This window comes from Castellaniella hirudinis, assembly GCF_042651965.1.
GTDB classification, from domain to species: domain Bacteria; phylum Pseudomonadota; class Gammaproteobacteria; order Burkholderiales; family Burkholderiaceae_B; genus Castellaniella; species Castellaniella hirudinis.
Genome location: NZ_JBHSDY010000004.1, coordinates 57,024 through 110,780, shown reverse-complemented (window position 1 = coordinate 110,780; position 53,757 = coordinate 57,024). Strand labels below are relative to the sequence as shown.

Annotated in this window: 58 protein-coding genes, 1 tRNA gene and 1 pseudogene (2 of these 60 running past the window's edge); 22 read left to right on the top strand and 38 right to left on the bottom strand. The window is 66.5% G+C overall.

What is annotated here, in order from left to right; genetic code table 11:
* The 13 genes from fliR to fliF all read right to left on the bottom strand — a co-directional run.
* Positions 1 to 529: the 5' portion of a flagellar biosynthetic protein FliR gene (gene fliR / locus ACFO0J_RS07625; protein ID WP_376812471.1), read on the bottom strand. Its footprint begins 257 nt before the window's first position; the window shows 529 of its 786 coding nt (coding positions 1-529); it begins with the start codon at positions 527 to 529; its stop codon lies off the left edge, out of view.
* A 19-nt stretch (positions 530 to 548) separates the two neighbouring features.
* Positions 549 to 818, bottom strand: coding sequence for a flagellar biosynthesis protein FliQ (gene fliQ, locus ACFO0J_RS07620; protein ID WP_376812470.1), 270 nt, complete (start codon positions 816 to 818; stop codon positions 549 to 551).
* Between the two features lie 9 nt (positions 819 to 827).
* Positions 828 to 1,601 (bottom strand): flagellar type III secretion system pore protein FliP, encoded by a 774-nt coding sequence (gene fliP / locus ACFO0J_RS07615; RefSeq protein WP_376812469.1) that lies wholly within the window; start codon positions 1,599 to 1,601, stop codon positions 828 to 830.
* Entirely contained in the window at positions 1,601 to 1,918 is a 318-nt protein-coding gene (gene fliO / locus ACFO0J_RS07610; RefSeq protein ID WP_376812468.1) for a flagellar biosynthetic protein FliO, read from the bottom strand. The genes fliP and fliO overlap by 1 nt, the downstream gene beginning before the upstream one ends.
* 6 nt (positions 1,919 to 1,924) lie before the next feature.
* Complete coding sequence (fliN, locus tag ACFO0J_RS07605) at positions 1,925 to 2,449, bottom strand: flagellar motor switch protein FliN (RefSeq protein ID WP_376812467.1); 525 nt, start codon at positions 2,447 to 2,449, stop codon at positions 1,925 to 1,927.
* Complete coding sequence (gene fliM / locus ACFO0J_RS07600) at positions 2,446 to 3,462, bottom strand: flagellar motor switch protein FliM (protein WP_376812466.1); 1,017 nt, start codon at positions 3,460 to 3,462, stop codon at positions 2,446 to 2,448. The genes fliN and fliM overlap by 4 nt, the downstream gene beginning before the upstream one ends.
* Positions 3,462 to 3,935 carry a flagellar basal body-associated FliL family protein gene (locus tag ACFO0J_RS07595; protein ID WP_376812465.1) on the bottom strand — a complete coding sequence of 158 codons (474 nt, stop codon included), beginning with the start codon at positions 3,933 to 3,935 and terminating at the stop codon, positions 3,462 to 3,464. The genes fliM and ACFO0J_RS07595 overlap by 1 nt, the downstream gene beginning before the upstream one ends.
* Positions 3,936 to 4,020: 85 nt before the next feature.
* Positions 4,021 to 5,259, bottom strand: a complete 1,239-nt coding sequence (locus tag ACFO0J_RS07590; RefSeq protein WP_376812464.1) for a flagellar hook-length control protein FliK — start codon at positions 5,257 to 5,259, stop codon at positions 4,021 to 4,023.
* A 7-nt stretch (positions 5,260 to 5,266) separates the two neighbouring features.
* A complete protein-coding gene (fliJ, locus tag ACFO0J_RS07585) occupies positions 5,267 to 5,716 on the bottom strand; it encodes a flagellar export protein FliJ (RefSeq protein ID WP_376812463.1) in 450 nt (149 codons plus the stop codon).
* A complete protein-coding gene (gene fliI, locus ACFO0J_RS07580; protein ID WP_376812462.1) occupies positions 5,706 to 7,169 on the bottom strand; it encodes a flagellar protein export ATPase FliI in 1,464 nt (487 codons plus the stop codon). Before fliI ends, fliJ begins: the two co-directional genes overlap by 11 nt.
* A complete protein-coding gene (locus ACFO0J_RS07575; RefSeq protein WP_376812461.1) occupies positions 7,166 to 7,939 on the bottom strand; it encodes a flagellar assembly protein FliH in 774 nt (257 codons plus the stop codon). Before ACFO0J_RS07575 ends, fliI begins: the two co-directional genes overlap by 4 nt.
* Positions 7,932 to 8,933: a flagellar motor switch protein FliG gene (gene fliG / locus ACFO0J_RS07570; protein WP_376812460.1), complete on the bottom strand. Its 1,002-nt coding sequence runs from the start codon at positions 8,931 to 8,933 to the stop codon at positions 7,932 to 7,934. Before fliG ends, ACFO0J_RS07575 begins: the two co-directional genes overlap by 8 nt.
* Positions 8,920 to 10,626, bottom strand: coding sequence for a flagellar basal-body MS-ring/collar protein FliF (fliF, locus tag ACFO0J_RS07565; RefSeq protein ID WP_376812459.1), 1,707 nt, complete (start codon positions 10,624 to 10,626; stop codon positions 8,920 to 8,922). The genes fliG and fliF overlap by 14 nt, the downstream gene beginning before the upstream one ends.
* Positions 10,627 to 10,986: 360 nt before the next feature.
* On the opposite strand from fliF, the gene fliE reads away from it, so the two are divergent.
* Entirely contained in the window at positions 10,987 to 11,319 is a 333-nt protein-coding gene (fliE, locus tag ACFO0J_RS07560; protein ID WP_376812587.1) for a flagellar hook-basal body complex protein FliE, read from the top strand.
* Between the two features lie 54 nt (positions 11,320 to 11,373).
* Here fliE and ACFO0J_RS07555 read toward each other — a convergent pair whose 3' ends face one another.
* The 6 genes from ACFO0J_RS07555 to ACFO0J_RS07530 all read right to left on the bottom strand — a co-directional run bounded on the left by ACFO0J_RS07555 (position 11,374) and on the right by ACFO0J_RS07530 (position 15,709).
* On the bottom strand, positions 11,374 to 11,775 hold the full coding sequence (locus tag ACFO0J_RS07555) for an EscU/YscU/HrcU family type III secretion system export apparatus switch protein (protein WP_376812458.1): 402 nt from the start codon (positions 11,773 to 11,775) through the stop codon (positions 11,374 to 11,376).
* On the bottom strand, positions 11,756 to 13,012 hold the full coding sequence (gene fliK, locus ACFO0J_RS07550) for a flagellar hook-length control protein FliK (RefSeq protein ID WP_376812457.1): 1,257 nt from the start codon (positions 13,010 to 13,012) through the stop codon (positions 11,756 to 11,758). Before fliK ends, ACFO0J_RS07555 begins: the two co-directional genes overlap by 20 nt.
* Positions 13,013 to 13,040: 28 nt before the next feature.
* Positions 13,041 to 13,370, bottom strand: coding sequence for a flagellar protein FliT (locus ACFO0J_RS07545; protein WP_376812456.1), 330 nt, complete (start codon positions 13,368 to 13,370; stop codon positions 13,041 to 13,043).
* A 20-nt stretch (positions 13,371 to 13,390) separates the two neighbouring features.
* Positions 13,391 to 13,822: a flagellar export chaperone FliS gene (fliS, locus tag ACFO0J_RS07540; protein WP_376812455.1), complete on the bottom strand. Its 432-nt coding sequence runs from the start codon at positions 13,820 to 13,822 to the stop codon at positions 13,391 to 13,393.
* A 12-nt stretch (positions 13,823 to 13,834) separates the two neighbouring features.
* Positions 13,835 to 15,211: a flagellar filament capping protein FliD gene (fliD, locus tag ACFO0J_RS07535; protein WP_376812454.1), complete on the bottom strand. Its 1,377-nt coding sequence runs from the start codon at positions 15,209 to 15,211 to the stop codon at positions 13,835 to 13,837.
* 87 nt (positions 15,212 to 15,298) lie between these two features.
* Positions 15,299 to 15,709: a flagellar protein FlaG gene (locus ACFO0J_RS07530; protein WP_376812453.1), complete on the bottom strand. Its 411-nt coding sequence runs from the start codon at positions 15,707 to 15,709 to the stop codon at positions 15,299 to 15,301.
* 265 nt (positions 15,710 to 15,974) lie between these two features.
* Here ACFO0J_RS07530 and ACFO0J_RS07525 point away from each other — a divergent pair, with 265 nt between their 5' ends.
* The 7 genes from ACFO0J_RS07525 (at position 15,975) to trmD (ending at position 22,143) form a co-directional block, all read left to right on the top strand.
* Positions 15,975 to 16,727 (top strand): RNA polymerase sigma factor FliA, encoded by a 753-nt coding sequence (locus ACFO0J_RS07525; protein WP_376812452.1) that lies wholly within the window; start codon positions 15,975 to 15,977, stop codon positions 16,725 to 16,727.
* A gap of 114 nt (positions 16,728 to 16,841) precedes the next feature.
* Positions 16,842 to 17,252, top strand: a complete 411-nt coding sequence (locus tag ACFO0J_RS07520; RefSeq protein ID WP_376812451.1) for a hemerythrin domain-containing protein — start codon at positions 16,842 to 16,844, stop codon at positions 17,250 to 17,252.
* Between the two features lie 49 nt (positions 17,253 to 17,301).
* Complete coding sequence (alaS, locus tag ACFO0J_RS07515) at positions 17,302 to 19,929, top strand: alanine--tRNA ligase (RefSeq protein ID WP_376812450.1); 2,628 nt, start codon at positions 17,302 to 17,304, stop codon at positions 19,927 to 19,929.
* Between the two features lie 36 nt (positions 19,930 to 19,965).
* A complete protein-coding gene (locus tag ACFO0J_RS07510; RefSeq protein WP_376812449.1) occupies positions 19,966 to 20,211 on the top strand; it encodes a sulfurtransferase TusA family protein in 246 nt (81 codons plus the stop codon).
* Positions 20,212 to 20,364: 153 nt separating this feature from the next.
* Complete coding sequence (gene rpsP / locus ACFO0J_RS07505; RefSeq protein WP_376812448.1) at positions 20,365 to 20,625, top strand: 30S ribosomal protein S16; 261 nt, start codon at positions 20,365 to 20,367, stop codon at positions 20,623 to 20,625.
* A gap of 22 nt (positions 20,626 to 20,647) precedes the next feature.
* Positions 20,648 to 21,271 carry a ribosome maturation factor RimM gene (rimM, locus tag ACFO0J_RS07500; protein ID WP_376812447.1) on the top strand — a complete coding sequence of 208 codons (624 nt, stop codon included), beginning with the start codon at positions 20,648 to 20,650 and terminating at the stop codon, positions 21,269 to 21,271.
* Positions 21,272 to 21,333: 62 nt separating this feature from the next.
* Positions 21,334 to 22,143 carry a tRNA (guanosine(37)-N1)-methyltransferase TrmD gene (gene trmD / locus ACFO0J_RS07495; RefSeq protein WP_376812446.1) on the top strand — a complete coding sequence of 270 codons (810 nt, stop codon included), beginning with the start codon at positions 21,334 to 21,336 and terminating at the stop codon, positions 22,141 to 22,143.
* Here trmD and ACFO0J_RS07490 read toward each other — a convergent pair.
* Both ACFO0J_RS07490 and ACFO0J_RS07485 read right to left on the bottom strand, forming a co-directional pair.
* Positions 22,140 to 23,183, bottom strand: a complete 1,044-nt coding sequence (locus ACFO0J_RS07490) for a PIG-L family deacetylase (protein ID WP_376812445.1) — start codon at positions 23,181 to 23,183, stop codon at positions 22,140 to 22,142. The genes trmD and ACFO0J_RS07490 overlap by 4 nt on opposite strands.
* A gap of 266 nt (positions 23,184 to 23,449) precedes the next feature.
* A pseudogene (locus tag ACFO0J_RS07485) lies at positions 23,450 to 25,255 on the bottom strand (methyl-accepting chemotaxis protein); the annotation flags it as partial.
* 552 nt (positions 25,256 to 25,807) lie between these two features.
* Here ACFO0J_RS07485 and ACFO0J_RS07480 point away from each other — a divergent pair.
* The gene (locus tag ACFO0J_RS07480) at positions 25,808 to 27,130 is read left to right on the top strand and encodes an HD-GYP domain-containing protein (protein WP_376812443.1); all 1,323 of its coding nucleotides are present in this window, start codon (positions 25,808 to 25,810) and stop codon (positions 27,128 to 27,130) included.
* A 9-nt stretch (positions 27,131 to 27,139) separates the two neighbouring features.
* On the opposite strand, the gene ACFO0J_RS07475 is transcribed toward ACFO0J_RS07480, so the two are convergent.
* From ACFO0J_RS07475 to ACFO0J_RS07465, 3 genes are all read right to left on the bottom strand, one after another.
* Entirely contained in the window at positions 27,140 to 28,369 is a 1,230-nt protein-coding gene (locus tag ACFO0J_RS07475) for an MFS transporter (protein ID WP_376812442.1), read from the bottom strand.
* Positions 28,366 to 28,875: a MarR family winged helix-turn-helix transcriptional regulator gene (locus tag ACFO0J_RS07470; protein ID WP_376812441.1), complete on the bottom strand. Its 510-nt coding sequence runs from the start codon at positions 28,873 to 28,875 to the stop codon at positions 28,366 to 28,368. The genes ACFO0J_RS07475 and ACFO0J_RS07470 overlap by 4 nt, the downstream gene beginning before the upstream one ends.
* Positions 28,876 to 28,957: 82 nt before the next feature.
* Positions 28,958 to 30,418 (bottom strand): aminotransferase-like domain-containing protein, encoded by a 1,461-nt coding sequence (locus tag ACFO0J_RS07465; RefSeq protein ID WP_376812440.1) that lies wholly within the window; start codon positions 30,416 to 30,418, stop codon positions 28,958 to 28,960.
* Between the two features lie 209 nt (positions 30,419 to 30,627).
* Between ACFO0J_RS07465 and ACFO0J_RS07460 the strand changes: the two genes are divergently transcribed.
* Together ACFO0J_RS07460 and ACFO0J_RS07455 are read left to right on the top strand one after the other, a co-directional pair.
* Positions 30,628 to 31,239 carry a LysE family translocator gene (locus ACFO0J_RS07460; protein WP_376812586.1) on the top strand — a complete coding sequence of 204 codons (612 nt, stop codon included), beginning with the start codon at positions 30,628 to 30,630 and terminating at the stop codon, positions 31,237 to 31,239.
* A complete protein-coding gene (locus ACFO0J_RS07455; protein ID WP_376812439.1) occupies positions 31,239 to 31,490 on the top strand; it encodes a hypothetical protein in 252 nt (83 codons plus the stop codon). Before ACFO0J_RS07460 ends, ACFO0J_RS07455 begins: the two co-directional genes overlap by 1 nt.
* A 74-nt stretch (positions 31,491 to 31,564) precedes the next feature.
* Here ACFO0J_RS07455 and ACFO0J_RS07450 read toward each other — a convergent pair.
* A tRNA-Ala gene (locus tag ACFO0J_RS07450) sits at positions 31,565 to 31,640 on the bottom strand.
* Between the two features lie 103 nt (positions 31,641 to 31,743).
* Positions 31,744 to 32,331, bottom strand: a complete 588-nt coding sequence (locus ACFO0J_RS07445; RefSeq protein ID WP_376812438.1) for a peroxidase-related enzyme — start codon at positions 32,329 to 32,331, stop codon at positions 31,744 to 31,746.
* A 197-nt stretch (positions 32,332 to 32,528) separates the two neighbouring features.
* On the opposite strand from ACFO0J_RS07445, the gene ACFO0J_RS07440 reads away from it, so the two are divergent.
* Together ACFO0J_RS07440 and argG are read left to right on the top strand one after the other, a co-directional pair.
* Positions 32,529 to 33,701: an alpha/beta hydrolase gene (locus ACFO0J_RS07440; protein ID WP_376812437.1), complete on the top strand. Its 1,173-nt coding sequence runs from the start codon at positions 32,529 to 32,531 to the stop codon at positions 33,699 to 33,701.
* Between the two features lie 39 nt (positions 33,702 to 33,740).
* A complete protein-coding gene (gene argG / locus ACFO0J_RS07435) occupies positions 33,741 to 35,084 on the top strand; it encodes an argininosuccinate synthase (RefSeq protein WP_376812436.1) in 1,344 nt (447 codons plus the stop codon).
* Between the two features lie 74 nt (positions 35,085 to 35,158).
* On the opposite strand, the gene ACFO0J_RS07430 is transcribed toward argG, so the two are convergent.
* Entirely contained in the window at positions 35,159 to 35,461 is a 303-nt protein-coding gene (locus ACFO0J_RS07430; RefSeq protein ID WP_376812435.1) for a DUF3579 domain-containing protein, read from the bottom strand.
* Between the two features lie 189 nt (positions 35,462 to 35,650).
* Here ACFO0J_RS07430 and argF point away from each other — a divergent pair, with 189 nt between their 5' ends.
* The gene (gene argF / locus ACFO0J_RS07425; protein WP_376812434.1) at positions 35,651 to 36,592 is read left to right on the top strand and encodes an ornithine carbamoyltransferase; all 942 of its coding nucleotides are present in this window, start codon (positions 35,651 to 35,653) and stop codon (positions 36,590 to 36,592) included.
* A gap of 160 nt (positions 36,593 to 36,752) precedes the next feature.
* Here the strand turns inward: argF and rpsT are convergent, their stop codons facing one another.
* From rpsT to ACFO0J_RS07380, 9 genes are all read right to left on the bottom strand, one after another.
* Positions 36,753 to 37,016 (bottom strand): 30S ribosomal protein S20, encoded by a 264-nt coding sequence (rpsT, locus tag ACFO0J_RS07420; RefSeq protein ID WP_376812433.1) that lies wholly within the window; start codon positions 37,014 to 37,016, stop codon positions 36,753 to 36,755.
* 45 nt (positions 37,017 to 37,061) lie between these two features.
* Entirely contained in the window at positions 37,062 to 38,618 is a 1,557-nt protein-coding gene (gene murJ, locus ACFO0J_RS07415; RefSeq protein ID WP_376812432.1) for a murein biosynthesis integral membrane protein MurJ, read from the bottom strand.
* Between the two features lie 5 nt (positions 38,619 to 38,623).
* A complete protein-coding gene (locus ACFO0J_RS07410) occupies positions 38,624 to 39,382 on the bottom strand; it encodes an SDR family NAD(P)-dependent oxidoreductase (protein ID WP_376812431.1) in 759 nt (252 codons plus the stop codon).
* Between the two features lie 25 nt (positions 39,383 to 39,407).
* Entirely contained in the window at positions 39,408 to 40,076 is a 669-nt protein-coding gene (gene adk / locus ACFO0J_RS07405; protein WP_376812430.1) for an adenylate kinase, read from the bottom strand.
* Between the two features lie 72 nt (positions 40,077 to 40,148).
* Positions 40,149 to 40,931, bottom strand: coding sequence for a 3-deoxy-manno-octulosonate cytidylyltransferase (kdsB, locus tag ACFO0J_RS07400; protein WP_376812429.1), 783 nt, complete (start codon positions 40,929 to 40,931; stop codon positions 40,149 to 40,151).
* A gap of 32 nt (positions 40,932 to 40,963) precedes the next feature.
* Positions 40,964 to 41,143 carry a Trm112 family protein gene (locus tag ACFO0J_RS07395; protein ID WP_376812428.1) on the bottom strand — a complete coding sequence of 60 codons (180 nt, stop codon included), beginning with the start codon at positions 41,141 to 41,143 and terminating at the stop codon, positions 40,964 to 40,966.
* A 32-nt stretch (positions 41,144 to 41,175) separates the two neighbouring features.
* A complete protein-coding gene (gene lpxK, locus ACFO0J_RS07390) occupies positions 41,176 to 42,285 on the bottom strand; it encodes a tetraacyldisaccharide 4'-kinase (RefSeq protein ID WP_376812427.1) in 1,110 nt (369 codons plus the stop codon).
* A 28-nt stretch (positions 42,286 to 42,313) separates the two neighbouring features.
* Positions 42,314 to 42,727, bottom strand: coding sequence for an ExbD/TolR family protein (locus tag ACFO0J_RS07385; RefSeq protein WP_376812426.1), 414 nt, complete (start codon positions 42,725 to 42,727; stop codon positions 42,314 to 42,316).
* Positions 42,724 to 43,332 (bottom strand): MotA/TolQ/ExbB proton channel family protein, encoded by a 609-nt coding sequence (locus ACFO0J_RS07380; RefSeq protein WP_376812425.1) that lies wholly within the window; start codon positions 43,330 to 43,332, stop codon positions 42,724 to 42,726. The genes ACFO0J_RS07385 and ACFO0J_RS07380 overlap by 4 nt, the downstream gene beginning before the upstream one ends.
* Positions 43,333 to 43,724: 392 nt before the next feature.
* Between ACFO0J_RS07380 and xseA the strand changes: the two genes are divergently transcribed.
* From xseA to ACFO0J_RS07365, 3 genes are all read left to right on the top strand, one after another.
* Positions 43,725 to 45,026 carry an exodeoxyribonuclease VII large subunit gene (xseA, locus tag ACFO0J_RS07375; RefSeq protein WP_376812424.1) on the top strand — a complete coding sequence of 434 codons (1,302 nt, stop codon included), beginning with the start codon at positions 43,725 to 43,727 and terminating at the stop codon, positions 45,024 to 45,026.
* A 10-nt stretch (positions 45,027 to 45,036) separates the two neighbouring features.
* Positions 45,037 to 45,615, top strand: a complete 579-nt coding sequence (gene sodB / locus ACFO0J_RS07370; RefSeq protein ID WP_376812423.1) for a superoxide dismutase [Fe] — start codon at positions 45,037 to 45,039, stop codon at positions 45,613 to 45,615.
* Between the two features lie 78 nt (positions 45,616 to 45,693).
* Positions 45,694 to 46,929, top strand: coding sequence for an MFS transporter (locus ACFO0J_RS07365; protein ID WP_376812422.1), 1,236 nt, complete (start codon positions 45,694 to 45,696; stop codon positions 46,927 to 46,929).
* A gap of 19 nt (positions 46,930 to 46,948) precedes the next feature.
* Here ACFO0J_RS07365 and ACFO0J_RS07360 read toward each other — a convergent pair whose 3' ends face one another.
* Positions 46,949 to 47,419, bottom strand: coding sequence for a DUF192 domain-containing protein (locus tag ACFO0J_RS07360; protein ID WP_376812421.1), 471 nt, complete (start codon positions 47,417 to 47,419; stop codon positions 46,949 to 46,951).
* Between the two features lie 11 nt (positions 47,420 to 47,430).
* The gene (locus tag ACFO0J_RS07355) at positions 47,431 to 47,670 is read right to left on the bottom strand and encodes a cold-shock protein (protein WP_376812420.1); all 240 of its coding nucleotides are present in this window, start codon (positions 47,668 to 47,670) and stop codon (positions 47,431 to 47,433) included.
* 136 nt (positions 47,671 to 47,806) lie between these two features.
* Between ACFO0J_RS07355 and clpS the strand changes: the two genes are divergently transcribed.
* From clpS to ACFO0J_RS07330, 5 genes are all read left to right on the top strand, one after another.
* Positions 47,807 to 48,130: an ATP-dependent Clp protease adapter ClpS gene (gene clpS, locus ACFO0J_RS07350; RefSeq protein WP_376812419.1), complete on the top strand. Its 324-nt coding sequence runs from the start codon at positions 47,807 to 47,809 to the stop codon at positions 48,128 to 48,130.
* Positions 48,131 to 48,290: 160 nt separating this feature from the next.
* Entirely contained in the window at positions 48,291 to 50,603 is a 2,313-nt protein-coding gene (gene clpA, locus ACFO0J_RS07345) for an ATP-dependent Clp protease ATP-binding subunit ClpA (RefSeq protein WP_376812418.1), read from the top strand.
* A 25-nt stretch (positions 50,604 to 50,628) separates the two neighbouring features.
* Positions 50,629 to 51,870, top strand: coding sequence for a paraquat-inducible protein A (locus ACFO0J_RS07340; protein ID WP_376812417.1), 1,242 nt, complete (start codon positions 50,629 to 50,631; stop codon positions 51,868 to 51,870).
* On the top strand, positions 51,860 to 53,557 hold the full coding sequence (locus ACFO0J_RS07335) for a PqiB family protein (protein ID WP_376812416.1): 1,698 nt from the start codon (positions 51,860 to 51,862) through the stop codon (positions 53,555 to 53,557). The genes ACFO0J_RS07340 and ACFO0J_RS07335 overlap by 11 nt, the downstream gene beginning before the upstream one ends.
* A 25-nt stretch (positions 53,558 to 53,582) precedes the next feature.
* Positions 53,583 to 53,757, top strand: the 5' portion of a protein-coding gene (locus ACFO0J_RS07330) for a PqiC family protein (RefSeq protein ID WP_376812415.1). 467 nt of this gene lie beyond the right edge of the window; the window shows 175 of its 642 coding nt (coding positions 1-175); the start codon lies at positions 53,583 to 53,585; its stop codon lies beyond the right edge, outside the window.

The window sequence follows — 53,757 nt, the reverse complement described above, 5'->3', positions numbered from 1 at the left end:
CGCTCCAGTCCAGCAGTGCGCCCCAGCCGTCGGCCATCAGCGGCGCCCCCACGGGCAGCAGCTCGAAAGTGCGGATCAGGCCGTCGAGCATCAGCAGGTGGCCGTTCACCGCCAGAAACATCAGCATGGCCACCAGATTGATCATGCGCGACAGCACGGCGGTGTTGGCGCCGGTGGCCGGATCGAAGAATGAGGCGAAGGCCAGGCCCATCTTCAGGCCGATGAACTCTCCCGCCATCATGACGGCGGTGAAGACCAGCCGCATGCACAGGCCCAGCGCCATGCCGATCAACACCTGCTGCAGGGCGATCAGCAGCCCGCTCCAGGAGGCCGGCGTGACGTCCGGCATGGGGCCGATCAGCGGGGCGGCGACCAGGGTGATGACGATGGACAGGCCGACCTTCACCCGCATGGGGACGGAGGATTCGCCGAGGATGGGGGCGATCGCCACCAGACCGGCGATGCGGAACAGCGGCCACAACAAACCGTTGATCCAGTCGTAGAGCTGGTCGATCTGGAAGGAAACCATGGCCCTGCGCGGCCGGGCCCTAGGAGGCCAGGCCCGGGATGGATTCGAGCAGTCCCCGGATGTAGTCCACCATGGTGCTGAGCAGCCAGGGCCCTAGCAGCACCAGGGTGGCTCCTACGGCCAGCAGCTTGGGGATGAATGACAGCGTCATTTCATTGATCTGGGTGGCTGCCTGGAAGATGCTGATGATCAGGCCCACGGCCAGGGTCATCAGCAGCAGCGGGCCGGCCATGATCAGGGCCACGCGCAATGCCTGGTAGGTCATGGACATGACGACTTCGGGGGTCATGTCGCGCTCCTATTGGTAGAAGCTGCGGGCCAGCGAACCCAGCAGCAGATGCCAGCCGTCGGCCAGCACGAACAGCATCAATTTGAAGGGCAGCGAGATCGTCACCGGCGGCACCATCATCATCCCCAACGCCATCAGCAGGCTGGCGACCACCAGGTCGATGATGAGGAAAGGGATGAAGATCGTGAAGCCGATCTGGAAGGCGGTCTTCAGTTCGCTGGTCACGAAAGACGGCACCAGAATGCGCAAGGGGACGGCGTTCGGGTCTTCCAGGGGGCCGACGCCGGCCATTTCGGCGAACATCGCCAGGTCCGATTCGCGGGTCTGGCGCAGCATGAAGGCCTTGAGCGGCTGGCTGCCCCGGTCCAGCGCCTGTTCGAAACTGATCTCGTCGCGCGCCAGCGGCTGGTACGCCTGGTCGTAGATCTGGTCGAAGACCGGCGACATGGTGAAGAAGGTCAGGAACAGGGCCAGCCCGACCAGGACCGAGTTGGGCGGCGAGACGCCCGTGCCCAGGGCGTTGCGCATCAGGCCCAGGACGATGATGATGCGGGTGAAGCCCGTCATCATCAGCAGCGCCGCCGGCAGGAACGACAGCATGGTCAGCATGACCAGCGTCTGGATGCTGAGCGACCAGGTTTCCGCGCCGTTGGGGCCTGGAGTGGCGGTCAGGGCGGGCAGGGTGGCTTGCGCCAGGGTGCTGGCGGGCCAGCACAGGATCAGCGCCAGGCCGGCCAACAGCCAGGGCGCCGTGCGCGCGGCGTGCAGGGCGGGGCTGCGCATCAGGAACCCGAGAGGGTTTTGCCGAGGGTCTCGGCAAAGTTTCCGGACGCGGCATCGCCGGCAGGAGCGTCCGGCAGGGTATGCAGCAAGGTGATCTGCTGGGCGCTCACGCCCAGCACCAGGCGGACGTTTTCGACCTGCACCAGGGCGACCGAACTGCGCGCGCCCAGGCTGAGCGTGCCCAGCATCCGCAGGCGGCCGGTTTGCGCACGTCCCGGCAGCCAGCCGCCCCGGCGAGCCACCCAGGCCAGCATCAGCAGCAGGCACAGGATGAACAGCAGGGCGAGCACGACGCGCAGGATCTGAGCCTGATCCATGGCGAATCAGCGGCGGTTGTTCAGCCGCGCGATGCGGTCCGAAGGCGTGATGATGTCGGTGACGCGGATGCCGTATTTCTCGTCCACGACCACGACTTCGCCCTGGGCGATCAGATAGCCGTTGACGTAGATGTCCATGGGTTCGCCGGCCAGGCCGTCGAGTTCAACCACCGAGCCCTGACCCAGTTGCAGGATGTTTTTGATCGTCAGGCGCGTGCGGCCCAGTTCCACCGACAACTGGACCGGGATGTCCATGATCATGTCGATGTCGCTGTCGGCCTCGGAGGACTGGCTGGACAGCGGCTGGAACACCTGGGCGCTGGCCGGCTGGGCCGCCGTCTGGGTCGCGGCGGTCTGTTCAGCCAGGGCCGCGGCCCAGTCGTCTTCTGCGCCCAGGCCGCTGGCCTGGGTGGGCTGGTCGTGCGCGGATTGCTGTTCGGCCATGGCGGCGGCCCAGTCGTCCTCTACGGAGCCACCGGATGCTTGGCCCGGCAGGTTCGGGTCCTGGGTGTCGTCTTTGATATCGCTCATTTTTTCGTGCGGGCTAGCAGTTTGTCGGAGTCGTCGGGCGAGGCGAGAACCTTGCGCACGCGGAGGGCATAGCGGCCGTTGAAAGTGCCATAGCCGCATTCCAGCACAGGAACGCCGCCTACGCGGGCGGTGACGGCAGGACGGACGTCCACCGGCAGTACGTCGCCCACGGCGAGATGAAGCAGTTCGGCGATGGAAGTATCGACCCGGGCGAATTCCACGGCCAGTTCGACCTCGGCGCTGCGGACCTCGCGCGAGAGCTGCTGGGTCCAGCGCTGGTCGATCTCATCCGAGGCGTTCTGCTGCAGCGGGCGCGTGAGCAGGTCGCGGATGGGTTCGAGCATGGAATAGGGCAGGCAGATGTTGAGCTTGCCCCCGGACGAGCCGAGTTCGATGTTGAAGGTGGCCACCACCACGATGTCGTTGCCGGTGCTGATGCTGGCGAACTTGGTGTGCATTTCCGAGCGGAGGTATTCCAGCTCCAGCGGATAGACGGATTCCCAGGCTTCGCGGTAGCAGTCCAGCGTCAGGCCCATCAGCCGGCGGATGATGCGTTGTTCGGTATTGGTGAAGTCACGCCCTTCGATCCGGGTGTTGTAGCGTCCGTGGCCGCCGAACAGGCTGTCGATGACCAGGAAGACCAGATTCGGGTCGTAGGTGAACAAGCCGGTGCCACGCAGCGGCTTGAGGGCCACCATGTTCAGGTTGCTGGGCACGGGCAGGTTGCGCTCGAAATCCGAGTATTTCTGGATTCTGATCGCATTGACGGTGATGTCGGCGTTGCGGCGCATGAAACCGAAGAACATCGAGCGCAGGCGGCGGGCGAAGCGTTCGTTGATCAGCTCCAGCGTCTGCATCCGGTGCCGCACGACGCGGTCGGGCGAGCCCAGGTCGTAGGGCCGGACCCCGTCCTGGGCTTCGGTCGCGGCCTGCTGGCCCGAGGACTCCTCGCCGGTGACGCCTGCGAGCAGGGCATCGACTTCGTCCTGGGAGAGCATGCTTTGGTAAGCCATTACTGCACCACGAAAGCGGTAAAGAGGACGTCGGCGACCTGAGGGCCGGGCAGCTGCGCTGCGAAGGGACGCGCCAGGGCGGCCTTCAGGGCGTCGACCAGCGCCTGACGGCCTTCCGGCGTCTGGATCAGGGGCAGTTGCTGCGCCGAGAGCACCTTGAGGATGCGATCCCGGACTTCAGGCATGTAGTCCGTGATCTGCTTGCGCGAGGCTTCGTCGCCCATGCGCAGCGTGATCGCGGTGTAGAGAATCCGGTTGCGGGTTTCACCGTACAGCGTGACTGTGAAGGGATCGAGCTCGGCAAAGATCGGGGCCGGAACCACGACCGGCGCAACGGGCGCGGCCGCTTGTTCTGCTGAGGCGGCTGCCGGGGCACTGGGCGTGCTGTCCCGACTCGTGAACCACATCGTTGCGCCTACCGAGGCGCCGATGACGATGATGAGCAGGAGAATGAATTTGAGTAGCCTGAGCATGGTTCCGAGTTAATGCGTCACGATGACTGCTGAAGGGCAAAATGCAGCATTGTAATGCGGGTCCTGCCCAGGGAAACAAAGAGGTTTATGCAAAGGTATCCACCAACGCGTCTGGACGGGAGGCGACCCTGGGGACTGGGGAAGCGGCCGGCTGGGCCGCGCTGCCGTCTGCGGTCTGGCCGTCCAGGCTGAAGGCGGCCTCACCGTTGCGGGACGAAGGCGCCTGGCCCTGGGCCTGCTGGCCGGGCTGTTGATCACCGACGTCCGCCTGTCCCAGGGACAGGCCGGCCTGGGCCAGTTGCTGTTCCAGGTGGGGCAGTGCGTTTTCCAGGGCTTGGCGCACACTGGCGTGCGGCGAGACGAAGGAGGCCTGGGCGATGGATTCGCCCACGTGCAGGGTGATGTGGATCGGACCGAGTTCCGGCGGGTTGACGTGCATCTGCACCGTGTGGCCCGCGCCGGTGAGGCTTTGAGTCAGTTGCAAAATCTGCCGGCTGAAATCCTGGGGCCACTGCGGGTTGGACAGCGGGGTGGCCACGGCAACGGGCGCGGCGGCCGGCATCGGCGTTGCAGCAGGCGCCAGGAGGGGGGCGGCCGCTGGTGCCGCAGCCGAGGCCAGAGCGGCCTCCGGCGTTGCGGCTTGAAGTCCCGACAGGCCGGCAGCGGGCCGGGCCTGGGCAGTCGATTCGGCCGCTTGGAGACCGGCGGCGGCCTGGGCGTGGGCGGCCAGTGCCTGGCCGGCTGCTTGCGGTTGGAACTGGGCGGTTCCGGGCCGGGCGCGGCCCGGTTCCTGCGGATTTGCAATCACCGTCGCGTTCGGATTGGTGCGCGGGGTGGGCGCGGCGGCGGCCGTCAGGTCGATGCGCGGCGTACGGACGCGATCGCCGGCATCGGGTTCGGCCGCTTTTGCGTCCTGCGCATCACCGCGGGCGCCGGCGGGTGTCCGGTCCGCCGTATCGAGCGGGAGACGCGCGGTGCGCGCATCGGCGGCGCGGGGCCGATCGGACGGGCCGCCCTGGGCCGGGCGGGTTTCGGCAGCGGAGGCGACGGCTTGCATCAGGGGCAGGCCGACGCTGTCGAGAATCAAGGACAGGGTTTCGTCCGGCCCCAGGGGATCATGCCGTTCGGTGGCGTCCGCATCGGCCCGTTCGCCGGCCTTGCCCGCCGGGCGGGATTCGGTCGGCCGGGCGGCGCCTTCGCGTTGCTGCGACAGCACGTTCGAGAACGCGGGGGTGTCCGCCGTGGCGGCAGCATCCGCGCCGCGCGCCTGGACGTCTGCGGGCGGCGGGCTGGAGCTGGTGACAGGAAGGACGGGCATGTTCATGGCGGATTCAGTGCGGCTGTCGTGTGCGCCGGTACAAGCCGGCCGAGATCTCGTCGCTGGCGCGCTGTTCGCGGCGCTGTTCGCGATATTGCAACTGGCGGACCTGGCGCGTCTTGAGGGTTTCGTAGGAGTTCAGGCGGCGCTTTTCATCGTGCCACTGTTTGCGTCCGGCCTCAAGGCGCACGTCGATCTGGGCGATGATCGTATTTTGCTGGGAAATGGCCTCGTCCAATGTGGCAATAAACTGCCTAAAGTTATGGTAATTCGAGGCCGATACGCCTTGTTCTGTGGTGTCCTGCAGGCGTTGCGTATAGTCGGAGCGATAGCCGTCCAGGGTGTTCAATTGCCCCTGCGCCTCGCGGCGCCGGGTACTGAGTTCAGCCAGATTGCGCCCGGCTTCGTCGAGCTTGTCCTGGGTCAGGTTGATCAGCACGTCCAGCGGGGTTTCAGGACTCATAGACATCTCCCAGCACGCCGCTGAGCGCGGCCACGGCGGCGGCATAGTCCACACGCACGTCGATGCCCTGTTGCAGATAGCCTTCCAGCCAGGGATGGCGTTCGATGGCCTGGTCGATTTCGGGGTCGTTTCCTGCAGTATAGGCGCCAACGGCGATCAGGTCGTGGTTGCGCTGGTACCGGGACATCATGCGCTTGAACCGGTGTACGTGGCGGAACTGGCTGTCGGGCACGATGGCGGACATGACCCGCGAGATCGAAGCCTCGATGTCGATGGCCGGGTAGTGGCCGGATTCCGCCAGGCTGCGCGACAGCACGATGTGGCCGTCCAGGATGGCGCGCGCCGAGTCGGCGATCGGGTCCTGCTGGTCGTCGCCTTCGGTCAGCACGGTGTAGAACGCGGTGATGGAGCCGGCCGGCCGGTCGCCCTGGGGGGCGCCGTTGCCCGCGCGCTCCACCAGGGTCGGCAGTTTGGCGAATACGGACGGGGGATAGCCCTTGGTGGCCGGCGGTTCACCGATCGCCAGGGCGATTTCGCGCTGGGCCATGGCGTAGCGCGTCAGGGAGTCCATGATCAGCAGCACGTGCTTGCCCTGGTCGCGGAAGAACTCCGCCAGCCGGGTGGCGTAGACCGCGCCCTGCAGGCGCAGCAGGGGCGAGACGTCGGCCGGGGCGGCGACCACGACGGACCGGGCCAGGCCGTCGGCGCCCAGGTTCAGTTCGATGAATTCCTTGACCTCGCGGCCGCGTTCGCCGATCAGGCCGACCACGATCACGTCGGCCTGGGTATAGCGGGCCATCATGCCCAGCAGCACGCTCTTGCCCACCCCGGAGCCGGCGAACAGGCCCATGCGCTGGCCGCGGCCCACGGTCAGCAGGCCGTTGATGGCGCGCACGCCCACGTCCAGCACCGTGTCGACGGGGGCGCGGGTGAGCGGATTGATCTGCAGGGCCGTCAGCGGGGCCATGTCCAGGTCGGGGGGCAGGGGCTTGCCGTCCAGCGGTCGGCCGGCGCCGTCCAGGACGCGGCCCAGCAGGGCGTTGCCGACCGGCAGGTGGCGCACCTGGTCCGTAATGATGGCGGCGGCCTCGACTTGCTCGGCGCCCTCGTCGGGCAGCGGGACCGGGTCCAGCAAGAGGGTCTCGGCGGGCACGATGCGGGCGCCCGGAGGCAGGCCGGTGATGTCGCTTTGCGGCATCAGGTAGAGCGTGTCGGCGTGGAAACCCACGACTTCGGCGTCGGCCCAGCGGTCCTGGTCGGGCGAGACCTGGACTTTGCAGGCGGCGCCGACCGGCAGTTGCAGGCCGGTGGCTTCCAGCACCAGGCCGGTGGCGCGGGTCACGCGCCCCTGCCGGCTGGTCGGCTGACGGGCGGACACCCGTTGTTCGCACTGGGCGAGCTGCGCCCGCCAACGGGCGCCCAGGGACCGCGACGCGGTCTCGTCCGGATTCATGACGGTTCGCCCGGCTGGCCCAGTGCGGCGATGATGCGCTGCCAGCGGGTTTCCAGCGTGGCGTCCACGGACCCCAGGGCGGTTTCCGCCACGCAGCCGCCGCGGGTGATGCTTGCGTCGGCGCTCAGGCGGTAGCGGGTCGGGTCCGGGGTCTGCTCCAGAAAGGCCTGCACCAGCTCGAGATCGTCGGGGTGCAGCCGCAATTGCAGCGCAGCGCCTTGCTCGGGCCGGGCCTGCATGACCTCGCGGACCAGGTCCAGGATGTGGTTGGGATAGTCTCGGATATGGGTGCGCAGCACCTGCTCGGCAATGCGCACGGCCAGCTGGATGACGGACTGGCCGACTTCCTGTTCGATTTCGGCGAGCGCGGCGGCGCAGGTCCGGGCCAGATCGTCCAGCCGGGCCGCCTGCTCGCGGGCCAGGGCGGCGCCTTCGGCCAGTCCTTGGGCGTGTCCTTGGGCATGGCCTTCCGCCAGGCCTTGTTCGAGACCCTGGGCATGACCCTCGACCCGGCCTTGTTCAAGGCCCTGGGCGTGGCCTTCGGTGCGGCCTTGCTCGAAACCGTCTGCGCGGCCCTGGGCCCGGCCTTCTTCGCGCCCTTCGGCGAGCGCCTGGGCGCGGCGCCGCGCGAGTTCCGCCTGGTAGCGCGGATCGCGGTCGCTGGCGCGGCGGCCGGGAGGCTGCTTGAGCGCATCCAGAGATTCCATTTCCCAGCGCTGCCAGCGGGCTCGCGTCGCCAGATCGATGGAAGGCTCGGACTTGTCAGACATACTCGTCGTTGCCCATCGACAGATTGATCTGGCCGGCGTCGGCGAGCTTGCGCGCCACCATCAGGATGGCCTTCTGTTCGGTCTCGACGCGCGACATGCGCACCGGACCCTGGGCGTCCAGGTCGTCGCGCAGGATTTCGGCCGCGCGGTTGGACATGTTCTTGAAGAACTTGGCGCAGAGCTCTTCGCTGGCGCCCTTCAGTGCGATGGTCAGCGAGGCCGTGTCGATTTCCTTCAGGATGAGCTGGATGGCGGCGTCCTCGACGTCGACCAGGTTGTCGAACACGAACATCTCGTCGATGATGCGCTGCGCCAGATCGGCGTCGATCTCTCGCAGGCTGCTGACCACGGCTTCTTCCTCGGCCGTGTTCATGAAGTTCAGGATCTCGGCCGCGGTGCGTACCCCGCCCATCTTCGAGCGCTTGGCGCCCTGGCCGGACAGGACCTCGTTCAGCACTTCGGTCAGTTCGTGCAGCGCGGACGGCTGCACGCCGCCGAAAGTGGCGATCCGCATCATCACGTCGTTGCGCACGCGCTCGTTGAGCAGCGCCAGAATGGCGGAGGCGCGGTCGCGTTCCAGGTGGACCAGGATGGTGGCGATGATCTGCGGGTGCTCGTCGGCGATCAGTTCGGCGACGTTGACCGGTTCCAGCCAGTTCAGCGCGTCGATGCCCGAGCCCGTGCCTTCGCCGGCTTCGAGGATGTCCTCGATCAAACCGGCCGCGCGGTCGGTGCCCAGGGCCTTGGTCAGGACCGAGCGGATGTAGTCGTCCGAGCCCAGGGTCACGGCCATGAACTGGTCGGCTTCGCGGCGGAAGTCCTCCAGGACTTGATCGACGTCGGCGCGCGTGACCTGCTTGAGGTTGGCCATGGCCGAGCCGATCTGCTGGACCTCGCGCGAGGACAGGTACTTGAAGACTTCGGCCGCCGCATCCTCACCCAGGGACATCATCAGGATGGCGCAGCGGGTCAGGTCGTTATCAGGATTTGGCATTCTTGGGATCCATCCATGAACGCAGCACCATGGCGACGGCGCGCGGGTCGCGCTGGGCCAGTTGGCGGGCGGTGTCCAGGTTTTCCTCGTAGCGGTTCATTTCCGAGGCGCGCATCTCGTCCTGGCGGCGCTGTTCGCGCATGGTTTCCAGGTGGGCTTCGTTCTTGGCGCGTTCGACCTGGGCGTTGGCAAAGCCCTGGACGATGGGTCGCACGACCGAGCGCCAGAGGAAGAACAGGACGGCCAGGGCCAGGAGGACCTTCAGGGCTTGCAGGGCGAGACCGCGGTATTCCGGATTTTCCCAGGGCTTGAACTTGGGTTCCTGGTCGGTGAAGGCGCTATTGACCACACTGAGGCTGTCGCCGCGATCGGCCGAATAACCCATGGCCTGCTTGACCAGCGCGTTGATGTCGTCCATTTCGGCCGACTCCAGCGGCGCCGGCTCGCCGTCCTTGTCGCGGTAATTGACCACCACGGCCACGGACAGGCGCTGCAGCGTGCCCAGTTCGTGCTTGACGTGGCTGATGGTGCGGTCGACTTCGTAATTGACGGTGGCGTCGTTGCGCATGGAGCCCTGGCCCTGGCGGGCCGTCGCGCCGGCGACGGGCGTGCCATTGACCGTCGTGGGGCCGCCGGCCTGGGGCGCGCCGCCCTGGGCGCCGGCTGCCGGTGCGCCCTGGCCTTGTTGGCCTTGCTGGGCTTGGGCGGCGGGCGCCGTCTGGATCGGCGCCGTGGCATTGGCCGGGGGCTCGTTGGACAGGGCGCCGGGCACGCCGGCCGGCGGCATGATGCCGTTCTGGGCCGAGTCGCTGGTCTGCTTGCTGCGGATGGCGGCCGTGCCCGGCGTTTCGTTGGGGCGGTAGACCTCGGACGTCTGTTCGCGCCGGGAGAAATCCACGTCGGCGCTGACCTGGGCGCGCACATTGCCCGGGCCGACGATCGGATTGAGCAGGGTCAGGATGCGCTGGGACGTGCGCTGCTCGATGTCGTTGATGAAGTTGCGCCGGGTGCTGTCCATGCCGGCTTCGCCGCCCGGCGAGGACATCAGGTGGCCGTCCTGGTCGACGATCGAGACCGATTCGGCGTTGAGTTTGGGCACGCTGGAGGACACCAGCCAGGCGATGGCCGAAACCTGGGATTCGCTGAGGGTGCGGGACGGGTAGAGCGTCAGCAGCACCGAGGCGGTGGGGGCCTCGCGGTCACGCACGAACAGGGACTGGCGCGGGATGGCGAGGTGCACGCGCGCGGATTTGACGGGCTGCAGGGCCTCGATGGAGCGGGCCAGTTCGCCTTCGAGGGCGCGCTGGTAGGAGATCTGCTCGGAGAACTGGCTGGCGCCGAATTTCGGCTCGTCCAGCAGTTCGAAGCCCACGCTGCCGCCGCGCGGCAGGCCTTGTTCGGCCAGTTGCAGGCGCAGCGCATAGACCTGATCGGCAGGCACCAGGATGGTGGCGCCGTTGTCGGCGAACTTGTAGGGGACGTTGCGTTGGTTCAGGACCGAGACGATGGCGCCGCCGTCGCGCGCCTCGACGTTCGAGAACAGCGTGCGGTATTCGGGTTCGCGCATCCACAGAGCGGCAACGACGAGCAGGGCCACGATCGCCGCGCCCAGGCCCAGCAGCACCGGCCGGGGCAAGGCCGTCAGCCGCGCCAGGGCGGGGTTGCGGTTCATCCAGTCGGTAATGGGATTCATCGGATCGAAGTTGCTGAGGATGCCGCCAGGGCGCGCCCGGGCCAGAAACCGACGGTCTGGATGATGTGCATGCTGTTACGGCAGAATGATGGGATATTGGCGGCCATTATGGCGGCGATTGGTGTTCCGGCAAGCCCTGAAAAACCCCGTTTTTGGGGCTTAGTTAGGATGATCCGCCTTGTGCGTGCATGCATTTGGCAAACCGGGGAAGTGTCCGTTCTTATCCCCGCTATTGCGGGGCTTGCCGATTCGGGACCGGCCGTATAGTACATCGTCGGCGGATCGTGTTCAGCGGCGGCCGGTGTTTTCCCTGTCTTTCAGTCCTTGTCTTCAGCCGTTACTTCCGAACCGTTTGCCATGATGACTTCCCAGGCCCTTGCCAGCGTCGAAAACCTGCTTGCCCAGATGCGCGCCGTGGCGCGCGAGTCCCAGGGCCTGTCGGCGCAGCCGGTCGCGTCTTCCGAGGGCAGCCACGGTTTTGCCGCCGAACTGGCCCGGTCCCTGGATCGGGTTTCCCATGCGCAGAATGCCGCCAACACCCAGGCCAAGGCCTTTGAAATGGGTGATCCCGACATTTCCCTGAGCAATGTGATGATCGATCTGCAGAAAGCCGGCCTGGCTTTTCAGGCGACGGTGCAGGTGCGCAACCGCCTGGTGGATGCCTACAAGGAAATCGCCAATATGGCCGTCTGATGAGGCCGTGTCGGCCCTTTGCCGGGCCGGCCGATGAGCAAACCCGCCTTGAGTTTATTCGGCGGGTATTTTTTTGCCGCCGGGCCGCCCCAAGGCAAAAAGCGCCCCCTCGGGGGGCGGCGCACCATGCGCCGGCATGGAAGCGTGGGGGTTGTCCTCGTCGGCGGGGCGCCGCACGACGCCGCCTTCGGTATCCAGCGCGTATAGCCAGGCCAGCAGTTCCGCGATGGCGACGTAGAGCCTGGGGGGGATGTGCGCGTCCAGATCCACCTGCATCAGCAGGCCGACCAGTTCCGGCGATTCGTGTACGTACAGGCCGTGTTCGCGCGCGGTGCGCACGATGGTGTCCGCCAGGTTGCCGTAGCCCTTGGCCACGACCCGGGGTGCGGCGTCCGTCGGGTCGTAGGTGACGGCGACGGCGCTGGGTCGGTGGGGATCAGGGCTCGGCGACTTCATGGTTCTGAGGGTTGGGCGGTGGAGCGTCGGGGGCGTCATCCCGGGCCTGGACGGACAACTGGCTGGCCTGCAGGCCTTGGGCCAGCAGCCGGGCGCGCAGCGGTTCGATGGCTTGCCCGAGTCGTTCCGCGGACTGGGGCGCGACCAGCTGCATGACCAGTTGATCGCCGGACAGGCTCAGGCGCGCCTGGACGTCTCCCAGAGACGGCAGGTGCAGATTCAGGCGGGTGGCCCAGTGGTCTTCCTGGAAGTCGCGGTCTTCCTCGTCGTCTTGGGGGCGGCGGCGGACTTCCCATTGCATGTCGGCGCCCGGCCAGGCCTCGCCCTGCCAGAGAAAGGCCTGATTGGCCAGGACTTCGAGCTGCTGGCGGACCAGCAACTGGGCTTGCGGATCGATGCCCGGAACAGGTGCGGTCTGGGTCTGGTGAGTGGTTGCGGCGGTCTGCGCGGTGTCGGGACCGGCGCCGCCCGTCGCGGCGGGGGCCGGTGTGGCGGCTTGCGGGGCGTTGCTCTGCGTATTCTGCGCCGTGCCGCCAGGCTGGGGCGGGATGCGTCCCTGGGGTTCCTGCCGCAGGTCCTGGGGCGCGGTCTTGCCGGTGGCCAGTTGCGCGAGATGGGATTCGTAGAACAGGCCGCTGGTCTGCACGGATTGCGACAGCGACTGGGCGAAGCGGGCGGGCAGGGCGCCCGGCTGTCCCAGTGCGGTGGCAAGCTGGCCCCAGGCCTGGGCGACGCCGCCCGGCTGGGCCGTCGTCGGGCCGGAAGGCAGACCCGTGCCGCCCGGCAGTCCGGCGGTGTTGCCGCCGGCGGCCGGGCCATTGCCTGTGTTGGGCAGCAGCGGCGATTGGCCGCGCACGGCCTGGCCGTCGCGGGGAAATTGCTGCAGCAAGGCGAGGATGATGCGGGCCGCATAGCCCAGGGTGGTCGGTGCAGACTGGGTGCTGCCGTGAAAGGTCGTGCTGCGGCCCAGCAGATTGTCCAGCTTCATGTCCCGCACGGCCTTGCCGACGGCGGCCTGCTGGCGGCCTTGCTGGTTGGCCTGATCGACGGATTCGCGGGGATGGCGCTGGGTCGGATTTTGCAGCGCGTCGGGGTTTTCGGTGTTGGCCGGCTGGGGGACGGCCTGAGGGCCCGCGCCGGAGGCGAGGTTGGCCTGTTGGCCCAGGGTGGTGCCCAGTACGGCGTCCAGGCGCTGGACCAGCAGCGTGCCGAGGTTGGAAGGGGCCCCGATGCTCATGGCGTGATTCCTGGGAGGGGGTGGAGCCCTAGTGTGGGCGGACCGTGCTGTAGTAGGCCTGCAGGACGGTGCGCTGGCGCTTGAACGTGCCCAGCAGATGGCTCAGGCGTTCGAGTTCGGGAGAAATCAGCTGGCGGATCCGGGCATCGTCGTCCAGGATGCGGGTGAGCAGTTCGCGCCGGGCGTTTTTCTGGTCGTCGTCCAGCGGATCCAGGGCTTGCAGGCGTTCGACCGCTTCCTGGTAGCGGGCGCCGAGCGCCACCAGTTCATCCCATTCCTGCGCCTGAGCCTTGGTCAGCATCTGGCCCGACAGGTCTGCGATTTCCTGGTAATACGTGAGGATGGATGCTTGGGTCATGCTCAATAGCGGAATTTCGGTCAATGGCTGGGAGGCGGGTCGCTGAACTGGGGGTCGACAGCCGTGTGCCAGGCGCCGGCCAGGTCGATCAGCATCTTTTCGGCCGAGTTGAGCTTGGCCTCGTCGCTGTGCAGATTGGCCTGCATCAGATCGCGGATGATGAGTTCGTAGGACGCAATCAGCAGCCGGGCAACCTCGCCGCCGCGTTCCGTGTCCACCCCCGCCTTCAGGCCCGAGTCCACGATGTCGATGGCTTTGGACAAGGCCTTGCCGCGTTCCGGGATGTTGCCGCTGACGAGATGGTGACGGGCCTGTGCAATGGCTTTCAATGCGCCCCGGAACAGCAGCGAGATCAGGCGCTCGGGTGAAGCGCCGAGCACTTCGGTCTCGAGCCCGATGTTGGCATAAGAGCCGGTGGCGCGGGCGGTGCGGGAACGCGGGGCGTAGGTCATGGCGATGCGGGTTTACTGCTTTGAGGCATTCAGGGCGCTGAGCTGCTGCGACAGGTAGCTGCTGAGCGAATTCATCTGGCTGACCATGGCGTCCAGCTGGGTGAACTGGGCGCGGTAGGTTTCCATGCGCTGGTCGATGCGGTCGGAGGTCGCATCGTACTGCTTCTTGATGTCAGCGATGGTTTTGTTCAGGCCCTCGGTGGTGTTGCTGAACAGGCCGCCGGAGCGTGTGAACGTCTCGGCGGTCTGATCCACCCGGGTGCCGACGCCGGTGACGCCGGTGAACAGGGATTTCACATTCTCCGAATCTTCAGCCAGGGCTTTGGTGAGCTTGGTGTCGTCGATGTTGAGTTTGCCGGTCTTGGGATCGGTCGTGATGCCGATCTTGGACAGGGTGGTGCCGTTGGCGGACTCGATGGCGCCTGACACGGCGTCTCGCATGCGGGTCTGCACCGAGCGGGCGAGCGTGTCGCCGGTCAGCGGGCTGGAGGGGTTGTCGGCCCCGACGGTGTATTTCGTCAGCGTCCCGACCGTGTCCAGCATGCTGTTGTAGGCCTTGACGAAATCCTCGACGGCCTTCTTGGCGACGCCGTCGTCGCGGGTCAATGTCAGGTTGGCGGCGCTGGTCGTGGTCTGGTTCAGCGTCAGCTTGACGCCGTCGATCACGTTTTCGATGGTGTTGCTCTGGCTGGTGACGGCGATGCCGTTGATGGTGAGCTCGGCGTTCTTGGCGGCTTGGACCGTGACGCCCGCTGTGGAGCCGCCGCCGGCGTAGCCCAGGAAGGATTCCAGGTCGGCGTTGCCGTCGACGGAGAGGTTGGTGACGGCGTTCTGCTCGCCGGTTTCGCGGCTGGTCAGCAGCAGGCGGTATTGGCTGCCCGGCGTGCCGTCGTTGACGATGGTGGCGTTGACCCCGATGTCCTTGTCGGCGTTGATGGCGGTCACGAGCGCGTCCAGGGACGTGCCCTTGCCGTTGAGGTCGATGGATTTTTCTTCGCCGCCGATGGTGATCTTCAGGGTTCCGCCGGTGCCGATGTCGGCGGTGCGGTCCGCCCGACCCGCATAGACCAGGGTCTGGGATGAGGCCAGTTGGTCGACCTGGACCGAATACTGGCCCGGGATGGCGCCGCTGCTCGTCGTTGCGGAGAAGGCGTCCGAGCCGGATTTGACGGAGATCGAGCCGAAGGTGTCTGCTTTACCGACGGCCTGGGCAGCCTTCTGGAGCGCCTCGACAGAAGATTTCAGGGTGTTGTAGGCGGTAAGCTTGGTTTCCGCCGCCTTCTGCCGGCTCTGGATCGTATTCAGAACCTGGCTTTCGTTGGTTTTCAGCTTGGTGAGCAGGTCCGAGAGGGGCAGGCCGGACAGGCCGAGAGAAGAAATGGATGCCATGATGTGATACTCCGTTCAGCTTATTATGCCTTGGCTGGGCGGCGGCAAAGGCGGTGTATGGGGTGAGATTTCGTTTCTATTCGGGGGTCAGGCCTGGGTATCCACGCCGGAACCCTGGAGCTGGACGATCATTTTCGCAACCCGCAGGACGGCTTCGGACGGGATGGTGCGCAGGACATCGCCGGTCGTGCTGTCGACGATCGAGACGACCAGGCGCTGGGCGTCCTCGTCCATTTCGAAGCGCATGCCGGTGGACCAGGCCTTGAGGCTGTCGTTGACGGATTCGAGGGCTTTTTCCAGCGAGGACTTGGGCGGCTCGATCGATTGCCGCAGGCCCAGTTCGCGCGACCCGGCCTGTTTGTTGAAGCGGCTGGACTGGGCGTCTTCGACGGGGGTGACCTGGGTGGCGGGGGCGGCCTGGGCCTGAGGCCGCTCGGATACGGGAGCAGCCAGACCCAGGCTGGAGGATGCCAGTTGATTTCCAATGGGGTGAATCATGCGTGCTCCTGTCCGGATAGGCGTGTTCTGGTCAGGAAGCGTCCGGGGCAGGACCCCGGGATCGGACGCATCCTGGATTTTCATACTGGCATAACGGCGAGATCCGGCAAAACTTTAGGGCTGATCATCCCGGGAAGAGGCGGCATCGTCCCGCAGCGCTTTCCCGTGCGGCAAATTCATGGGTGAAAACCGGGTTTCTTGGGGAAACATCCGGGGCGTTCCTGGTGCATACTTGCATTTTATGATGTGTTTCACGGATTGTGTGATGCCTCTTTCCGAGGACCAGTTGATTGCCCGCCATGCGCCGCTCGTGCGCCGTCAGGCCTTGACGCTGATCGGCAAACTGCCGGCCAGCGTCGAGCTCGACGACCTGATGCAAGCCGGCATGATGGGGCTGCTGGATGCCGTGCGGCGCTACCAGCAGCAGGCCGACGCGCAATTCGAAACCTACGCGATCACCCGCATCCGCGGCGCCATGCTGGATGAACTGCGCAGCCAGGACTGGCTGCCGCGCAGCGTGCGCAGCAAGGCGCGCAGCATCGAGGAGGCCATCCAGACGCTGCGCCATCGCCTGCTGCGTCCAGCCACCGAATCCGAGATCGCCGAAGAAATGGGCATGAACCTGGTTGATTATCAGGTATTGCTCGAAGAAGCACGTGGTGTGCAGGTGCTGATGTACGAGGATCTGGCCCTGCATCGGGAAGATCACGACGGCGAAGGCGCGCTGGACGCGGTGGCCACGGGTCAGGGGAACAACCCCCTGGATTGGCTGATGCGCGAAGGTTTGCGTTCGGTGCTGACCGAGGCGATCCGCAATCTGCCGGAGCGCGAGCAATTGCTGCTGTCGCTGCAGTTCGAGCAGGACCTGAACCAAAAGGAAATTGCCGCCGTCCTGGGCATCACCGAGGGCCGGGTGTCCCAGTTGCGGTCCCAGGCCGTGGCGCGTATCCGGGCGTGGCTGTCCAGCCATTCCTGGGAACCCGACGCCGATACCGACGATTACGAACATTTGTTGTAGTGAGCCTGGGCGCCTGTCGTCCTGTGCCTGCCGCTTGTCTTCCCTATAAGATTCATTTAATATATATCTTATACGGCACAGACTGCCGAATTTCAATGGCGAGGGACTCCCATCATGAACATCGATCGCTTCAAACATCAACACGTCGAAATCCTCAGCGGCATCAGTTTGCTGCGCCGCTTGTCCCACCAGGGGATTGCCGATCACGCCGTGGACATCGCCCACGAACTGAAGGCGCTGGCCCAGGTCGTCACCCAGCATCTGGCGATCGAGGATCGCATTCTGTATCCCTCGCTGGAAAAAAGCGGCGACGAGCGCATGGCGAGCATGAGCGTGGCCTACCAGAACGACATGCAGGGCATTGCCAGCGCCTTCATCAATTTCGCCCGCCGCTGGGGGAATGCGACGCTGCTGACCCGCAGTCCGGAGGATTTCCGGGCCGAGGCCAATACGGTGCTGAAGAGCGTGCATGCGCGCATGCTGCGCGAGAACCGCGAGTTCTATCCGGCGATCGAGGCGCTGTAAGGACCAAAACGCATATAATGGCCGGCTAGTTTCCCCTGCGGCCAAACGAATGAAAACCTCCGAGATCCGTCAGAAATTCCTGTCCTTTTTCGAGTCCAAAGGACACCAGATCGTGCCGTCCTCGCCGCTCGTTCCGGCCAACGACCCGACGCTGCTGTTCACCAACTCCGGCATGGTCCAGTTCAAGGACGTTTTCACCGGCAAGGACAGCCGGCCCTATCGCCGGGCGACCACCGCGCAGCGCTGCGTGCGCGCCGGGGGCAAGCACAATGACCTGGAAAACGTCGGCTATACCGCGCGGCATCACACGTTTTTCGAGATGCTGGGCAATTTCAGCTTCGGCGACTATTTCAAGCGTGACGCCATCACCAACGCCTGGACCCTGCTGACCGAGGTCTACGGTCTGCCCAAGGAAAAGCTGTGGGTCACCGTCTACCAGGATGACGACGAGGCCTACGACATCTGGGCGCAGGAAATCGGCGTGCCGCGCGAACGCATCATCCGCATCGGCGACAACAAGGGCGCGCCCTACGCCTCGGACAATTTCTGGCAGATGGCCGACACCGGTCCCTGCGGCCCCTGTTCCGAAATCTTCTATGACCACGGCGCGGACATCTGGGGCGGCCCTCCGGGATCGCCCGAAGAAGACGGCGACCGCTACATCGAGATCTGGAATCTGGTGTTCATGCAGTTCGAGCGCGATGCCCAGGGCGCCATGCATCCCCTGCCCAAGCCCTGCGTCGACACCGGCATGGGCCTGGAGCGCATCTCCGCCGTGCTGCAGCACGTGCATTCCAATTACGAGATCGACCTGTTCCAGCACCTGATCCGCGCGGCCGCCCGCGAGACGGGTTGTGCGGATCTGGCCGACAATTCCCTGAAGGTCATCGCCGACCACATCCGGGCCTGCAGCTTCCTGGTGGTCGACGGCGTGATCCCCGGCAACGAAGGGCGCGGCTACGTGCTGCGCCGCATCATCCGGCGCGCGCTGCGTCACGGGCATAAGCTGGGCCAGAAGGGCCTGTTCTTCCACCTCCTGGTGGCCGATCTGGTCGCGCAGATGGGCGAGGCCTATCCCGAGCTCGCCGCCCAGCAGGCGCGGGTCGAACAGGTGCTGCGCCAGGAAGAAGAACGCTTCGGCGAAACCCTGGAAAACGGCATGCGCATCCTGGAATCCGCCCTGGCGGCCCTGCCGGCCGGCCAGGCGCTGGACGGCCAGACGCTGTTCACCCTGTATGACACCTACGGTTTCCCGGTCGATCTGACGGCCGACATCTGCCGCGAACGCGACATCCCCGTCGATCTGGACGGCTTTGAGCAGGCCATGGCGCACCAGCGCGAACAGGCGCGCGCGGCCGGCAAGTTCAAGGCGGCGGCCGATCTCAGCTATGACGGCGTGGCGACGCGTTTCGACGGCTACGAGCACCTGGAAGGCCGGGCCGCCGTCACGGCGCTGTACGTGGACGGCGTGTCGGTGCCGTCGATCGCGCAGGGCCAGCAGGCCGTGGTGGTGCTGGACGCGACCCCGTTCTACGCCGAATCCGGCGGCCAGGTGGGTGACACCGGCGTGCTGGCCGGCGCTTCGGCGCAGTTCCAGGTGGCCGACACCCAGAAAATCCAGGCCGATGTCTTTGGTCATCACGGCGTCCTGAGCCAGGGCGTGCTGGCCGTCGGCGACACAGTGGCGACGCACGTCGATGCCCGCCGCCGCGCCGATACGATGCGCAATCACTCGGCCACTCACCTGATGCACAAGGCCCTGCGCCAGGTCCTGGGCGAGCACGTGCAACAGCGCGGTTCCCTGGTCGACCCGGACAAGACCCGCTTCGACTTCGCCCATGATGCGCCGATGACGGTCGAGCAGATCGCCCGGGTCGAGTCCATCGTCAACGACGAAGTCCTGGCCAACCAGGCCGTGCGCACCCAGCACCTCAGCTACGACGAAGCCGTGGCCGGCGGCGCCATGGCCTTGTTCGGTGAAAAATACGGCGACGTGGTGCGGGTGCTGGACATCGGCTTCTCGCGCGAACTGTGCGGCGGCACCCACGTGGCGCGCACGGGCGATATCGGCCTGTTCAAGATCGTGTCCGAAGGCGGCGTGGCCGCCGGCATCCGCCGGGTCGAAGCCATCACCGGGCACGGCGCCCTGGCCTGGGTGCAACAGACCCGCGACACGCTGGATCAGGCGGCCGGGCTGCTCAAGACCCAGGCGGCTGAAGTCCCCGAGCGCATCCAGGCGCTGCAGCAGCAGACGCGCCAGATCGAACGCGAACTCGAACGCCTGCAGGACAAGCTGGCGGCTGCTGCGGGGTCCGACCTGGCCGGTCAGGCGGTGGACGTCGCCGGGGTCAAGCTGCTGGCGACGCGATTGAACGGTGTCGATCCCAAGTCGCTGCGCGGCATGGTCGATCAACTGAAGTCCAAGCTGTCCGGCGCGGTGATTCTGCTGGCCGCCGTGGCGGATGACAAGATCAGCCTGGTGGCCGGCGTCAGTCCCGAACTGACGGCGCGGGTCAAGGCCGGCGATCTGGTGGGCGCCATCGCCGCCCAGGTGGGCGGCAAGGGCGGCGGCCGTCCGGACATGGCCATGGGCGGCGGCTCCGATGTCGCGTCGCTGGACGGCGCCCTGGCCGGCGTGCAGGCCTGGCTGGCTGACAGACTGGATGCGGCAGCGTGATGGATGCATGCCGGGTTGCGCCCAGGGGGGGGCGGCATGACGCCTGAACTGCCGCACGCGGACCAGGAAATCGACGCCCGGGGGCTGAATTGCCCCCTGCCGATCCTGCGCACCAAGAAGGCCCTGGCCCAATTGGAAAGCGGCCAGGTGCTGGCCGTGCTGACCACCGATCCGCATGCGGGCCGGGACTTCCAGGCGTTCTGCCAGCAGACCGGCAATCCCTTGCTGGCGCAGCAGGCGCGGGACGACGCGGTTCAGGTGCATTACGTCCAGCGCCGTTAAGGCGCCTCGAGCAAGTCCTCACGCCGTGTGCGTGTTGTTTTTCACTGCATTCTTTTCACGGTATTCGCAGGTCGTTCACCCGCATCCATTGCGGACACGGCCTGTGTAATGCTAAGATTTCGTGTTTTTCACAGCATTTTCAAAGGATTATCCATGGTTGTGATTCGTCTGGCCCGCGGCGGCTCGAAGAAGCGTCCCTTCTACAATGTCGTTGCTGCCGATTCGCGTAATCGCCGCGATGGCCGTTTCATCGAACGCGTGGGTTTCTACAACCCCGTCGCTGGTGAAGGTCAGGAAGGCCTGCGCCTGTCCCTGGATCGCGTCCAGCACTGGGTCGGTTCCGGCGCCCAGCTGTCCGACACGGTGGCCCGCCTGGTCAAGGAATACTCCGCCAAGGTCGCGTCCGCTGCCTGATCGCAGCCTTGTCGTGCCGGCGATGGCCGATTCCGCCTTTCTGGATGCCGTGCCGCCGGACGACCTGGTCGAGGTCGGCCGGGTGGCCGCCGCCCACGGGGTGCGCGGCTGGCTGAAGCTCCAGCCTTATTCGCCCCAGGCGGATGCCCTGCTGGGCGCTCCGGTCTGGTGGCTCAAGGCGCCTGATCCCGCACTGGGAACGGGCGCTTTGTCGCGTCCGCGCGGTCTGAATATCCGTGCGTGCCGCCGCCAGGGCGGCCAGTTTCTGGTGGCTCAGGCCGATGGCATTGCCGACCGCGATGCGGCCGAAGCGTTGCGGGGCTATACCGTCTGGGTGCCCCGGGCGTCGTTTCCAAAGGCGGACGACGACGAATACTACTGGATCGACCTGATCGGCTGCGATTTCCACGGCATGGGGGACGAGGGTCCCCGGCTGCTGGGGCGTGTCGATCAGGTGCTGGACAATGGCGCCCATGCCGTGCTGCAGGTGGCGCTGGGCGCGCCGGATGACGCAGGCGTCTTCCAGCCGCTTGCCGATGCGCGCGGCCGGCTGCGTCATGTGCTGGTGCCCTTCGTGGCCGCGCACGTGCAGCACGTCGATCTGCAAGCCCGCCGCATCGACAGCGACTGGCCTGCCGATTTCTGAGTCCGGCCGCCGGGCGCACCCGCCCGGCTGCGCCTCGTCTTTTCGTTCCCACGGATCGTTTTATGCGGTTTGACCTGATCACGCTGTTTCCCGAGATGTTTGCCGCGGTGCGCGATCAGGGCGTCAGCGGCCGCGCGCATGCGCGCGGGATCTGGTCGCTGGAAACCTGGAATCCGCGTGATTTCACGACCGACGTCCATCGCACGGTGGACGACCGCCCCTATGGCGGCGGTCCGGGTATGGTGATGTTGGCCGAACCGCTGGCCCTGGCGGTCGAGGCGGCTCGCGCGGCCCGCCTGCAAGCGGGGGTGGACGCCCCGGATGCGCCGGCCCCCGTCGTGCTGCTGTCGCCGGCCGGTCGGACGCACGACCAGGCGCGCGCTCAGCACTGGGCGGAACGAACCGGCGCCATCCTGATCTGCGGCCGCTACGAAGGCATCGACCAGCGTTTCATCGACCACTATGTGGACGAGGAGATCTCGCTGGGGGATTTCGTGCTGTCGGGCGGCGAACTGGGCGCCATGGTCTTGGTGGACAGCGTGGTACGGCTGTTGCCGGGCGTGCTGCATGATGCGGAGTCCGCCGTGCAGGATTCCTTCAATCCCGCCCTGAGCGGCCTGCTGGACAGCCCGCACTACACACGTCCCGAAGTCTGGCGCGGCGACGCCGTGCCCGAGCCCTTGCTGTCCGGCCATCATGCGCGCATCGCCGTCTGGCGGCGGGACCAATCCTTGTCACTGACGGCGGCGCGCCGGCCTGACCTGATACACCGGGCGCGTACGGCGGGGGATCTGGATGCGCGTGATGAGCGCGCGCTGAACCAGATCAACCGGTCGACCGCGAAACCGGATGCCGGTCAGGGCTCCGGCTAGGGTTGGGACCGGGGCGCCCGGGCCTGCAGCGGCGGTTCGGCCGGGCGGACATAGTATTGCCGGCCGACCCAGGCAGCCTCAGGCCCCGTGGGGGCCGAACACGCTGTGCCGGGCGGGCAGGATCTGGGGTCGTCTTTCGCATAGCGCAGGTAGATTTCCGACTTGCGGGTCGTCTGGGCGGCGTCCAGATTGGCCTGCAGTTCCTGACTGGGATAGTTGAGATAGGCCGTGCGGGTATACGAACCCGGGGCGATCGCCATGGCGGCCTCGACCAGCCGGGCGCCGGCGATGTGGTCGGGATGGTCGTGTCCGGCGCAGCGCCAGCAGAGCGCACGATAGGGAATGGTGATCGAAGGGTCCATCAGGCGGACGTCCTGGGGGGCCTCCTGGCGGATCAGGTCGGCCAGCAGATGAATCAGTTCGCCGCGCGTGTAGGTATCCGGGTAGGGGGCGTAGGAGCGCACACGGGCGCGGGGCACGGATTCCACGCGGCTCAGGGGCGTCAGGCTGCCCCAGCCGGGGCCCAGCCAGGGATCGGGCAGGCGCAGCATGATGAGCTGGATGCGCGGATTGGCGCGCAGGGTGTGGCGCACCAGGGTGTGCCGGCCGACCACCAGGCCGTCGGTGTTCCAGGCGTCGGCGGCGCCGGCCATGTCGGCATAGGCGGCCATGATGCCGCGCTCGCGCGCCAGGGTGTAGGCCATGCCTTCGCCCCGGTCGCCGGCGGTGAGGTAGACCGTGTGGACGCAGCGGCCCTGGCGGATCGCGTCGTCCTGATCGGGATTCATGAACAGCAGATCGTCGTCGGGGTGGGCGACGAAGCTCAGCACCTTGCCGCTCGTACAGTCTGCCGGGGCCGGCGTCCCGGCCTGGACGGTGGCTTTCGGCGCAGCCTGTTCGGTCGTGGTCTGCAGGGCGGCCCGGGCAGTGGGCGGACAGGCCGGAACCAGGGCCAGAACCGACAGGATCAGTGTGAGCAGGAACTGGCGGCCGTCGGTGCGGTCTCGCGGGGAGCCGGTCGCTGGAAGGGGGGAGGGCATGGTGGCGGAGCCGTGAGACTGGGGGAGGCCAGGGGTGCCAGCACCGGGGGCAAGGGGGTGGATCGGTACGGGTTTGCGATTCCAGTTTTCGCTTTCGATTCTGGACAAGAAATTTTACAAGGACGTCACGAGAAAGTTAAGGCTTCTGTCGGGCGGAGGACATGCGGAACCGCCCGTGTGTCGCAAGTTCGACACACGGGCGGCGGGTGTGGTCGAGGCGCGGCGAGCGCGCTTTAAATTCAAGTGCGGGTGGCCAACAAGCGTGGCTGCCGGACGGGGGCGTTCAACGCGCGAGGCGCAGCTGCGGGTGGCCGTATATCTGCCGGGTCCTGGGGATTGAGGTGGAAGAACGCCACCAGATCGACCAGGGTATCGGCCTGTTCCTGCAGGCTGGTGGCCGCGGCGGCCGATTCTTCGACCAGGCTGGCGTTCTGGCGGGTGGCGTCGTCCATCTGGGTGACGGCGGCATTGATTTCCTCGATGCCGGTGGTCTGTTCGCGGCTGGCCGCGCTGATTTCGCCCATGATGTCGGTGACGCGGTGGATGCCCTCGACGATCTCCTGCATGGTGGCGCCCGCCCGGGCGGCCTGCTCGCTGCCCCGGGTGGTGGATTCCACCGAGGTGTCGATCAGGGTCTTGATTTCCTTGGCCGCACCGGCCGACCGTTGCGCCAGCGCGCGAACTTCGGAGGCGACCACGGCGAAGCCGCGGCCTTGCTCGCCGGCTCGGGCGGCTTCGACCGCCGCGTTCAGGGCCAGGATGTTGGTCTGGAAGGCAATGCTGTCGATGACTCCGATGATGTCGGCGACTTGCTGCCCCCGAGAGTCGATTTCGCTCATGGTGGTGACCAGTTCGGCGACGATGGCGCCGCCTTCGGTGGCGGTGCGCCCCGCCGACTCGGCCAGGGAGTTGGCCTGCTGGGCGTTGTCGGCGTTCTGGCGTACGGTGGCGGTGATCTGCTCCATCGTGGCGGCGGTTTCGGCCAGGGAACTGGCCTGTTGCTCCGTGCGTGAGGACAGGTCCAGGTTGCCGGCCGTGATCTGGCTCGAGGCCGAGGCGATGGAGTCGGCGCCGTTGCGGACCTGGCTGACGATGTCAGACAGGTGATCGCGCATGTCCCGCAGGGCGAACAACAGACTGACGCGATCCTGGGGCTTCAGTTCAATGGGCACGGCCAGGTCGCCGGTGGCAATCCGGTTCAGGAGAGCCGTGGCATAGGCCGGTTCGCCGCCCAGTTGGCGCAGCAGCGCCCGGGTGATCAGGTAATTGGCCAGCGCCGCCAGCAGGCTGAGCAGTACGATGCCGCCGCTGAGCAGCAGACGGGTGCGGGACAGTGCGTCGGCGCGCTCGTTCAGCACGGATTCCAGTTGGCCCAGGGCGACCTGGTCGAGCGCGTACTGGGCGTCGATGGTCCGCGTGTAGTGAGTGAAGAAATCGGCGGCCGGGAACTGCAGGGTTTGAGTCTGGAGGATTTCTTTCTGGGCCAGTTCGATGGCCTGGCGGGCTTCCTGGAGCGCCGTCCGGCCGGGTTCGGCCAGGCGGGCGCCCAGTTCGGGGAATTGTCGGGCGGCGCTTTCCAGTGCGTCGTTCAGGCTGATGTAGTGCTCTTCGGCGCGGTTGATCAGCACCGTGATCCGCAGACGTTCGGCGTCGGAGGCCTCGCGGCTCGTCAGCAGGCCCGAGCCTATTGCGCGGGCCTGGCCGAACATTTCGGTCAGCATGGGCACCTGGTTCAGCGCCGTGTCGATCAGATAATAGCCCTGGGCCTGCGGGTCGAAGCTCAAGCCGTAATACTGCAGCAGCAGGGATTTGGTCCGCAGCAACTGGGTGATCAGACCGACGTGGGCCTGAAAGCTGTCGGCGGGCTTGATCGACTTCCGGGATACGGGTTCTGCCAGCGCTTTCCAGGCTTGTTGCGTCTCTTGCCAGACGCCGAGCACGGCCGGATCGTGGACGTCCCGGCGCAGGTCCGCGTCCAGGGTTTCGAAGGCATGGTCGATCTCGGTCTGCAGGGACGCACGCCGGGCGTCGGCGGAGGCGTCGCCGTTCAACGTCATCATGGACAGGCCGCGATGCTGTTGCGTCAGTTGCAGGGTCTTCATCATCTGGTGCATGGGCTGCAGGCCACGCAGTTCGAGCCGGGTGGCGTCGATCGTCTTGCCGGATTCCAGCACGTACAGGATGAAGGGCGCGGCGACCAGTATCACGCCGAAAAGCGCCAGCACGGCGAATTTTTGCCAGAGGCGGAGCCGGTTCAGGGCGGTGTCGAGGGGGCTTTGTTTCATGTGGGCGTTCCGGTCGGTACGGCACCCTGGATAGGGGGCCGACGATGGCTCAATGGTTGGGAACCGCTGGACCAGGGGTTCTGCAACAATTTTAAAATTGAGCCTGCGGGAAAAGTTTCTATCCGGCCGGAAAGCCTGGGAGATTGGGTGGTTCTTAACCTAGATCAATGTTTTTAGCGGGGGAAAGGCATGACTTGAGTCTTTGGCACCACAGACCGGCCGCCTGGACCGCCCGGATCGGAGGCGTCGCCAATGGACTTGTTCGGGAGGATCGAGAACAATAAAGCCGCCCCCCTGGTTGGATCGATGTCGATCGGCCGGGATTTCCATGCGTGAACAATGTCGATCAAGCGTATCGGTATATCCAAACTGCGGCTCGGAATGTATGTCCACAAGCTGGAGAGCGGCTGGTTCGATCACCCTTTCTGGCGTGGCAGCTTCCTGTTGGAGCGGCACCAGGATCTAGAGGCGATCCGGAAGGCCGGCATCCGGCTGGTCTGGATCGACACCGCCAAAGGGTTGGCGCCGGGACTCGCGGCCCGGGACATGGGTCTGGCAACGCAGGCAGCCGCGGCCGTACAGGCGGATGCCGTGGGTTCGGACCGCCAGGCCGGTTCGGACGATCGGCCGGGGACTGTGCTCCCGGGGACGGTCGAAACGCTGCAGCCTGCGCACCGGCTGCCGGCTGATGTGAAACCCGAGGAAGTCGTGGGTGTGACTCTGGAGGAAGAAATCCGGCAGGCTCGTCGACTGTGCATGAGCGCGAGTGATGAGGTGATGGGCCTGTTCGAGGAAGCTCGCATGGGGCGGGCGATCCACCCCGAGGCCGCATTGCCGCTGGTGCAGGAAATTTCCGATTCCATCCGCCGCCACCCTCATGCCCTGATCAGCGCCGCCCGTCTCAAGACGCGCGACAACTACACCTATCTGCACTCAGTGGCCGTCTGCGCCTTGATGACGTCGTTGTCCAGCCAACTGGGGCTGGACCCCGTCCGGACCCGCCAGGCCGGCGTGGGCGGGTTGATGCACGATCTGGGCAAGGCCGCCATCCCGCTGGATATCCTGAACAAGCCCGGTCGGTTGACGGAGGCGGAGTTTGATCTGGTCAAACGGCACCCGTCTGCCGGCGCGGAAATGTTGCGCCTGGGCGGCGCAGACGAAATGATCCAGTCGATCGCCCTGCATCATCATGAAAAGTACGATGGCTCCGGTTATCCCTGCCGGCTGAGCGGTCAGGCGATTCCGCTGCTGGCCCGCATGGGGGCCGTGTGCGACGTTTATGACGCCGTGACCTCCCTGCGTGCTTACAAGCCGGCCTGGGAGCCGGCTGAAACCATGCGCCGCATGGCAAGCTGGGAAGGGCATTTCGATCGCCAGGTATTCGAGGCTTTCGTCAAGACGGTGGGTATTTATCCGCTGGGCTCCCTGGTGCGTCTGCAATCCCGGCGCCTGGGCGTCGTGGTGGCGCCGGGCGATCATTCCCTGCTGGCACCGCACGTCGAAGTCGTGCGCAGTGTGGACGCCGGCAGCGCCTGCCCGAACGAGCGCCTGAACCTGGGCGACCCGGATTGCGACGACCGGATCGTGGGGCCGGAGGATCCTTCCGACTGGAATCTGGGCGGACTGGAGGCTTACTGGCTGGGGGGCACGGCGATGTCGTAGCGTGGGGGGTCAGGTTTGCGCGACAGCCCGGGCCGGTTCGGGCGTGACGGATGGGTCCGGCGCCATCGTTGTGGGCAGCACTTGTGATTCGTCGATGTGGCGCAGGTGCCGCCGGCTGGCCGCCAGCACCAGGACGCCCAGCAGCACGGCGGCGGACCCGACCCAGAAGGGAACGTGATCGTTGATCGTCTCGCCCAGGTAGCCCGCCAGCCAGGGCGCGACTGCGCCGCCGCCGAAACGCACGAAGCTGTAGGCCGCGGAGGCCACGCCCCGTTCGACCGGGGCGGCCTTCATCACGGTTTCGGTCACCAGCGTGTTGTTGATCCCGAGGAACAGGCCGGCCAGAACCACGCCGGCGACCAGGACCGGCTTGTATTCGGTCCAGATCGCCATGATGGCCAGGATCAGGGCAAAACCGGTGAGCGCGAACAGGATCGCGGGGATCGTGCCGAGGATGCCCTGCAGCCGGGGCGCCAGGATCACCGAGGCGAACGCCAGCATGGCGCCCCAACCAAAGAAGATCAGCCCGACCTGATGGGCCGTCATGTTCAGCGGAAACGGCGTGTAGGCGAGCAGGGTGAAGAAGCCGAAGTTGTAGCACAGGGCGGTCAGGGCCACCCCGAGCAGGCCCGGGTGCTTCAGCGCCCGGAACGGATCGCGCAGCGAACTGGGCTTGGGCCGGGCGTGCGCACTGGGCAGCAGGCACAAGGTCACCAGGAACGCGATCGCCATCAGTACGGACACCCCGAAGAACGGCCCGCGCCACGAGATCGAGCCCAGCACGCCGCCGATCAGCGGGCCGGCCGCGATGCCGACGCCCAGCGCGGCTTCATAGAAGATGATGGCATCGCGCACCGAGCCCGACGAGGCGCTGACGATGGCCGTGAGCGCGGTGGCGACGAACAAGGCGTTGCCCAGTCCCCAGATGGCGCGGTAGCCGACGATGGCGCCGATCGAATCGGACAGGCCGGCCAGCCCGGCGCCCGCAATGATGATCACCAGCCCGAGCAGCAGGGTCGGCTTGACGCCCAGGCGGCTGGACACGACGCTGGTGATCAGCATCGCCAGGCCCATGATGGCCATGTAGCTGGTGAACAGCAGCGAGGTTTGCGAAGGCGTGGCCCCCAGAGAGTCGGCAATGGGTTTCAGGATCGGATCGACCAGCCCGATGCCCATGAAGGCGATGACGCAGGCGAAGGCCACCGCCAGCACGGCTTTGGGTTGTTGCAGCAATTTCATGGTGTGTGAGGTTTCTCGGTGATGACGGGTTCGATGGAGGCCGATGTGGCGGACCGGTGGCCGGTGGCCTGGCGATAGGCGGCGTCGAGCAGCGCCGACAAGGCCAGCAGGGCGTCGGGCAGCCGCGCGCGGTCCGCTGCGTCCAATTGTTCGACCAGGGAGTTAAAGACGCCGGCGCGCGCCCGGCGCATGTCGGCCAGCGCGCGCCGGCCCTGATCCGTCAGGGACAGGCGGGCGGCCCGGGCGTCGTCCGGGTCCGTCACCCGGCCGACCAGGCCTTGTGCCTGCAGGCGATGCACCTGGGCGGTCATGGTGGGTTGGCTGCAGCGTTCGATCCGCGCCAGATCGCCGATGCGGGCCGTGCCCAGCTCGTCGATCTGCGCCAGGACCCGGGCCTGCGCCAGCGGCAGCGTCCAGGCCGTGTGGTGTGTCACCCAGCGGTTGAGCCGGGCAATACGGTCCAGCAGCTCGGCCCCTCCGACGGGGGGCGGTGCCTGATCCGGCATGGCGGTGGATTCCTTGGAGATTAATTACATAGGCTATCTATGTAAATAGTAAAAGAAAAAGCCGCCCCTGAAAAGAGGGCGGTCAGCTTGCGGAGGTTTGTGTCTCGGCGTGCCTCGGCCCGGAGAGGGGGGCGTCGAGGAGCTCGCCGATCGCCGCGCCCATCGCGCGGATCGCCCATTCCGTGCGGGGCGTGAAGACTGCGGCGTGGCTCAGGCGCATGCAGTTCCGGTATTTGCCGGCCGCCGAAAAAATATCGCCGTGTGCGATGAGGATGCCGTTTTTCCGCAACATGGGGTCGAGCGCGTGCGTGTCGAACGATTCCGGCAGTTCGATCCACAGGGTGAAGCCGCCTTGCGGGTGGCTGATGCGGGTGCCCTCGGGAAAGGCGCGCCGCACCCATTCGGTCATGACGTCGCGCTGGCGCTGGTACTGGCGCCGCATCCGGCGCAGGTGCGCCGGGTAATGGCCTTTTTGCAGGAACTCGGCGACGGCGATCTGCGGCAGGGGGGCGGTGGGGCCCGAGCCGGTGTACTTCATGCGCAGCACCTTGTCGAAATAGCGCCCCGGCGCGATCCAGCCTACCCGCAGTCCGGGCGCCAGGGTCTTGGAAAACGAACTGCACAACAGGACGCGGCCGTCCTCGTCGAGCGCCTTCAAGGCATGGGGCCTGGGCCAGCCATAGACCAGGTCGCCGTAGATGTCGTCTTCGATGATGGGCACGTCAAAGCGTTGGGCCAGGCGGATCAGGCCGCGTTTGCGGTGTTCCGGCATGGTGTAGCCGAGCGGGTTGCTGGCATTGGGGATCACCAGAATGGCCTTGACGGGCCAGCGGTCCAGCGCGAGTTCCAGGGCCTCCAGGCTGATGCCCTGGACGGGGTCCGACGGGATCTCGAAAGCCTGGACGTCGGTTTCCTTCAGGATCTGCATCATGCCGTGATAGCTGGGAGATGCGATGGCCACGATGTCGCCTGGCGCGCATAGGGCCCGCACCGCGCACGACAGGGCTTCCTGGCAGCCGGAGGTGACGATCAGCGAGTCGGGCGCGGCCTGGTAGCCCGCGTCCAGGGCCAGTCGGGACAGTTGTTCGCGCAGGGCGGGCACCCCTTGCATGTCGCTGTAGTGCAGGCTGGCGATGCCGGCATGGCGTCCCTCACGGGCCAGCGCGGCCTGCAAAGGCCTCAGGCTGGGGCTTTCCACGTCCGGCATGCCCCGGCCCAGTTGTACCGGTTGTTCCTCGCGCTCCAGATCGAGCAGGTCCTGGATCTGCCCCCACTCCGACACGTCGATCGGCCGCAGCGTGGGTTTGCCCATCCTGGGCAGCGCGGACGCCGAGCGGGTCATCGGCACGTACCAGCCCGAGCGGGGACGCGCCTCGAGCAGGCCGGACATTTCCAGCCAGCGGTAGGCCTGCTGGACGGTCGTCAGGCTGACGCCGTATTCGGCGCTCAGGTCCCGCACGGAAGGCAGACGGCTGCCGGCGGCGTACAGGCCCTGTTCAATGCGGCGGCCCAGGGTATCGGCGAGATTGAGATAGCGGCTCATGGCGTGGTCTGTGTGGGTCGCCTGTGACTGTAGGGCTGAATTCTCATAGGAAAAAGAGACAGATTCAAGAATTTTTGGCAATTCAGCGGATTCATTATCCCGCATGTATTGAAAAAACGGGTGGTGACTGTGTATTCAATACAGATGCGTGATCCGTGAAGATGATCCCGACGGCCCATGGGGGCCCGATGACCATAGAACGGAACATGATGCTTTCGACTGACCTGCTGCTTGCCTTCTCGGCATACGCCCTGATCACCTCCATCACGCCGGGGCCGAACAACACCATGCTGCTGGCGTCCGGCGTGACCTTCGGATTTCGCCGGTCGCTGCCGCACATGCTGGGCGTGACGGGCGGTTTTTTCCTGATGGTGCTGTTGATCGGCCTGGGGTTCGGCGCCTTGTTCAAGGCTTTCCCCGGTCTGTATGACGGGCTGCGCTACCTGGGGGCGGTCTACCTGGTCTACCTTGCCTGGAGAATCGCCCGATCGGCGCCCGCCGCACGTGACGAGGATCATCGCAGCGCCGCCGAGCCGCTGGGTTTCTTCGGCGCGGCCGCCTTCCAGTGGGTCAATCCGAAGGCCTGGACCATGGCCGTGGCCGCCGTCAGCACCTATATGCCGCAGCAGAGCTATCTGACGAGCGTGCTGGTGATCTCGGTGCTGTACGCCGCCATCAATCTGCCGTGCATCAGCCTCTGGGTCGGCTGCGGCAGCCTGATCCGCCGCTGGCTGGCCGATCCGGCGTGGCAGCGCGGATTCAACCGGATCATGGCGGTTCTGCTGTTGGCTTCCCTGTATCCGATGCTGAGGCCGGTCTGATGAATGCGCATGTCGTGATCGACCGCTTATCGATCGTGCTGCAGTGCTTCCGCTGCCGGTTCGGCAGCCGCCGGGAGATGCGGCATCTGCTGGAACTGGATGACTACCTGCTCGAAGACATGGGCCTGCCGCGCGATTGGTTCGTCGCCGAGCGGCAGCGGATGGGCATCCTGCCTGAGTTTTTGGATGACAGCGGCCGGCGCCTGGTTCGTAGCGGGGGGCGGCGTGTGCGGGAGAGTGGTTGCTGGTGAACGGCGGCGTGTCCGCCGGATGCAAAAAGGCCACCTGAAAGGTGGCCTTTTTGTGCGGTGTACCGCGCGAATCTTGGTGGAGACGAGGAGGATCGAACTCCCGACCTTCGCATTGCGAACGCGACGCTCTCCCAGCTGAGCTACGTCCCCGAAAGACGTGAATTCTAGCACAGAAAAATCCCGGAGAGGGGCGTGTGGGAATCGAGGGCGGACAGCCGTCGGCGATGCCGGCGGCGCCCATCCGATGCGCTGTCTAGTGCGAGCCCTTGGGCAGCCGGCCCATCAGGTAGAACTCGTCGTTGGGACGCATGGAAATGAAGTTCGCCATCCGGTTGCTCAGGCCGAAGAAGGCGGCGATGGCGGCGATGTCCCAGATGTCTTCGTCGCTGAAGCCGTGGGGGTGGAGAGCCTGATGGTCGGATTCGCCGACGCCCTGGGCGTCCTGCGAGACTTTCAGGGCGAAATCCAGCATGGCCATTTCGCGGGGGCTGAGGTCGGCTTTGCGATGGTTGATGGCGACCTGGTCGGCGACCAGAGGGTTGCGGGCGCGGATGCGTAGGACGGCGCCGTGAGCGACCACGCAGTACAGGCAATGATTGGCGCCGGAGGTTGCCACCACGATCATTTCTCGTTCAGCCGGTGTCAGGCCGCTGTCCTTGTCCATCAGGGCGTCGTGGTAGGCAAAGAAGGCGCGGAACTCGGCCGGGCGATGGGCCAGGGCCAGGAATACATTGGGGATGAAGCCGGCCTTTTCCTGGACGGCCAGGATACGGTCGCGGATATCCTGGGGCAGGGCGTTCAGGTCGGGGACGGGGTAGCGGCTGATGGGGAGTTTCGTCATGGCGGTCCTGTCGGTGGCGCGGCGGGAAGAGAAATCCCGGTCCGTTCACCGTAGCATAGCCGTGTCACCGCTGCGCGGCTTATGCTGGCAGGGGATGGATTCGATCATGATCGACAGGCCGGTACGGCCGGGGAGGCGCAATGGGTGCAGCGTTGGAGCGCGGGCATACGCGGGTGCAGGGTTTTCACGACCCGGAGATGGACCATCAACTCATGCGCCATCTGGGTTCGGTGCGATACGGGGGCGCCTCGGTCGGCGAATGCCTGGCGGCGGCCGCGCGGATCCGCGATGCCGATCCGGCCTCGTGGATCGAAACCTTCGCCGAGGCGGGCCGGCGTCAATCCGAGGATGCCGCGATGCGGGCGGACAAGGGGCATGCAATCAGCGCCAGGGATCAATATCTGGTGGCCTGCAACAGCTATCGCGCGGCCGAATACTACTGTCCGGTGGACGATCCGCGCCACCTGGAGTACGGCCTGGCCAGTCGTCAGGCCTTTCTGGGGGCGATGCAGTGGGACGAGGCGACCTGCGTGGAGCTCTGGTTCTCTCACGAGGGCCTGCGCCTGCCCGCCTATCACGTCCGTCGCGCGCGCAGCGCCGGCGACCGCATGCTGATGATCGTCAGCGGATTCGACGGCACGCTCGAAGAATCCTATCTGGCCTACGGTCGGCCGGCGCTCGAACGCGGCTACGATCTGCTGTTGTTCACCGGCCCGGGCCAGATGGACACCTGGCGCTTCAACGAGGCCAGCCATTTCGCGCCCGAATTCGAGCGGGTCGGCCGGCAGGCGGTGGACTATGCGCTCGCGCAGCCGGGGATGGACCCGCGCCGCCTGGCCCTGATGGGCATCAGCTTCGGCGGGTATTTCGCGTCCCGCATCGCGGCGCACGAACCGCGGATCCGGGCGCTGGTGCCCAATTCGCCGATCACCGACCTGCACGCTTACATGACTTCCTTCATCGGGCTCGATCCGGCGACGCTGCCCGAGTCGGATGATTTCAGCGTGGCGGATCTGGCGCACATCCCCGATACCGTGATGAACGCCCAGACGCGCGCGATGTCGCGCAATCTGATGCTGCGTTTCGGCCGGCCGACCTTCAGCCGGACCTATCGCCGCATCCTGGACTTCCGGCTGAGCGCGGATGAGCTGGCTGCCATCCGCTGCCCGTCGCTGGCGCTGGTGGGCGACGGAGAGGGGGCCGAGCCCCTGCGGCAGTGGCAGGTGTTCCAGGACGCGGTCGGCGGGCGCTGCACGCCGCGGCTGTTCACCGCACAAGAGGGCGCGGATGCGCATTGTCAGGTGGGCAATCTGTCCCTGTCGGCGGCGGTGGCGATGGATTGGCTGGACGAGACGCTGCAAACGATATAATGGCAAGTTGATTTCAATCTCAGGCTTATCCGGATCCCCATGAGCACAACCATTCTTGAAAACCTGCCGACCGGGCAGAAGGTCGGCATCGCCTTTTCGGGCGGGCTGGATACCAGCGCTGCGCTGCTGTGGATGAAGAACAAGGGCGCGCTGCCGTACTCCTATACGGCGAATCTGGGGCAGCCTGACGAGCCGGATTACGATGAAATCCCCCGCAAGGCCCTGCGCTACGGCGCCCAGGGTGCGCGCCTGGTCGACTGCCGCGCGCAACTGGTGGCCGAGGGCATCGCCGCCCTGCAATGCAATGCCTTCCACATTTCCACCGGCGGGGTGACGTACTTCAACACCACGCCCATCGGCCGCGCGGTCACGGGCACGATGCTGGTGTCGGCCATGCGCGAAGACGACGTCCACATCTGGGGCGACGGCAGCACGTTCAAGGGCAATGACATCGAGCGCTTCTACCGCTACGGCCTGCTGACCAATCCGGACCTGAAGATCTACAAGCCCTGGCTGGACCAGCAGTTCATCGATGAACTGGGCGGCCGCGCCGAAATGTCCCAGTACATGCAGGAAAACGGCTTCGATTACAAGATGTCGGCGGAAAAGGCGTATTCCACGGACTCCAACATGCTGGGCGCCACGCACGAGGCCAAGGACCTGGAACACCTGAATTCGGGTATCCGCATCGTCCAGCCCATCATGGGCGTGGCGTTCTGGAAGCCCGACGTCGAGGTCAAGGCCGAAGAGGTCACGGTGCGCTTCGAGCAGGGGCAGCCGGTGGCCCTGAACGGGGTGGAATACGCCGATCCGGTCGAACTGATGCTGGAGGCCAACCGCATCGGCGGGCGCCATGGCCTGGGCATGAGCGACCAGATCGAGAACCGCATCATCGAGGCCAAGAGCCGCGGCATCTACGAGGCCCCGGGCATGGCGCTGCTGCACGCCGCCTACGAGCGCCTGGTGACCGGGATCCACAACGAAGACACGATCGAGCAGTACCGCATCAACGGCCTGCGCCTGGGCCGCCTGCTGTACCAGGGCCGCTGGTTCGATCCCCAGGCCATCATGCTGCGCGAGACCGCCCAGCGCTGGGTGGCGCGCGCCATCACCGGCGAGGTCGCGCTGGAACTGCGCCGGGGCAATGATTATTCCATCCTGGACACGCGCTCGCCCAACCTGACTTATCACCCCGACCGCCTGACGATGGAAAAGGGCGAGTCCGTGTTCTCGCCGCTGGACCGCATCGGCCAGTTGACGATGCGCAATCTGGATATCGTGGACACGCGCGCCAAGCTGTTCACCTACACCCAGACGGGCCTGCTGACCAAGACCAGCCAGTCGGACATTCCGCAACTGAAGCAGGATGCGCCGGTGAAATGATCCGGGCGGGGACGCTTCCGGGCGTCCCGCCGGGGCCGTGCGTGAGTGATAGGGCTCCCTTTGGGAGCCCTATTTCATTTGTCGGCGCATTCAGCGGTATCGGTGGTCTGCAGATGATTGCTGTCGGCGAAGTCGCAGGCGAATTTCCAGGCCAGGGGTTCGAGCTGACGCAGTCGATGGTCGATCATCACGCAGGGCAGGCCGTCCAGGGTGCGCGGCATGGCGTAGGGGGAGTAGGACAGGGGGCTGGCGACGGAGCCGGCCGGCCGGAACTGAGACAGGACCCCCGCCAGGCGCTCGGCCCAGTCGCTGGGTCGAAACCGCTGGCCCTCCAGGGTCTTGCCGTGGATGATCAGGTGCTGGACAGGGTCGCTCATGTGGTGGTTCCAAAGATGGGACGCACGTCCTGAGGGGCCATGGGCTCGCGGGTATCGCGGGCCGGATGGCGTACGAAATCAAGGACGGGTGACATCCCCTTCGCCGCGCATTGTATCCGATCGAGGGGGGCAAAGCTTTGCACGTGTTTCGGGCACACGGTAAGATGTTCGTTTTACTCAGGGTTTGACATGTCTGCCGCCAATCCGACCGGGCCTTTGCGTCACTTTCTGCAGTTGCGTGATTTTTCCGAGGACGAGATCCTCTACGTCATCGACCGGGCGCGCCTCATCAAAGACAAGTTCAAGCGCTACCTGCCGCACCACACCCTGCATGACCGCAACCTGGCCATGGTGTTCGAAAAGGCCAGTACCCGCACCCGGGTGTCGTTCGAGGCCGGCATGTACCAGTTGGGCGGTGCGGTCATCTATCTGACCACCGAAGGCTCTCAGCTGGGCCGTTCCGAACCCATTGAGGACACTGCCCGCGTGATTTCCCGCATGGTCGACCTGGTGATGATCCGCACCTTTGAGCAAACGCGCATCGAGCGCTTTGCTGCTCATTCCCGGGTGCCGGTCATCAACGGCCTGACCAACGAATACCATCCCTGCCAGATCCTGGCCGACGTCCTGACCTTCATCGAGCATCGCGGCTCGATCCGGGGCAAGACGGTCGCCTGGATCGGTGATGCCAACAATATGTCCTACACCTGGCTGCAGGCGGCCGAACTGCTGGGCTTCACGCTGCACGTGTCGGCGCCGGCCGGCTACCGCCTGGACCCGCTGCGGGTGGGCAGCCAGCCCGCTTCCATCCTGCGCGAATTCGATGACCCGATCGAGGCCTGCAAGGGCGCTGATCTGGTCACGACGGACGTCTGGACCAGCATGGGCTACGAGGCCGAAAACGAAGCCCGCCGCCTGGCCTTTGCCGACTGGTGTGTAGACGCCCGCATGATGGCGGCCGCCAATGCCGACGCCGTGTTCATGCACTGCCTGCCGGCGCACCGGGGCGAAGAAGTCACCGGCGAGGTCATCGATGGGCCGCAGAGCGTCGTCTGGGACGAGGCGGAAAACCGCCTGCATGTGCAGAAGGCCCTGATGGAGTTCCTGTTATTGGGAAGATTAGGCGCCTGAGCTCGCCATACTGCGTTGCAAATCCTCGCGATAGCTGGGCTATCGCTGCGGTTTGCGCCTTGTCTGACAAGCTCATCCATCCCAATTAAAAGCCCGCTTTATCCAAAACAAAAAGGACGCCGCAGCGTCCTTTTTTCTGGCGCAAGCCCCGGGGCTTGGATCAGGCCAGGGCCTTGATCGCGGCCGACAGGCGGCTCTTGTGGCGAGCGGCCTTGTTCTTGTGGATGATCTGCTTGTCAGCCACGCGGTCGATGACAGCGCTGGCCTTGCGGAAGACGTCGTTGGCGGCGGTCTGGTCGCCCGCTTCGATGGCCTGGCGCACGCGCTTGATGGCGGTACGCAGCATCGAACGCATGCTGGCGTTGTGTTTGTTATGAGCGACAGCCTGGCGGGCGCGCTTGCGAGCTTGAGCGGAATTAGCCATAAAAGTATTTGTATGCGGGGTTGCGTCAAAGACAGCGATTCTAGCCTATGCACGCCGACGTGTAAAGTCTCTCGGACGAAAACCGAATAAAAACAAGGCGCTGAAATAGGCCAGCACGGCCAGGGCCAGCACGGCCGTCAGCCAGGCGGCGCGGAGGCCCGGATGGGCGCCCAGGGCGATCCAGTCCAGGTGACGGTCGGCGGCCAGCAGCACGGCGGCCAGGGCCGCCAGGGCGGGCAGCAGGCGCAGGCAGAAGCGGGGCCAGCCGGGCAGCGGGGCGTACAGTCCCCGGCGGCGCAGCAGGATCACCAGGGTCAGGGCGTTGGCGCTGGCGCCCAGGCCGATGGACAGGGCCAGGCCCGCATGGGCCAGCCAGGGCACCAGGACCAGGTTCAGCAACTGGGTGAACACCAGCACGGCGATGGCGATGCGCACCGGGGTGCGGATGTCCTGCTTGGCGTAGAACCCGGGCGCCAGAATCTTGATCGCCAGCAGGCCGAGCAGGCCGACGGCGTAGGCCATCACGGCCAGCCGGGTCTGGGCCACGTCGGCGGGGGAAAAGGCGCCATAGTTGAACAGGACGGCGACCAGCCCGTCGGACAGCAGGGCCATGCCCAGGGCGGCCGGCAGGCCCAGCAGCAGCACCAGGCGCAGCCCCCAGTCCAGCAGGGCGTTGTAGGCGGCGTGGTCCTGGCGCGCGTGGGCCGCCGACAGGCTGGGCAGCAGCACCGTGCCCAGGGCGACGCCCAGCAGGGCGGTGGGGAATTCCATCAGCCGGTCGGCGAAGGACAGCCAGGTGACGCTGCCCGGCGCGAGCCAGGTGGCGATATTGGTATTGATCAGCAGGGACAATTGCGCGACCGACACCCCCAGGGTGGCCGGCAGCATCTGCCGCAGGATGCGGCGCACCGTGGGATCCCCCCAGGCCGCCCGCAGGCCCTGGCCCCAGCGCGGCAGCAGGCCCAGGCGCCCCAGTGCGACCCACTGCACGGCCAATTGCAGCACCCCGCCGATCATGACGCCGGCCGCCAGGGCGTGGATGGGTTCGGCCATCCGGTCGGCCAGCAGCAGGCTGGCGCCGATCATCGACAGGTTCAGCAGGACCGGGGTGAACGCCGGGACGGCGAAGCGGCTGAAGGTATTGAGCACGCCCGAGGCAAAGGCCACCAGCGACATGCAGATGATGTAGGGGAACATCAGCCGGGTCATCCACACGGCCTCGCCGAATTCATGGGCGCGGGCCGCGTTGCGCATGCCGCTGGCCATGGCGGTGACGACCCAGGTCGCTCCCAGCATGCCGACGAGCGTGACGCCGCACAGGGCGACGAACAACAGCAGGGCCACCCGGTCCAGCAGGCGTCGCAGGGTTTCATGGTCGCCGCGCTGGCGGACTTCACCCAGGATGGGGACGAAGGCCTGGGAAAAAGCGCCCTCGGCGAACAGGCGGCGCAGCAGATTGGGGATTCGGAAAGCCACCCAGAACGCGTCCGTCAACGGCCCCGCGCCGTACATCGACGCGATGAGCACATCGCGCAGCATGCCGGTGACACGGGAAAACAGAGTCAGGCCGCTGATCGTCGCGGCTGAGCGGAGGAGGCTCAATTTTTTTATTTAGGCGCCATGCGGATGGCGCCGTCCAGGCGGATCGTTTCGCCGTTGAGCATGTCGTTCTCGAAGATCGAGAGCACCAGCCTGGCGTAGTCCTCGGGGCGGCCCAGGCGCGAAGGGAAGGGCACGCTGGCGGCCAGGGAATCCTGGACTTCCTGGGGCATGCCGAACAGCATGGGCGTGCCGAAAATGCCCGGGGCAATCGTCATGCAGCGGATGCCCAGGCGCGACAGGTCGCGCGCGATCGACAAGGTCATGCCGACGATGCCGGCCTTGGAGGCGGCGTAAGCGGCCTGGCCGATCTGGCCGTCGTAGGCGGCGACCGAGGCGGTGTTGACGAGCACGCCGCGCTCGCCGGTGGCCTGCGGTTCGTTGGCCGACATGGCCTGGGCCGCCAGCCGGGCCATATTGAAGGTGCCGATCAGGTTGATGTCGATCACGCGGCGGAACAGGGACAGTTCGTGCGGGCCGTTTTTGCCGACGATGCGCGCAGCGGGCGCGATGCCGGCGCAATTGACCAAGCCGCGCAGCGTGCCCTGCGCCGTGGCGGCATCGACGGCCGCCTGGGCGTCGGCTTCGGCAGTGACGTCGCAATGGATGTAGGTCTGGCCGAGTTCGGCGGCCAGGGCCTGGCCGGTTTCGTCCTGAACATCGGCCAGGACCACGCGGGCGCCCCGGGCGGCCAGGGCGCGGGCCGTGCCGGCGCCCAGACCCGAGGCGCCGCCGGTGATGAGGATGACTTGATTGCGAATATCCATGGCGATGTCCGGTTCCGGCGGCGGATCAGGCGGCGTGGTGCGCGCGCAGGATGTCGAGGATGCGGTTGCGGATCTCGTCGACCGAGCCCACGCCCGAGATCTGGGCGTAGCGGGGCGCTTCGGTCGCGCCGGTCGCGGCCCAGCCGGAGTAGTAGTCCACCAGCGGGCGGGTCTGGTCGCGGTAGACCGACAGGCGGTGGCGCACGGTGTCCTCGCGGTCATCGTCGCGCTGGATCAGGGGTTCGCCGGTCTCGTCGTCCAGGCCCTCGCGCTTGGGCGGGTTGAACTTGAGGTGATAGGTGCGGCCGCTGGCCACGTGCACACGCCGGCCGCTCATGCGCTCGATGATGTTTTCCTCGGGGACGGCGATCTCGATCACGTAGTCCAGCGCCACGTGGGCGTGTTTCAGCGCGTCGGCCTGGGGAATGGTGCGCGGGAAACCGTCGAACAGATAGCCGGACTTGCAGTCGGGCTGCTGCAGGCGGTCGCGGACCAGACCGATGATGATGTCGTCGGAGACCAGGCCGCCGCTGTCCATGATCTTCTTGGCTTCCAGGCCCAGCGGGGTCTGCGCCTTGACTGCTGCGCGCAGCATGTCACCGGTCGAAATCTGCGGGATGCCGAAGGTTTCGGTGATGTAGGCCGCCTGGGTGCCTTTTCCCGCCCCGGGGGGGCCGAGCAGAATCAAACGCATGATGTCCTCCGATCAGTCAGTCTTTTTCAAATTTTTCCGATTATGCCGCAATGCAGCAAGTCCTGCATGGATTCAGGCCGCCGTGGGCGGGGAGCCTCCGCTGTCGAACAAGGCGCGCACCCGGGCCAGGTCTTCAGGGGTGTCCACCCCGCGCGCCGGGACGGCGTCGGCGGTGTGGACCAGAATGGGAAAGCCTTGTTCCAGCGCGCGCAGTTGCTCCAGGGCCTCGACACGTTCGAGCCGGCCCGGGGGCAGTGTCGGGAATTGCCTCAGGAACCCGGCGCGGTAGGCGTACAGGCCGATGTGCAGCCAGGCCGGCAGCCCGGGAGCCAGGCGCTGCCGGCCATCGGCCAGCGCATCGCGGGCCCAGGGGATGGGGGCGCGGGAAAAATACAGGGCGCGGGCGTCGGCGCCGCAGACGACCTTGACTGCATTCGGGTCGAACAGGGTCTCGGCGTCGAGGATCGGCGCCGCACAGGTGGCGATGGCCGCGTCGGGGTGCTGTGCCAGCAGGGCGGCCACGGCATCGATCAAGCCGGGTTCGATCAGCGGTTCGTCGCCCTGGACGTTGACCACGATGGCGTCGTCGCCCAGGCCCAGCGTGGTGGCGACCTCGGCCAGGCGGTCGGTGCCGGTGGGGTGGTCGGCTTGCGTCATCAGGGCTTCGATGCCGTGCTCGGCCGCCGCGCGGGCGATGTCGGCGTGGTCGGTGGCGATCAGGATCCGGCCGGCGTTCGAGCGGGCGGCCTGGCGCGCAGTGCGCACCACCATCGGCAGGCCGCCCAGATCCAGCAGCGGCTTGCCGGGCAGGCGGGTGGACGCGGCGCGCGCCGGGATGACGACGGTGAAGTTCATGCGGTCTTCGTGTTGGGGGCGGCTCGGCGCGGTTATTCCGCCGGCGCCACGTCCAGCGAGCGGGCTTCGGCCGGCAGCATGATGGGGACGCCGTCCCGGATGGGAAAGGCCAGGCGGTCGGCAGCGCAGACCAGTTCCTGGCGTTCGCGGTCGTGGCGCAGCGCGCTCTTGCAGACGGGGCAGACGAGAATCTGCAGCAGGCGGGTTTCCATGGGCGGGCGTAGATCCGGAACGAAAGGGAAGCCTAGAGTGTAATGCCTGCCGCCGCGCTTGTGCGGGCTCGTGCGGCGGTCCGCAGCGACTGGTCGATCTCGTCCAGCCAGCCGGCGTCGGAGAATCCCGGGGCCGCCCGCACGGCCCACAGACGGGGATCGTGCGGCGGGACGCATTTCACGGCGTCTTTCGGAGTGATCAGGATCGGGCCGGGCGGCAGGTCCCGCAGCGCGTCCGCCGGGATCGCCTGGTGGTCGGGAACGCGCAGGGTGCGCGACAGGACGACGCCGGCGGCGCGCAGCATGGCGAAGAAGCGTTCGGGTCGGCCGATGCCCGCTGCCGCGCTGCAGGGGGCCGTGCCGTGTTCGGCCCGCCAGTCTGCCCAGGGCAGGTCGCGGCTGCTGGCCAGGTGGGTGACGCCTTCGGGTTCCAGGCGCATCAGTACGCTGCGTGGCGCGTGTCCTGTGGGCGTGTGCGTATCTGTGCCCGAGCCCGTGTGGATCCCGGAGGCGGGCGGCGGCTCCGGCTCGTCAGCCGCCAGATGGGTGATGAGCCAGTCGGCCTGCGCCAGACGGGCGGGCGGCTCGCGCAGCGGGCCGGCCGGCAGCAGGCGGCCGTTGCCCGCGCCGCGGCCGTCCTGGACGATGAGTTCCAGGTCGCGGGCCAGCGCCGTGTGCTGCAGGCCGTCGTCGGCGACCAGCACGTCCACCTCGGGATGGGCGGCCAGCAGCGCCGCCGCCGCCTGGGCGCGTTTGGGATGCACGGCGACCGGCGCCCCGGTCGCGGCGTGGATCAGCGCCGGTTCGTCGCCCAGGCGGGCGGCGTCGCCGCCGGTGTCGCTCAGGCGGGGTTCCGGTCCCACGGCGGCGCCATAGCCGCGGCTGACAATGCCGGGATGCCAGCCGCGTGCCTGCAGCGCCTGGCAGAGGGCGATCGTGACCGGAGTCTTGCCGGTACCGCCGACCAGGATGTTGCCCACGACCAGAACCGGTACCGGGGCCTTCCAGGCGGTCCGGGCCTGGGCGCGCAGGCGCCGCGCCGACAGCCGGCCGTAGAGCCAGGCCAGAGGCAGCAGCAGGGTGCTGGCCGCGCCGCGCCGGCTCCAGATGGCCAGCAGGAGGTCTTCGAGCCGGCGGCTCACGGGGCTCTCTTGGGGTGGCCCGGCGTACTCATGGCCGCGCCTGGGTCAGGAAATGGACCTTGCCGATGTGTGCGAGGCGGGCGGCTTCCAGGGCGCGGACGACGGAGGCGTGCGTGGCCTGGCCGTCGGCGTCGATGCGCAGGGCGAGGTCGGGCTTGGCCCCCGCTGCCTGGCGCAGGGCGTCGGCCAGGGCGGCGTCGTCCGCTGCGTCGACGAAATGGCCGTCCAGCGCGTACAGGCCGTCGCGGCTGATGGCCAGCTCCAGAAACGGCGAGGCGTCCGGCGCCTCGGCCTGGGCCTGGGGCAGGGCGACCTGCAACTGACGCTGGCGCGTGAAGGAGGTCGAGGCCGCCAGGAAAATCAGGATCACCAGCAGCACGTCGATCAGCGGGATCAGGTTGATCTCGGGCTCGTCGTGGGCGCGGCGGCGGTGGAAGTTCATGGGGCGGCGCGCCGGCTGATCAGGCGGTTCAGGGTTTCGGCTTCGCGTTCCATGGTGTGCAGGAAATATTCGACGCGGGAGCGGAAATAGCGGTGAAAGGCCAGCGCGGGGATGGCGATCAGGATACCGAAGCCGGTGTTGTAGAGGGCGATGGAAATGCCCCGGGCCAGTTGGGCCGGGTCGCCGCCGGCCGGATCGTAGGCGCCGAAGATCTCGATCATGCCGACCACGGTGCCGAACAGGCCCAGCAGCGGCGCGATGACGGAAATCGTCGCCAGGGCGGGCAGGTAGCGGTTCAGGCGCCAGGAGACGTCGCGGCCGACGGCTTCGACGGCGGCCAGTCTCCAGGCGTCGTCCTGATGGCGATGGGCGGCGATCTCGGCCAGGATGCGGCCCATGGGGCTGCCGCGCGCCAGGCGCAGCACGGCGTCGGGCTCGTCCTGCTGGCGGCGCACCAGTTCGAGCACCTGTTCGGGCAGGCCGGCGGGCATGACCTGGCGGGCGCGCAGGGCCACGAATCGTTCTATGATGATTGCCAGCGTGATGACCGAGGTGGCGACGAGCAGCCAGATCGGCCAGCCGGCCGCGTGAATGATGTCCAGCACAGTCCTGATCCTTAGTGTGCGGGGCCGGGAGTCGGCGTAAACAGGCATTTTACCGCCGGGCCGTCCCAAGGTAAAAAGCGCCCCCTCGGGGGGCAGCAAGCCGAAGGCGCAGCGTGGGGGCCTTTTTATAGCCTGAGCGTGAATCAGGGTGCGGCTTTCCCGCCGGTATCCACAGTTCCTGTGGATAATTCTGTGTACAAGAGTCCGAAGGCGCACGTTTTATGGCCCTTCGAACTAGATTGGTTATTTTTTGCACACTTGGCGCTAAATTTTCAATGAATTAAAAATCAATGACTTACGTTGATTTTTTGAAGTGAACATTGATGAGTCATCCTGATACGCCCGAAAACAGGTGAGTTTGACAAATCAGGGCTTTCTGTGGATAGGTTTCGATGAGTTTTTCGGCTTCAAGGCTTGCGGAGAGCGGCGTTCCGGGGGGCGACGCGGTTTTGACCGTGTCGCAGCTCAATCGCCGGGTAGCGCAATTACTGGAGGACGGCGTGCCGCGCCTCTGGGTGGCGGGCGAAATCTCCAATTTCACCCGTGCGGCTTCCGGACATTGGTATTTCTCCATCAAGGACGAGGCCGCCGCCGTGCGAGCGGTGATGTTTCGCGGCCGCGCCCAGGCGGTGGGATTCGTTCCCGAAGTCGGCGGCCGCTACGAGTTCCGCGTCCAGGTCTCGTTGTACGAACCCCGGGGCGACTATCAGGTGCAGGTCGAGTCCCTGCGCCAGGCGGGCCGGGGCGATCTGCACGAGGCGTTCCTGCGCCTGCGCGACCGGCTCACGGACGAAGGCCTGATCGATCCGGCGCGGCGGCGGCCGCTGCCGCCTCAGCCCCGGACGGTCGGGGTCGTGACCTCGCTGTCGGCGGCCGCGCTGCGCGATGTGCTTGCCGTCATGGCGCGGCGCGCGCCGCACGTGCGTGTCATCATCTATCCGGCCCAGGTCCAGGGGCGCGACGCCGCGCCGCAACTGTGCGCCGCATTGGACAGGGCCGCCGAGCGGGCCGAGATCGACACGCTGCTGCTGGTGCGCGGCGGCGGCAGCCTGGAAGACCTGTGGTGCTTCAATGACGAGACCCTGGCGCGTCGTATCGCCGCCAGCCCGGTGCCGGTCGTCAGCGGGGTGGGGCACGAGACGGATTTCACCATCGCCGATTTCGTGGCGGACCTGCGCGCGCCCACGCCGACGGCGGCGGCCGAATTGTGTTGCGAGGATCGCGCGCAGGTCCTGGGCCGCCTGAGGGCCGCCCGCGACCTGCTGACCCGAGGCCAGCAACGCCGTCTGGAGCACGCGGCCATCCGCCTGGACCGGGCCCGCGCCCAGCTCGTGTCCCCGGCCCAGCGCCTGCAACTGCGCCGCCAGCGCCTGGAGTTCGCCGCCCGGCGGCTGCAGGCCGGCCTGGACCGCCTGCTGCGGGAACGCCGCCAGCGCCCGCCGGCGGCGCTGGAGCGCCTGTCTGCGGGCCTGGACGGTCTGTTGCAACGCCGCCATCGGCGGCTGGACGCGGTCCTGGCCGCCTTGGGCGCGCTGGACCCGCATCGGGTGCTGGGGCGCGGCTATGCGCTGGTCCGTCAGGCCGACGGGACGATCGTCAAAAATGCGTTAGACTTGAAAGTTCACGAGCCCATCGAGATCGAGTTTGGCCAGGGCCACGCCCAGGCCGAGGTCACTCGAACTGATTTTCTTTGAAGGAACTGTCATGGCTTTTACTCTGCCGCCGCTGCCTTACGCAATGGACGCCCTGGCGCCCCATATTTCCCAGGAAACGCTGGAATACCACTATGGCAAGCACCACCAGGCCTATGTGACGAACCTGAACAAGGCAGTCGAAGGCACGGATCTGGCCTCCCTGAGCCTGGAAGACGTGATCCGCAAATCCAGCGGCGGCGTGTTCAACAACGCGGCCCAGGTCTGGAACCACACCTTCTACTGGAACAGCCTGTCGCCCAAGGGCGGCGGCGAGCCCTCCGGCGCGCTGCGCCAGGCCATCGAAGCCAAGTGGGGCAGTGTGGACGCCTTCAAGGCCGCCTTCACCCAATCCGCCGCCGGCAACTTCGGATCCGGCTGGACCTGGCTGGTCAAGAAGACCGATGGCAGCCTGGACATCGTCAACACCAGCAACGCCGGCACCGTCGTCAACACCGACGACAAGGCCCTGCTGACCTGTGACGTGTGGGAACACGCCTACTACATCGACTACCGCAACGCCCGTCCCAAGTACCTGGAAAACTTCTGGAACCTGGTGAACTGGGACTTCGCGGCAGCCAACCTCGCCTGACGAATCCAGTTACGGATCTCCCCACGAAAACGGCGAACGCAATACTGCGTCCGCCGTTTTTCCATGTATGGGAACAAGATGACGCACGCCCACGCTGACGCCGCCGATCTGCTGCCTGAAAAAATCCAGAACGAAAATATCTGGCGCTTGTCCATCGCCCAGGCGCTGGCCGGCGCGAACGCGGTGGTGGTCTACGCCACGGGCGCCATCGTGGGCGCCCAACTGGCGCCTTCGCCGGTGCTGGCGACGCTGCCCATCTCGATCTTCGTGGTGGGAATGGCGGCCTGCATTTTGCCCGTGGGCGCGCTTGCCCGGCGGCATGGGCGGCTGACCGCCTTTCTGGCCGGAACCGGCGCCGGTGTGCTGGCCGGCCTGCTGGCCATGTGCGCCGTGCTGCTGGGGTCGTTCTGGCTGTTCTGCCTGGCGACCTTTTTCGGCGGCGGCTATGCGGCCGTGGTGCTGTCGTTTCGCTTCGCGGCCGCCGACGGCGTTGCGCCGGGACGGCGCGCCCGCGCGCTCTCGCTGGTCATGGCCGGCGGGGTCGCCGCCGGCGTCGTCGGGCCGCAACTGGTCACCTACACGATGGATTGGTGGCCGCCGCACCGTTTTACGGCCACATATCTGATGCAGGCGGTCGTGGCGGCGCTGTCCGCCCTGATCCTGCTGGGGGTGAAACTGCCCCGGCCCACGGCGCAGGAAGTCGCGGGCGGCCGGCCGCTGGGATTCATCGCGCGCCAGCCGCGTTTCATCGCGGCGGCGACGTGCGGGGCGGTGACGTATCTGCTGATGAATTTCCTGATGACCTCCGCACCGTTGGCGATGCACATGAGCGGGCATTCCCAGGAGTCCGCCAACTGGGGCCTGCAATGGCATGTGATCGCCATGTACGCGCCCAGTTTTTTCACTGGCAGCCTGATCACGCGCTGGGGGGCCGGCCGTGTGGTGGCGGCGGGCCTGGTGCTGACCGGCTTGTCCGCCGTGATCGGACTGGGCGGTGTGGACGTGCCGCATTTCTGGATCACGCTGATCCTGCTGGGCCTGGGCTGGAATTTCGGCTTCCTGGGCGCATCCGCTCTGGTGCTCGAATGTCATCGCCCTGAGGAAAAGACGCGGGTGCAGTCGCTCAACGACTTCATCGTGTTCGGCCTGATGGCGATCGGCTCGTTCTCGTCGGGCGGGCTGCTCGCCGCCTATGGCTGGGACATGGTCTTGTGGGTGTCCTTCGCGCCGCTCGTGCTGGCCTTTGCCGCATTGGCCATGATGGCCAGGCGCAAGGACCCCGATCCCGGGCAGCAGGAGAACGCCGCGTCCTGATCCGGGGCGAACCCGTGCTTCAGCGCGTCACGCGTTCCCCCACCCGCACACCGGCACGGGTGAACCAGCCCTGGTTCATTTCCAGGGCCTGGGTGATGGGCGTCGGCGGGCAATGAGGATCCAGGCTGCGCGGCTGCATGTCCTGGATGTCGATGATGCGCCCATCCTGATCGATGAAGGCGATGGACAGCGGGATGAGGGTGTTCTTCATCCAGAAGCAGTGGATGTCCGGCGCACCCAGTTCGAACAGCATGCCGGCGTCGGCCGCCATCGTGGTCCGGTGCATCAGCCCTTCGCGCAGGGTCTCGGGCGTGGCGGCGTGTTCCGCCTGAACGGCATGAGCGCCGACCCGCAGCGTCACGGCGGGCAGCGGCGGCTGCGCTGCTGCGGGGATGCCGTATAGCAGGCCTGCCAGCAGCGGGGCGGCTGCCGCAGCAAAAAAACAGGGCCCGCCCGGGGCCCCGCATCGCGTTAAAATGAAAGAGAACATCTGGCCTTGTTTCAGCCTGCGGTGATGTTCAGGGCTTGTTTGCCTTTCGGGCCCTGCGCGATATCGAAAACGACCTTCTGCCCTTCTTTCAGGGTCTTGAAGCCGTTCATCTGGATGGATGAAAAATGTGCGAAAAGGTCTTCGCCCCCGTTGTCGGGGGTAATGAAGCCAAAGCCCTTGGCGTCATTGAACCATTTGACCGTCCCCGTCAGCTTTTGTGACTCTCCGGTGTTTTCGATGGATTCCGACATGCAAACTGCCTCTCGACTATAGTGTAGGGTTTGAACGGACCCCGGCTGTCTTTGACGGACGGCCTACGGGACACGACGATCATGCTGAATTCCGCATCGTTCAGTCAACTATGGAAACCACTAGGTTTTGATCCACATGCCGACCGATATTCAAAATCAGCAGCAACTGGTGCGTGAAACCGCGCCGGTGCGCCTCGCGCCGCCGCCGATGTATCAGGTCGTGCTGCTGAACGACGATTACACGCCGATGGATTTCGTCGTGCTCGTGTTGCAGCGGGTCTTCCACAAGGGCGGCGAAGAAGCCGAACGCATCATGCTGCAGGTCCACCACGAGGGCCGGGGCGTCTGTGGCATCTATACCCGTGACGTGGCCGCCACCCGGGTCGACGCCGTGCTGCATCTGGCCCATGCCGATCAGCACCCCCTGCAATGCCTGATGGAACCCGTGCCGTTTTTTTGACGCAACGGTTCAGTCGGGCCCTTTCCCTCTCCCCCAACGCAGTGTCCGAGCGGCGCTTAGGGACGATCCCGAGTCCCCATGCGCCAAACGGCGGACTGTTTTAGTCATAGAATAGGCATAACGGATTGCTTGATCCGCTCCGATATGCAATGGAGGAAGCGTGATTTCCGAAGAACTCGAAGTCAGCCTGCACATGGCGTTCGTCGAGGCCCGCGCCGCCCGACACGAATTCATCACCGTGGAGCACTTGCTGCTGTCCCTGCTGGACAATGCCTCGGCCGTCGAAGTCCTGCGCGCCTGCGCGGCGGACATCGAACTGCTGCGTCAGGACCTGCGTAAATTCATCGTCGAAAACACGCCGGTCTTTCCCGGCGAGGGCGACGTCGACACGCAACCCACGCTGGGGTTCCAGCGCGTGATACAGCGCGCCATCATGCACGTGTCTTCCAACGGGTCCAGCAAGAACGCCGTGACCGGCGCCAACGTGCTGGTCGCCATGTATGGCGAAAAGGACTCGCACGCGGTGTATTTCCTGGTGCAGCAGGGGGTGTCCCGGCTGGACGTGGTCAATTACCTGTCCCACGGCATCACCAAAGTCTCCGAGGAACCTCCGGCGGCGGAAAATCCGCGCCTGGAGCCGCCTGCCGCCGACCCCAAGGCCGAGCAGCAGAAGTCGCCCCTGGAAACCTACGCCACGGACCTCAACGCCGAGGCCCTCAAGGGCCGCATCGATCCGCTGATCGGTCGCGAGGACGAGGTCGAGCGCGTCATCCAGGTGCTGTGCCGTCGGCGCAAGAACAATCCCTTGCTGGTGGGCGAGGCCGGGGTCGGCAAGACCGCGATCGCCGAGGGCCTGGCGTGGCGCATCACCCAGGGCGACGTGCCCGAAGTCCTGAACGAGACCCAGGTCTACGCGCTGGACATGGGCGCGCTGCTGGCGGGCACCAAGTACCGGGGCGATTTCGAACAGCGCCTGAAACTGGTGCTCAAGGCCCTGAAAGACAACCGCCACGCGGTGTTGTTCATCGATGAAATCCATACGCTGATCGGCGCGGGCTCCGCGTCGGGCGGCACGCTGGACGCCTCCAATCTGCTCAAGCCGGCGCTGTCCTCCGGCTACCTGAAGTGCATCGGGGCGACCACCTACACCGAATACCGCGGCGTCTTTGAAAAAGACCACGCGCTGGCGCGGCGCTTCCAGAAGATCGACGTCCCCGAACCGACCGTCGAACAGACCATCCGCATCCTGCGCGGACTGAAAGCGCGCTTCGAGGCCCATCACCAGGTGCGCTATTCAGGGGCGGCGATCACGGCGGCGGCGGAACTGGCTGCGCGTCACATCAGCGACCGCTTCCTGCCCGACAAGGCCATCGACGTGATCGACGAGGCCGGCGCCGCCCAGCGCCTGCTGCCCAAGTCGCGCCAGAAAAAACTCATCGGCCGCACCGAGATCCAGACCACGGTGGCGCGCATCGCCCGCATCCCGCCGCAGAACGTGTCCACGGACGACCGCAACAAGCTCGCCACGCTGGAACGCGACCTGAAGGCCGTGGTGTTCGGCCAGGACCAGGCGATTTCCGCGCTGGCCGCCTCGATCAAGATGGCGCGCTCGGGCCTGGGGCGCCCCGACAAGCCGATCGGCTGCTTCCTGTTTTCCGGCCCCACGGGTGTGGGCAAGACCGAGGTTGCGCGCCAACTGGCCTTTGTCCTGGGCATCGAGCTGCTGCGCTTCGACATGTCCGAATACATGGAACGCCACACCGTGTCGCGCCTGATCGGCGCACCGCCGGGTTACGTCGGTTTCGACCAGGGCGGCCTGCTGACCGAGGCCGTGACCAAGCAGCCGCATTGCGTGCTGCTGCTCGACGAAATCGAAAAGGCGCATCCGGACGTCTACAACATCCTGCTGCAGGTCATGGACCACGGCACGCTGACCGACAACAACGGCCGCAAGGCCGACTTCCGCAACGTGATCCTGGTGATGACCACCAATGCGGGCGCCGATACGCTGAATCGCAACAGCATCGGCTTCGCCGCGCCGCAGCGCAGCGGCGACGAGATGGCCGAAATCAAGCGTCAGTTCACCCCCGAATTCCGCAACCGGCTGGACGCGATCATCGGTTTCGCGTCGCTGCCGCGCGAGGTCATCCTGCAGGTCGTGGACAAGTTCCTCATGCAGCTCGAAGACCAGCTTCACGACAAGCACGTCGAGGTCCTGTTCACGCAGGCGCTGCGCGACCACCTGGCCCGGGCGGGCTTCGATCCGGCGATGGGCGCGCGGCCCATGCAGCGCCTGATCCAGGACACCATCCGCCGGGCGCTGGCCGATGAACTGCTGTTCGGCCGTCTGGTGCACGGCGGGCGGGTCGAGGTCGGCCTGGACGCCAACGAACAGGTCGTGCTGGTCTTCCCCGAAGGGGACCAGGGGGCCGTGCCCGAGCCTTCCCGGCCCGAGCCCGAGCTCGTGGACTAAGGCCCATGCACGTGAACAGGCCTTGATGCCGCGCGGGCCCCTGATCGCCTGCCCGCATTGCGACACGCTGCACGTCCGGCTCGATCCGGGCGCGCGGGGTCGGGCCGAATGCCGCTGCTGCGGTACCGAACTTTACCGGCGCGGCTGGCTGTCGCTGGATCAGTGGGTGGCGCTGGGTTGGACCAGCCTGCTCGTATTCGCCATCGCCCAGTGGTTTCCCATCGTCCACCTGTCGATCCAGGGGCTGGATCTCAGCCTGACCTACTGGCAGGCCCTGCGCCTGTGCTGGGATCGCGGCTATTACGGGGTCTCGGTGATGACCGGGCTGGTCGGGTTCTGGTTTCCGCTGCTGCGGATCGCCTTGACCTTGTGGGTGATGCAGGCGATCGCGCTGCGGCGCCCGCCGCCTGACCTGGGCCGCGTGTTGCGCCTGCTGGGGCGGCTGGCGCCCTGGTCCATGGCGACGGTGCTGATCCTCGCCATTCTGGTGTCCATCGTCAAGGTCGCCGGCCTGGCGCGCCTGCAGGTCGAACCCGGCATGCTGGGTTTCCTCGCACTGTGCTTCCTGCTGTCCGGACTCAGCCGCTGGGATGCGCGCGCGCTATGGCGTCAGGCGGAGGATGCCGGCCTGGTGCCGGTGTCCGGCGCGCAGGGGCAGGGCCGGGTATGCGACGCCTGCGGCTGCGTCCAGCCCCATCCGCCGTCCGGTCGCTGCCTGCGTTGCGCCGCGGGCATGGATCATGTCCGTCACGGCAATGCGGCGCAAGTCTGGGCCCTGGTGCTGGCGGCCGCCATTTTCTACATTCCGGCGAATGTGCTGCCCATCATGGAGATCCGGACGGTGCTGGGCAGCAGCGGCCACACCATACTGGGCGGGGTGATCGAGCTTTGGCAATATGGTTCCTGGGATCTGGCCGTGATCGTCTTCGTCGCCAGCGTGCTGGTGCCGGTGACCAAGTTGTTCGCACTGAGCTTTTTGCTGCTGCGCAACCGGCCCATGGACGCGCGCGTCCAGCGACAGCGCACGCGCCTGTATGCCGTGGTCGAGTTCATCGGCCAGTGGTCCATGCTGGATGTCTTTGTCGTCGTGCTCATGGCCGGCATGGCGAATTTCCCGGGCCTGTCGCAGATCAGCGCCGGGCCTGCCGCTCTGAATTTCGGTGCTGTGGTCGTGCTCACGATGGTGGCTGCGATGCGCTATGATCCGCGTCGAGGCTGGGACGCTCTACGGGACGCCCGGCGGCCAAAGGAAACCCATGGATACTGAGGACACGCCTACCCAGACGCCGCGTGATGCGGCCGGCGCCGAGCGCCCCGCCGAGCGCGTCGTGGCGCCCGTGATCCGGCCCGGCCGGTCCCTGCACTGGTCCTGGGTCTGGCTGGTGCCGCTGCTGGCGCTGGCGGTGGGCTTGTCCCTGCTGGCTTCGGTCTGGGTCCGCAACGGGCCGGTGATCACCATCAATTACCTGTCGGCGGCCGGCGTCGAGGTCGGCCAGACCAAGCTGCGCTACCGCGACGTGGTGGTGGGCGAGGTGTCGGACGTGCGCGTGGCCGGAGACCGCCAGCACGTGCAGGTGGACGTGCAACTGCGGCGCGAGGGTTCGGAATACATCACGCAGAAGGACTCCAAGTTCTGGATCGTCCGTCCCCAGGTCAGTCTGGCGGGGGTCTCCGGGCTGGACACGCTGCTGTCGGGGGTCTATCTCAGCGTGGACGCGCCGACCGTGCAGCCCAAGGGCTCCCCGGTCTACGAATTCGAGGGCCTGGGCAATCCGCCGGAGGTGCTCAGCGGCCAGGTCGGCACCCGTTTCGTGCTGCACTCGGATTCGCTGGGTTCATTGCGGGTCGGGTCGCGTATCCATTACCGCCGCATCGAGGTCGGCCGTGTCGTCAGCTACGAGATGGCGCCCGGCGGCCGCTCGGTCAATCTGCACGTCTTCATCGAAGCGCCCTATGACCGCTATGTGACGCCGGATACGCGTTTCTGGAACGACAGCGGCGTGGATATGTCGGTCTCGCCGGACGGTGTCCAGGTGCGCACCAGCGGCCTGTCGGCGATCCTGGACGGCGGCATTGCCTTTGCCCAGGCGGACGAGTCCACCGCCTACGAGGGGACCGTGGATTCCGCGCCGGCCGCCGCCGGCAGCGCGTACCGGCTGTTCGATACGCGAGACGATGCGCTGGCCGACCCGGACGGCGATCCCGTGCCCATCGAATTGCGCTTCGACCAGTCGATCCGGGGCCTGAGCCTGGGGGCGGGCGTCGATTTCCGCGGCATTTCGATCGGCAAGGTGATCGACATCGATCTTGCTTTCGACAGCGAGCGCAAGCGCTTCTATTCCCGTGTGCGGGCTCAGCTCTATCCGATGCGCTTCAACAAGGCCTACCTGGAATTGATGCAATCGGCCGGCGGCCTGGGGGGCGAGGCCCTGCTGAAACCGCTGATCGAGCGCGGCTTGCGGGCCCAGTTGCGTACCGCCAGCCTGCTGACCGGCCAGCAGTACGTGGCGCTGGATTTCTTTGCCGGCGAGGCGCACAAGCCGCCGGTGATTCCAGGCGGCTCGGACCGGCACGAGGGTTATCTGGTGCCCACGGTGCAAGGGGATTTCGACCGGCTGCAGGGGCAGATCGGCAATATCGTCACCAAGCTGGACAAGCTGCCGATCGAGACGATCGGCCGCGACCTGGGCGACAGCCTGTCGTCCCTGAACCGCCTGCTGCGGCGCCTGGACTCCCAGGTGGCGCCTCAGGCGAGCCGGGCGCTGTCCTCGGCCACCACGTCGCTGGACCGTATCGGCGAGGTGCTGGCCCCCGACGCACCCCTGCTGGGCGGGCTGCGGGACACCCTGAGCGAACTGGACCGGGCGGCACGGGCCTTGCGCCTGCTGGCGGATACCTTGCAGGCCCGGCCCGACGCCCTGATCCGGGGGCGGGCGCCCGATGCGCTGCACTGATGAGGACAAGCATGAGGACTGCGCCATGAAACGGACGATATCGACCTGGGCATGCCGGCTGGGTCTGGCCGGCTTGCTGGCGGGATGCGCGGCGCCGCCGATCCAGTACTACAGCCTGGCGGCGCCCGCGACGGATCAGCCGGTATCCGGCGTCGCCGGCGCGGCGGCGCAGGGGGGGCTGTCGCTCGCGGTGACGCGAA

Excerpts from the sequence above, each read along its gene's own strand:
- fliM (WP_376812466.1), bottom strand. The coding sequence starts at position 3,462 with ATGGCTTACCAAAGCATGCTCTCCCAGGACGAAGTCGATGCCCTGCTC.
- ACFO0J_RS07365 (WP_376812422.1), top strand. The coding sequence starts at position 45,694 with ATGACGCACGCCCACGCTGACGCCGCCGATCTGCTGCCTGAAAAAATC.
- rpsT (WP_376812433.1), bottom strand. The coding sequence starts at position 37,016 with ATGGCTAATTCCGCTCAAGCTCGCAAGCGCGCCCGCCAGGCTGTCGCT.
- clpS (WP_376812419.1), top strand. The coding sequence starts at position 47,807 with ATGCCGACCGATATTCAAAATCAGCAGCAACTGGTGCGTGAAACCGCG.
- adk (WP_376812430.1), bottom strand. The coding sequence starts at position 40,076 with ATGCGTTTGATTCTGCTCGGCCCCCCCGGGGCGGGAAAAGGCACCCAG.
- sodB (WP_376812423.1), top strand. The coding sequence starts at position 45,037 with ATGGCTTTTACTCTGCCGCCGCTGCCTTACGCAATGGACGCCCTGGCG.
- ACFO0J_RS07510 (WP_376812449.1), top strand. The coding sequence starts at position 19,966 with ATGACGCCTGAACTGCCGCACGCGGACCAGGAAATCGACGCCCGGGGG.
- xseA (WP_376812424.1), top strand. The coding sequence starts at position 43,725 with ATGAGTTTTTCGGCTTCAAGGCTTGCGGAGAGCGGCGTTCCGGGGGGC.
- fliK (WP_376812457.1), bottom strand. The coding sequence starts at position 13,012 with ATGAGCATCGGGGCCCCTTCCAACCTCGGCACGCTGCTGGTCCAGCGC.
- trmD (WP_376812446.1), top strand. The coding sequence starts at position 21,334 with ATGCGGTTTGACCTGATCACGCTGTTTCCCGAGATGTTTGCCGCGGTG.
- ACFO0J_RS07490 (WP_376812445.1), bottom strand. The coding sequence starts at position 23,183 with ATGCCCTCCCCCCTTCCAGCGACCGGCTCCCCGCGAGACCGCACCGAC.
- ACFO0J_RS07575 (WP_376812461.1), bottom strand. The coding sequence starts at position 7,939 with ATGTCTGACAAGTCCGAGCCTTCCATCGATCTGGCGACGCGAGCCCGC.
- ACFO0J_RS07465 (WP_376812440.1), bottom strand. The coding sequence starts at position 30,418 with ATGAGCCGCTATCTCAATCTCGCCGATACCCTGGGCCGCCGCATTGAA.
- ACFO0J_RS07360 (WP_376812421.1), bottom strand. The coding sequence starts at position 47,419 with ATGTTCTCTTTCATTTTAACGCGATGCGGGGCCCCGGGCGGGCCCTGT.
- fliI (WP_376812462.1), bottom strand. The coding sequence starts at position 7,169 with ATGAATCCGGACGAGACCGCGTCGCGGTCCCTGGGCGCCCGTTGGCGG.
- ACFO0J_RS07355 (WP_376812420.1), bottom strand. The coding sequence starts at position 47,670 with ATGTCGGAATCCATCGAAAACACCGGAGAGTCACAAAAGCTGACGGGG.
- fliN (WP_376812467.1), bottom strand. The coding sequence starts at position 2,449 with ATGAGCGATATCAAAGACGACACCCAGGACCCGAACCTGCCGGGCCAA.
- fliO (WP_376812468.1), bottom strand. The coding sequence starts at position 1,918 with ATGGATCAGGCTCAGATCCTGCGCGTCGTGCTCGCCCTGCTGTTCATC.
- ACFO0J_RS07385 (WP_376812426.1), bottom strand. The coding sequence starts at position 42,727 with ATGAACTTCCACCGCCGCCGCGCCCACGACGAGCCCGAGATCAACCTG.
- fliP (WP_376812469.1), bottom strand. The coding sequence starts at position 1,601 with ATGCGCAGCCCCGCCCTGCACGCCGCGCGCACGGCGCCCTGGCTGTTG.
- kdsB (WP_376812429.1), bottom strand. The coding sequence starts at position 40,931 with ATGAACTTCACCGTCGTCATCCCGGCGCGCGCCGCGTCCACCCGCCTG.
- ACFO0J_RS07395 (WP_376812428.1), bottom strand. The coding sequence starts at position 41,143 with ATGGAAACCCGCCTGCTGCAGATTCTCGTCTGCCCCGTCTGCAAGAGC.
- ACFO0J_RS07460 (WP_376812586.1), top strand. The coding sequence starts at position 30,628 with ATGCTTTCGACTGACCTGCTGCTTGCCTTCTCGGCATACGCCCTGATC.
- argF (WP_376812434.1), top strand. The coding sequence starts at position 35,651 with ATGTCTGCCGCCAATCCGACCGGGCCTTTGCGTCACTTTCTGCAGTTG.
- ACFO0J_RS07595 (WP_376812465.1), bottom strand. The coding sequence starts at position 3,935 with ATGCTCAGGCTACTCAAATTCATTCTCCTGCTCATCATCGTCATCGGC.
- ACFO0J_RS07525 (WP_376812452.1), top strand. The coding sequence starts at position 15,975 with ATGCCTCTTTCCGAGGACCAGTTGATTGCCCGCCATGCGCCGCTCGTG.
- rpsP (WP_376812448.1), top strand. The coding sequence starts at position 20,365 with ATGGTTGTGATTCGTCTGGCCCGCGGCGGCTCGAAGAAGCGTCCCTTC.
- ACFO0J_RS07520 (WP_376812451.1), top strand. The coding sequence starts at position 16,842 with ATGAACATCGATCGCTTCAAACATCAACACGTCGAAATCCTCAGCGGC.
- ACFO0J_RS07475 (WP_376812442.1), bottom strand. The coding sequence starts at position 28,369 with ATGAAATTGCTGCAACAACCCAAAGCCGTGCTGGCGGTGGCCTTCGCC.
- fliE (WP_376812587.1), top strand. The coding sequence starts at position 10,987 with ATGACTTCCCAGGCCCTTGCCAGCGTCGAAAACCTGCTTGCCCAGATG.
- ACFO0J_RS07455 (WP_376812439.1), top strand. The coding sequence starts at position 31,239 with ATGAATGCGCATGTCGTGATCGACCGCTTATCGATCGTGCTGCAGTGC.
- rimM (WP_376812447.1), top strand. The coding sequence starts at position 20,648 with ATGGCCGATTCCGCCTTTCTGGATGCCGTGCCGCCGGACGACCTGGTC.
- fliS (WP_376812455.1), bottom strand. The coding sequence starts at position 13,822 with ATGACCTACGCCCCGCGTTCCCGCACCGCCCGCGCCACCGGCTCTTAT.
- ACFO0J_RS07530 (WP_376812453.1), bottom strand. The coding sequence starts at position 15,709 with ATGATTCACCCCATTGGAAATCAACTGGCATCCTCCAGCCTGGGTCTG.
- ACFO0J_RS07445 (WP_376812438.1), bottom strand. The coding sequence starts at position 32,331 with ATGACGAAACTCCCCATCAGCCGCTACCCCGTCCCCGACCTGAACGCC.
- ACFO0J_RS07440 (WP_376812437.1), top strand. The coding sequence starts at position 32,529 with ATGGACCATCAACTCATGCGCCATCTGGGTTCGGTGCGATACGGGGGC.
- ACFO0J_RS07470 (WP_376812441.1), bottom strand. The coding sequence starts at position 28,875 with ATGCCGGATCAGGCACCGCCCCCCGTCGGAGGGGCCGAGCTGCTGGAC.
- ACFO0J_RS07555 (WP_376812458.1), bottom strand. The coding sequence starts at position 11,775 with ATGAAGTCGCCGAGCCCTGATCCCCACCGACCCAGCGCCGTCGCCGTC.
- fliF (WP_376812459.1), bottom strand. The coding sequence starts at position 10,626 with ATGAATCCCATTACCGACTGGATGAACCGCAACCCCGCCCTGGCGCGG.
- fliQ (WP_376812470.1), bottom strand. The coding sequence starts at position 818 with ATGACCCCCGAAGTCGTCATGTCCATGACCTACCAGGCATTGCGCGTG.
- ACFO0J_RS07545 (WP_376812456.1), bottom strand. The coding sequence starts at position 13,370 with ATGACCCAAGCATCCATCCTCACGTATTACCAGGAAATCGCAGACCTG.
- fliG (WP_376812460.1), bottom strand. The coding sequence starts at position 8,933 with ATGCCAAATCCTGATAACGACCTGACCCGCTGCGCCATCCTGATGATG.
- alaS (WP_376812450.1), top strand. The coding sequence starts at position 17,302 with ATGAAAACCTCCGAGATCCGTCAGAAATTCCTGTCCTTTTTCGAGTCC.
- fliJ (WP_376812463.1), bottom strand. The coding sequence starts at position 5,716 with ATGAGTCCTGAAACCCCGCTGGACGTGCTGATCAACCTGACCCAGGAC.
- ACFO0J_RS07480 (WP_376812443.1), top strand. The coding sequence starts at position 25,808 with ATGTCGATCAAGCGTATCGGTATATCCAAACTGCGGCTCGGAATGTAT.
- ACFO0J_RS07410 (WP_376812431.1), bottom strand. The coding sequence starts at position 39,382 with ATGGATATTCGCAATCAAGTCATCCTCATCACCGGCGGCGCCTCGGGT.
- fliD (WP_376812454.1), bottom strand. The coding sequence starts at position 15,211 with ATGGCATCCATTTCTTCTCTCGGCCTGTCCGGCCTGCCCCTCTCGGAC.
- ACFO0J_RS07335 (WP_376812416.1), top strand. The coding sequence starts at position 51,860 with ATGGATACTGAGGACACGCCTACCCAGACGCCGCGTGATGCGGCCGGC.
- ACFO0J_RS07340 (WP_376812417.1), top strand. The coding sequence starts at position 50,629 with ATGCCGCGCGGGCCCCTGATCGCCTGCCCGCATTGCGACACGCTGCAC.
- ACFO0J_RS07590 (WP_376812464.1), bottom strand. The coding sequence starts at position 5,259 with ATGAACATGCCCGTCCTTCCTGTCACCAGCTCCAGCCCGCCGCCCGCA.
- ACFO0J_RS07430 (WP_376812435.1), bottom strand. The coding sequence starts at position 35,461 with ATGAGCGACCCTGTCCAGCACCTGATCATCCACGGCAAGACCCTGGAG.
- argG (WP_376812436.1), top strand. The coding sequence starts at position 33,741 with ATGAGCACAACCATTCTTGAAAACCTGCCGACCGGGCAGAAGGTCGGC.